Here is a 56,345-nt window from a genome sequence, read left to right as displayed (position 1 = left end):
CGATCCACAGGCAGCCGATCCACCCGCCGACGAAGTGCACGCCGACCACGTCGAGGGAGTCGTCGTAGCCGAGCCGGTATTTCAGGCCCACCGCGAGGGCGCAGACCGCACCGGCAACGAGGCCCAGCAGCACCGCCGCGGCCGGGGTGATGAACGCGCACGCCGGGGTGATCGCGACCAGCCCGGCCACCGCGCCGGAGGAGGCTCCGACCAGGGTCGGCTTGCCGTCGCGTACCCACTCCACCACGAGCCAGCCGAGCAGCGCGGCGGCGGTGGCCACCTGGGTGTTGATGAAGGCCAGCGCGGTGACCCCGTCGGCGGTCAGCTCGGAGCCGGCGTTGAAGCCGAACCAGCCGAACCAGAGCAGCCCGGCGCCGAGCGCGACCAGCGGGACGTTGTGCGGCTTGGCGCTCTCCCGGGGCCAGCCGACCCGCTTGCCGAGGACCAGCACCAGCGCGAGCGCCGCGGCGCCGGCGTTGATGTGCACGGCCGTGCCGCCCGCGAAGTCGAGGGCGCCGATGTCGCCGCCGATCAGGCCACCGCCCCACACCATGTGCGCGACCGGGAAGTAGACCAGGGTGGCCCAGCCGAAGGCGAACACCAGCCAGCCGGCGAACTTCGTCCGGTCGGAGAGCGCGCCGCTGATCAGGGCGACGGTGATGACGGCGAACATCATCTGGAAGGCGATGAAGACGTAGAGCGGGATGCCGGTCTCGCCCCACAGGTCGCTCTCGCCGACGAACGTCTTGGTGCCCAGGTACTGCCCCAGGTCGCCGATGAACTTGCCGCCCTCACCGAAGGCGACGGTGAAGCCGTAGAAAAGCCACAGGATGCTGATGAGCCCGATGGACGAGAAGCTCATCATCATCATGTTGAGTACGCCCTTAGACCGGTTCAGGCCGCCGTAGAACAGCGCGAGACCCGGCGTCATGAGCAGCACGAGCGCAGACGACAGGAGCAACCAGGCGGTGTTGCCGGTGTCGATCTCCACGCTGCCTCCTCTCGGTGTGGATGTCCTCCTTCCGACTGAGTCCTGGCAGCGTCGCCCGTCAGCCGGCTGCGCGGAAGCTTGCTCGGCGGCTGTTTCCTGCACCGACACCGCTCGATTTCCGGCGGGTGACGGGTTGTTTCCGGCGTGTGAAGAACGCCGATCATGGCCGGGGAATCGGAAAGAGTGGCCGTTCCGGGGAGGAAGCGGCCACTCTTTTCCGAGGGATGGGAGGTCAGCGCAGGGCGTACTCCAGGGCGTGCCGCTCGTAGTCGAGCAGCCGCAGGTCACGCATGGGGCGCCGGAGGTGGCCCTTGTGCACGATCCGGACGAAGGCCGGGTCGCCCGCCGCGGCCATCCGCCGGATGCCCTCGACGTGGTCGACGACCCGCTTGCGGATGGTGCGGACCAGCCGGTGCCGGTCGCGCGGGATCAGCCCGTACGCGTCGGCGAACAGCCGCAGCCGGCGGGGCCGGTCCGGGTGCTTCCAGCCCAGGGTGATCGAGTCCCGGTCGGAGAAGATCGGCACCCAGGTCCAGGCCGCGTACGCCACGTCGTAGATCCGCGCGCCGGGCGAGGCCAGGTCGAAGTCGATCAACCCGAGCGTGCCGTCCGGCCGCCAGATCACGTTGTGCGGGGCGGCGTCGTGGTGGCAGATCACCTCGGTGTCCGGCGGGGGCGGGCCGAACGAACGCCAGACCGCCTCCGGCGGCGGGTTGAAGCCGTACTGGGCGTCGTGGAACATCCGCAACATGGTCGCCACGGTCACCAGGGCCTCGTCGGTGACCCAGTGCGGGGCCAGCGGATACTCCCCGCACTCCCCCTCCAGATACGACAGGACCTCCCGGTTCCGCTCGTCCATGCCGAGGGCGCGCGGGGCGCCGGTGAAGCCGACGTACTCCAGGTGCCGCAGCAGGGCGTGCACCGAGGGGGTCCACGGGCCGGCGTTGCGCCGGACCGTGTCGCCCACCCGGACCACGGTGCTCACGTTCCCGCCGTGCAGCGGGATCTCCTGTGAAGTCACGTACGGTCTCCCGAGGCGCGGCGACGGGTGGCTGGGGTCGCGCCACCCGGCGTAGGCGCGATCGTCGGTCATCACGTCGAGGCTACGCGTCCCGGGCGAGCGGCTCGGTCCCGAGCAGCGCGTCGACGAACTGCACGGGGTCGAACGGGGCCAGGTCGTCCGGGCCCTCGCCGAGGCCGACCAGCTTGACCGGGATGCCGAGCTTGCGCTGTACGGCGATCACGATGCCGCCCTTGGCGGTCCCGTCGAGCTTGGTCAGCACCACGCCGGTGACGTTCACCACCTCGGTGAAGACCCGGGCCTGCTCCAGGCCGTTCTGGCCGGTGGTGGCGTCGAGCACCAGCAGGGTCTCGTCGATCGGGCCGTGCTTCTCCACCACCCGCTTGACCTTGCCCAGCTCGTCCATCAGGCCGATCTTGTTCTGCAGGCGGCCGGCGGTGTCGATCAGCACGGTGTCGACCTGGGTGTCGATGCCCCGCTTGACCGCGTCGAAGGCGACGCTGGCCGGGTCGGCGGCCTCGGGCCCGCGGACGGTCTCCGCGCCGACCCGGCTGCCCCAGGTCTCCAGCTGGTCGGCGGCGGCGGCCCGGAAGGTGTCGGCCGCGCCGAGCAGCACGGTGTGCCCGTCGGCGATCAGCACCCGGGCGATCTTGCCGCAGGTGGTGGTCTTGCCGGCGCCGTTGACCCCGACCACCAGGAGCACCCCGGGCAGGCCCACCTTGGGGTCGGCGTTCAGCGACCGGTCCAGCGTCGGGTCGAGGGCGGTGACCAGCTCGGTGGCGAGCAGGTCGCGCAGCTCCCCGGTGGACCGCGTGCCGAGCACCCGGGTCCGCTCCCGGAGCCGGTCGACGATCTCCCGGGTGGCGTCGACGCCGACGTCGGCGGTGATCAGGCTGTCCTCGATCTCCTCCCAGGCGTCCTCGTCCAGGCGCTCGCGGCTGAGCAGGCCGAGCAGGCCCCGGCCGAAGACGTTCTGCGAGCGGGACAGCCGGGAGCGCAGCCGGACCAGCCGGCCGGCGGTGGGCTCGGGCACCTCGAGCGGCACCTCGACCACCGGCGGCACCTCGACCACCGGCGGCGGCTCGACCAGGACCCCGGTGGACACCTCCGCCTCGGGCGCCTGGACCGGTGGGCCGGCCAGGTCCTCCTCAGCCCGGGTCTCGACCTCCGTCCTCGGCAGCGGCGGCTCGGGGCGCCGGCGCAGCCGGGGCACCACGAGGCTGAGGCCGCCGATGATCAGCACGCCGAGCAGGGCGATGATGACGAGGAGGTATTCCTTCATGCCCGAAATCCTGTCAGATGCCGGCGGCGGCGTCCCACTCACCGCCTCCGCACGCGGTCGAGCTGCGGGTACGCTCGCCGCAGCCAGGCGTGCCGAACCCGCCGGCCGGGTAGAACAGGTGAGCGTTTTTCCCCTCGGAGGTGCCCGTGCCCAGCTCCCGCCTGCTCATCGGTCCGCTGCTGCGGCGGGTCGTCGGCACACGGGCGACGGTCTGGGTGGAGACCAGCGCGCCCGCGGTGGTCACGGTCCGCACGGCCGGCGGCGCCACGGGCAGCGCGCCGACCTTCTCGGCGTACGACCACCACTACGCGATCGTGGTGGTGGCGGGGCTGGCCCCGGACAGCGCCACGACCTACGAGGTGCTGATCGACGACGAGGTCGCCTGGCCGGTCCCGGAGAGCGGCTTTCCGCCCAGCGTGATCCGTACCCGGGCCGCTGACGACCGGGACCAGCCGGTGAGCCTGATCTTCGGCTCGTGCCGGGAGACCACCCAGCACGCGACCGCCCGGAAGCTGCCCCCGGACGCGCTGGACGCGTACGCCCGGCGGTTGATGGCGGACCCGGACCCGGCCGCGCGGCCCGACCTGCTGGTGCTCCTCGGCGATCAGGTCTACGCCGACGTCACCTCGCCGACCGTGCGCCGGCTGCTCAGGCGCCGCCGGCGCCGGCCGAAGGGCGCCCCGGCGACCCAGGTGGTGAGCTTCGACGAGTACACCAAGCTCTACCTGGAGTCCTGGCGCGACCCGGAGATCCGCTGGCTGCTCTCCACCGTGCCCAGCGTGATGATCTTCGACGACCACGAGGTGATCGACGACTGGAACACCTCGGCCTGGTGGCGGGCGGACATGCGCGAGCAGCCCTGGTGGGCGGAGCGGATCCGCAGCGGGCTCGCCTCCTACTGGGTCTACCAGCACCTGGGCAACCTGTCCCCGGACGAGATCGCCGCCGACCCGGTGTACGCCAAGGTCACCGCCGCGGAGGACGCCACCGGGGTGCTGCACGAGTTCGGCGACCGGGTCGACAAGGAGGCCGACCTCGCGCACGACACCGAGCGCTGGCGGGCCGTGCAGTACCAGTGGAGCTACGCGCTGGACCTGGGGCGGACCCGGCTGGTCATGCTGGACAACCGCTCCAGCCGGGTGCTGGAGTCGGGCAACCGGGCGATGCTGCCGCCGGGCGAGTGGTCCTGGTTCCTCGACCGGGCGCACGGCGTCTACGACCACCTCGTCGTCGGCGCCTCGCTGCCCTGGCTGCTGCCGCCGGGCATCCATCACGTCGAGACGTGGAACGAGCGGCTCGCCGACTCCCGGCGGCCCTGGGTGGCGTCGCTCTCCGAGCGGCTCCGGCGGGCCTGCGACCTGGAGCACTGGGGGGCGTTCCGGCGTTCCTTCGACGCCCTCGCCGAGCTGTTCGCCCGGCTGGGCAGCGGGACCCCCGCCGGGCCGGGGGCGCGGGTCGGCGCCGGGCCGGCGTACGCGCCACCGGCCTCGATCAGCGTGCTCTCCGGGGACGTGCACCACTCGTACGTGGCCCGGGCCCGGTTCGCCGACCGGAGCGTCCGCACCCCGGTGCACCAGCTCACCTGTTCCCCGATCCACAATCAGGTGCCGGCGGGGATGCGCCCGCTGATGCGGCTCGGCTGGCACCCCGGGCCGGCCGGGGCCGCCCGCGCGCTGGCCCGCTCGGCCGGGGTGCCCCGGTCGGGTGTGCGGTGGAAGAAGCTGGCCGGGCCGTACTTCGGCAACGCGGTGGCCACGCTGACCCACCGGGGCCGGTCGGCCGAGGTGGTGATCGAGGGCACCACCAGCGACGGCCACCTCCGTACGGTGGCTCGGCAGCAGCTTAGCGACCGGGCGTGAGTACGCTTCCCCCGTGGAGGATCACCTGCCGGAGACCCTGCGCGCGGTGGAGCACGAGCTGACCGCGCTGCTGCGCCGCGGACGTGCGCTGTCCTGGGAGATCGCCCGGGAGGTCCACCCCAACCTGGAGCCGAACGCGTACGGGCTGCTGCTCTGGCTGCGGCGGTGCGGCTCGATCCGGCTCACTGACCTGGCCGCCCGGCTCGGCATCGGCAAGGGCACGCTCAGCCGGCAGATCCACGGCCTGGAGGGGCTGGGTCTGGTCCGCCGTGACCCGGATCCGACCGACCGGCGGGCGGCTCAGCTCAGCCTCACCGAGGAGGGCACCCGCCGGTTCGACGCGGCGCGGGCGGCCCGACTCGGGCAGATCCGGCGCACGATGGAGAGCTGGCCGAAACAGGACGTCGAGGACTTCGCCCGGCTGATGCACAAGTTCAACGAGACCTTCTGATCCGGGTTCGCCCAGGAATACCTCCGGTCGCCACCCAGTTGTTGCTTGAGGCAACCAAAGTTCTACGGTTGCCTGAGGCAACCCATCCCCCGACCTGCCCCGGAGGCAATCACGATGACCCAGGCGACAGCGCCCACCCGGGCGACCGGCGGCGACATGACCCACCGGCAGATCCTGGAGGCACTCTCCGGCCTGCTGCTGGGCATGTTCGTCGCGATCCTCTCCTCCACGGTCGTCTCGAACGCGCTGCCGCGGATCATCACCGACCTGCACGGCGGCCAGTCCGCGTACACCTGGGTGGTCACCTCGACGCTGCTGGCGACCACCGCGACCACCCCGATCTGGGGCAAGCTCGCCGACCTGACCAGCAAGAAGGTCCTGGTCCAGCTCGCCCTCGGCATCTTCGTGCTGGGCTCGGTGCTGGCCGGGCAGTCGCAGACCACCGGCGAGCTCATCGCCTGCCGGGTGCTCCAGGGCGTCGGCGCGGGCGGCCTGACCGCCCTCGCCCAGGTGATCATGGCGACGATGATCGCTCCACGTGAGCGCGGCCGCTACAGCGGCTACCTCGGCGCCGTGATGGCGCTCGGCACCATCGGCGGCCCGCTCATCGGTGGCGTCATCGTCGACACCGACTGGCTCGGCTGGCGCTGGTGCTTCTACGTCGGCGTGCCGTTCGCCGTGCTCGCCCTGATCGTGCTCCAGAAGACCCTGCACCTGCCCGTGGTGAAGCGCCCGGCGAAGATCGACTGGTGGGGCGCCACCCTGATCACCGCGGCCGTCTCGCTGCTGCTCATCTGGGTCACCCTGGCCGGCGACAAGTACGACTGGATCTCCTGGCAGAGCGCGGTCATGGTGGTCGGGGCGGTGCTGCTCGGCGCGCTGGCCATCCGGGTGGAGCAGCGGGCCAGCGAGCCGCTGATCCCGCCGCGCCTGTTCCGTAGCCGCACCATCACCCTGGCCGTGGTCGCCAGCATCGCGGTCGGCGTGGGCATGTTCGGCGCCTCGGTCTTCCTCGGCCAGTACTTCCAAATCAGCCGCGGCCAGAGCCCGACCATGTCCGGCCTGATGACCCTGCCGATGATCGGCGGCCTGCTGGTCGCCTCCACGGTCGTCGGCCGGATCATCACCAACACCGGCCGCTGGAAGCGGTACCTGGTCGCCGGCTCGGTCCTGCTCACCGCCGGCTTCGCCACCATGGGCACGCTGCGCGCGGACACCCCGTACTGGCGGATCGCCATCTTCATGGCGCTGATCGGCCTCGGGCTCGGCATGACCATGCAGAACCTGGTGCTCGCCGTGCAGAACACGGTCGGCACGCACGAACTCGGCGCGGCGAGCTCGGTGGTCGCCTTCTTCCGTAGCCTCGGCGGCGCGATCGGCGTGAGCGCGCTCGGCGCGGTGCTCGGCCACAAGGTCAAGGACTACCTCGCGGAGGGGCTGGCCGGACTCGGCATCAAGGCGTCCAGCTCCGGCAGCGGCGGCACCCTGCCCGACGTACACACGCTGCCCGCCCCGATCCGGGCGGTCGTCGAGGCCGCGTACGGGCACGGGGCCGGGGACATCTTCCTGGCCGCCGCCCCGTTCGGCCTGATCGCGCTGATCGCGGTCGTCTTCATCAAGGAGGTGCCGCTGCGCCGGCACAACGGCGACGCGATCTCGGCCGAGGTCGAGCGGGAGTCGACCGTCGCCACCGGCGGCGGGGCCTCGGTGGTCCGGACCGGCATCCAGGAGTGACCCATGAGCGAGCGGAGCGAGCGAATCAGCCAGCTCAGTGCGTCGGTGCCTCATGGCTTCGCCGACCGTAGGGAGGCGACGGCATGAGTGCGTCCGTCGAGCGTGAGGAGTACGGCCCGGAGGCCCGGCCGCTGCCGTTCGAACGCGGCACGGACGGCCCCCGGGTGGTGCTGGTCGGCGTGGACGGCACCCGCACCTCGCTGCGCGCCGCCGCGTACGCGGCCGGGCTGGCCCGCCGGCAACGGTCCGGCCTGGTCGTGGTGTTCGTCAGTTCCCCGACCCCGTACGCCGGGATCATGACCGGGGTGGTGGCCGGGGCGATCCAGCGGACCCACGACGAGCTGGCCGCCGAGCTGCGCGACGAGTGCCGGCGCGGGGCCGAGGAACTGGGCCTGCCGGTCACCTTCCTGTGCCGGCGCGGGGACGCGTACACCGAACTCTGCGCGGCGGCCGACGAGACCCGGGCCGACCTGGTGGTGGTCGGGGCGTCCGAGCAGGCCGGGCACCGGCTGGTCGGCTCGGTCGCCACCCGCCTGGTGCGCACCGGCCGCTGGCCCGTCGTGGTGGTGCCCTGAGCTGAGCGGAAGGGGGCCCCTCGCCATGCCTGGCGCGTGGTGAGGGGCCTTTTTCACCGCCGCGGGCGGTAATCGGGTCGCCGGTGTCGGACTCGCTCGCCAGGATGGCGGGCATGACCTGGAGAGCACCGGAGATCACCCGGAAGAACGAGCCCTACGTCGGCGACGAGCGCACCATGCTCGAAGGCTGGCTCGACTACCACCGCGACACCCTGCTGCTGAAGTGTGCGGGCCTGACCGCCGAGCGGTTGAAGACCCCGAGCGTCGAGCCGTCCGGCCTCACCCTGCTCGGCCTCGTCCGGCACCTGACCGAGGTCGAGCGCTGGTGGTTCCGGATCCGGGCCGCCGGCCAGCCGCTCGACAGCGTCTACTGCACCGACGCCTCCCCGGACGGGGACCTGGACGACATCGCCGACGCCGACGCGGCGGCCGACTTCGCCGCCTACGCCGCCGAGGTCGAGGCGGCCCGGCAGGCCGCCGCCAACCTCAGGTTGGACCAGACATTCACCCGCCGACGCCGCGACGGCGGGGCCGACGAGATCAACGTCCGCTGGGTGTACGTCCACATGATCGAGGAGTACGCCCGGCACAACGGGCACGCCGACCTGATCCGCGAGCGGATCGACGGCGTCACCGGCGACTGAGCGGAGCGGGCGTCACCGCGGGCGCCCGGCCCGCAGCAGGTGCTCACCCAGCGGGGTGAGCGCATGCCGCACGGTGGCACCGTCACGGTGCGACGTGATCAGGCCGGCCGCTCGCAGGGTCGAGGCATGCTGGCTGGCGGAGGCGACCGAGATACCGAGCGCCCGGGCGAGCTGGGAGGTGCTGGGGCCGTCCACCACCGCCGCCAGCACCGCCGCCCGGGTGCGTCCCAGCAGATCCGCCAACGGCCGGCCGGTGGTCAGCTTTCGCCGGGCCGGCCTGATCGGGTACGCCAGCACCAACGGCCCGTCCGGATCGTCGAGCACGCACGGCTGTGGCACGAAGTACGACGGCACCAGCGTGACCCCGCGGCCCCCGGGCACCAGCTCTAGGTCATCGGCGACCGCGCACCGGTACGCCAACTCGTACCGCTCCCCGGACGAGGTCCACGACAGGTACGGGCTGAGATCCCGCAGCACCCGGTCGATCCCGGCGTCCAGCATGGTGTGTCCGCGTACGGCCCGGTCGGCCCCCACCGCCGCGGTGATGGTCTCCCAGTAGGGTGCCACCGCCACTGCATAGAAGGCCACCATCGCCGCCTGGAGTTGGGCCCGGGCGTCGGGGTCACCGGCGGCGAGGGCCGCGACGCGGGGTGGCAGGTCACCGGCGTCGATCCTGGGACACAGCTCGGCGGCGAGGGCCTCGGTCGGGGCACCGGCCACCTCATCGAGGGCAGTGCCGAGATCGCTGCCGAGCCGGGGCGGCGTCAGGAAGTCGGGAAACCAGTGCGGCAGCCGGCACAGGTCCAGGTAGGGACGCATCTCGGACCGCAGGGCGGCGCGGGTACGGCCCCGCCATTCGGCGAGGTGATCCGGGATGCCGGCCTGGAACAGGCGCTGGCCGGCGGATCCGAGCTCCAGCAGCACCGCCGGGGCGGACCGCAGGACGGTACGGCTGAGGTCCGCCGCGTTGAGGTGCAACGTGGTCACCCGGGCACGCTAACCACCTTTCGGGCCAGGCTGAAAGGTGGTGGAGGAAGGATCGCGCTCAGCCCAACCTCAGGCCCATGAAGATCCTCCTTGCCGCGGCCACCGCGGGCATGACGGTACTGACCATCGTGCCGCAGCCTGCGCTCGCCGAAGCCATCCGTCCGGACACCTACGTCGTCTCCCGCGAGCCCGGCGTGCGGCCCGAGGGCATCGCGGTCACCCCCGCCGGCACCATGTACGTCACCAGCGTCGCCACCGGAGCCGTCTACCGCGGCGACACCCGCTACCCGAGCCTCCACCCGTTCCTCCCCGCTGGCGCCGACGGTCGAACCCGCGCCGCGGGGGTGCAGGTGGACCGGCACGGACGGCTCTACGTGGCTGGCTGGGACACCGGTGCCCTCTTCGTGTACGCCCCGGACGGCACGTTGCTGGCCCGCCGGGTCGCCGCCGGTGCCGCCCTCAACGACGTGGCAATCGCCGACGCCGTCTACCTCACCGACTCGGCCACGGGCACGGTGTGGCGGGCCGCCCTCGACGGCACGGAGGTCGGTGCGCTCACCCGGTGGCTGGCGCCGGTCGACTTCCCGACCGCGCCCGGCTTCCTCAACGGAATTGTCGTGACCGCCGACGGTCGGGTCGCGCTCGTCGCCGACCAGGGCACCGGCGAACCCGGCACCGAACGTCTCTGGCGGGTGGACCTGGCGGACCGGAGGGTCACCGAGGTGGCGGTGACCGGGGGCGGGATGGGGGCCGACGGGCTGCTGCTCGACGGCAACCGCCTCTACGGGGTGGTCAACTTCCCGGACGGCCAGGGCGGCTGGAGCTTCGCGGTGAACCTGGCGCTGCTGGACGCCGACCGGCGGAAGGCTCAGGTGATCCGGCAGTCGACCCCGGCTCCGCTGGCGCAGTCCCCTACCACCCTGGCCCGGGACGCCGGCCGCCTGCTGTGGGTGAACAGCCAGCTCAACGCGCCCGATCCGGCCCCACCCTTCACCGTGACAGAGGTGCCGGGGCTGCACTGACCCGTGACCGGGCGGGCCGCGCACGGGGGCGGCCCGCCCGCGGCGTCAGAAGGCCAGCGCGGCGCGCAGGTAGCGCAGGTCGCCAGGGCCGGTCCAGCGGTGCGCGGAGAGGCCGGCCGCGCGGGCGCCGGAGATCGACCGGTCCTCGTCGTCGACGAACAGCACCCGCGACGGCGATGTCTCCAGCGCCGCACAGGCCGCCTGGAAGTACTCCTTGGCCGGCTTGTTCACCCCGACCACCGAGGAGTTGACCACCGCGTCGAAGTCGTCGGTGAGGCCGAGGGCGGCCAGGTCTGCGTCGAGTTGGTCGGTGGCGTTGGTGCCCAGCCCCACCCGTACGCCCGCCTCCCGCACCTGGCGGATGAAGGCGAGCACCTCCAGGTCGATTTCGCCCCGGTAGCGCTGCCACTCCTCGACCGCGGCGCGGGCCCGTTCGGCACCCACCGACAGGGTGAGCGCGTCCGACACGCTGGCCATCCACTGGGCGTGGCTGACCTGTCCGGTGAGCACCGGCTGGAGCAGCCCCCACGACATGGCGATCTCGCCGAGGACGCCCTCGGTGAGCCCGTACTCCTGCTCGACGCCGGCGGCCACCGCCGGGTCCCACCGGCGCAGCACGCCGTCGAAGTCCACCAGGAGCGTCGTCGCGCGTTCCCGACTCACTCGTCTTTCTCCTGCCCGTCGTCGTCGGCCCGATTGAGCCGTTGGCTGATCACCTGGGTGACCCCGCTGCGCATGGTCACGCCGTACAGCGCGTCGGCGATCTCCATGGTCCGCTTCTGGTGGGTGATGACGATGAGCTGGCTCTTCTCGCGCAGCTGCGCCAGCAGCGTGATCAGGCGGCCCAGGTTCACGTCGTCGAGGGCCGCCTCCACCTCGTCCATGATGTAGAACGGGCTGGGCCTGGCGCGGAAGATCGCCACCAACATGGCCACCGCGGTCAGCGAACGCTCCCCGCCGGAGAGCAGCGACAGCCGCTTGATCTTCTTGCCGGGCGGCCGGGCCTCCACCTCGACACCGGTGGTCAGCAGATCCTCCGGGTCGGTGAGCACCAGCCGCCCCTCGCCACCGGGGAAGAGTACGGTGAACACCTGCTCGAACTCCCGCGCGGTGTCCTCGAACGCGCTGGCGAAGACCTCCAGGATCCGGTCGTCGACGTCCTTGACCACGGTGAGCAAGTCCCGTCGGGTGGCCTTCAGGTCCTCCAACTGCTCGGAGAGGAACTTGTAGCGCTCCTCCAGCGCGGCGAACTCCTCGAGGGCGAGCGGGTTGACCTTGCCGAGCAGAGCCAGCTCCCGTTCCGCCTTGGCGGCCCGCTTCTCCTGCACCGGCCGCTCGTAGCGGACCGGCTCGGGCACCGGCAGGCCGTCCTTCTCCGCCGCCGCGACGTCCGCGTCGGTGGGCGGGACCAACTGGTCCGGGCCGTACTCGGCGATCAGCGTCGCCACGTCGAGGCCGAAGTCCTCGGCGGCCTTCGCCTCCAACTGCTCGATGCGCAGCCGCTGCTCGGCGCGGGCCACCTCGTCCCGGTGCACCTGGCTGGTCAGCCGTTCCAGTTCGGCGCCGAGCCGTTTGGCCGCGCCGCGTACCTCGGACAGCTCGGCCTCGCGGGCGGCGCGGTCGCGGGCCACGGCGTCGCGCTGCTCCTCGGCACGGGCGATGGAGACGGTAAGCCGGGTCAGCGCCTCCCGGGCCCCGCCCACCACGGCCCGGGCGATGGCCGCGCCGCGGGTGCGGGCCGCCCGCCGGGCTGCCGCGCGCTCCCGCGCGGCACGCTCGGCGTTCGCCTGCCGCGCGAGGGAGTCGGCCCGGCCGGCGATCGAGGAGACCCGCTCCTCGGCGGTACGCACGGCGAGCCGAACCTCCATCTCGTTCTGCCGGGCTTGCGGCACCATCGCGGCGAGCTGGTCGCGCTCCTCGGTGGACGGTTCGGCGTCGATCGGGGTGACCTCGGCCAGTCGCAGCCGCTCCTCAAGCTCGGCCAGCGCCTGCAGGTCGCGTTCCCGGGCCGCCTCGGCGCGGGCCCGGGACTCGCCGAGCCGGTCGGTCTCGGCCTTCGCCGACCGCGCGGCGGCACCCAGCTCGGCCAGCCGGCGGGCGGCGGCGTTGCGGTGGCTCTCCGCCTCCCGCTTGGCGGCGGCGGCGTGCTGTACGGCCTCCTTCGCAACGGCCACCTCGGCGCGCGCCTCGACGAGCTGCTCGCGCAGTTCGGCACTGCTGCGCTCGGCGACGAGCCGGTTGGTCCGGGCCTCCTCGACGGCCGCCTGCACCTCGATGTAGCTGGGCGCCTTGGCCGACCCGCCGGCCGCCGCGTACGCGCCGACCACGTCGCCGTCCGGGGTGACCGCGCGCAGCTCCGGGTTGCCGGCGACCAGCTCGGCCGCGGCCGACAGGTCGTCGACCAGCACCACGTCACGCAGCGCCCGGTGCACCGCCGGGCGGATCTCGGCGGAGCATTCCACCAGGTCGGGGGCCCAGTGGGCGCGGTCGGGCAGTTTCGGGCGCAGCGCGTCGGCCGGGCCGTCCATGCCGGGCCCAGCGGAGCTGCGGACCAGCAGGCCGGCCCGCCCGGCGTCGGAGATCTTGAGCAGGCGCATCGCCTCGACGGCCTCGTCCACGCCGGTGACGGCGACCGCGTCGGCGAGCCCGCCGAGCGCGGCGGCGAGCGCCGCCTCATGGCCGGGCGCGACGGTGAGCAGCCCGGAGAGGCTGCCCAGCAGGCCGGGCACCTGGTCGGCGCGGGCCAGCAGCGCCCCGGCACCGTCCTTGCGGCGCAGGCCGAGGGCGAGCGCCTCCTCCCGGGCCTTCCAAGTGGCCGCGTCCTTTTCGGCGGCTCGCTCGGCGTCGGCGAGGCTGCGGACCCCGGCCTGCGCCTTCTCGTGGGCGGCCACCGCCTCGGCGTGCCGGGCGTCCAGGTCGGCGTTGTCCCGGTCCGCCTCGGTGGACTGCTCGGCGACCGCGTCGAGCTCGGCCTGGGCCGTCTCGGCGCGGGCCAGTGCGTCGGCGTGCGCGGCGGCGAGCCGTTCGATCTCCTCGCCGGCGCTGGTGGTGCGCGCCCGGGCCGAGTTGACCTGGCCGGTCAGCCGGGCCAACCCCTCCCGCCGGTCGGCGATGGCCTTGGCCGCCGCGACCAGTTCCCGCTCGGCGGCGGCGAGCTGCCGTTCCAGCTCCTGCCGGTGCTCGACCGCCTCGGCCAGCCGGATCTGGTCCTCGGTGAGCGCCGCGCGCAGCTCCTCCTCCTGCTCGCGGACCCGCTGCGACTCCGCCTCCAGCTGGTCGGGGTCGCGGCCGGGCCGCTCGTCGTCGGGGGTGGCGCTGAGGTGGCGCAGCCGCTCCCGGGCGAGCTGCTCGATGGAACGGAACCGCTCCTGGAGTGCGGAGAGCTTGTACCAGGTGTCCTGGGCCGCGGCGAGCAACGGGGCGTCCTCGGCGAGGGCGGCCTCCAGCTCACCGAGGCGGGCCTGCACCTTGGTGTGCTCCGCCTCGATCTGTTCGCGCCGCTCACGCAGCGCGGTCTCGTCGGCGATCTCCTTGTCGAGCGTGGTCCGCAGGGTGTACAGGTCGTCGGCGAGCAGCCGCAGCCGGGCGTCGCGCAGGTTGGCCTGGATGGCGGCGGCGCGGCGGGCCACCTCGGCCTGCCGGCCCAGCGGCTTGAGCTGGCGGCGCAGCTCGGCGGTGAGGTCGGTGAGCCGGTTGAGGTTGGTCTGCATCGCGTCGAGCTTCCGCAGCGCCTTCTCCTTGCGCTTGCGGTGCTTGAGGACGCCGGCCGCCTCCTCGATGAACGCGCGGCGGTCCTCCGGTTTGGCGTGCAGCATGCCGTCGAGCCGGCCCTGACCGACGATGATGTGCATCTCCCGGCCGATGCCGGAGTCCGACAGCAGCTCCTGGATGTCGAGCAGCCGGCAGGAGTCGCCGTTGATCTCGTACTCGCTCTCGCCGGAGCGGAACATCCGGCGGGTGATGGAGACCTCGGTGTACTCGATCGGCAGCGCGCCGTCGGTGTTGTCGATGGTGAGGGTGACCTCGGCGCGGCCCAGCGGCGCCCGGCCGGCGGTGCCGGCGAAGATGACGTCCTCCATCTTGCCGCCGCGCAGCGCCTTGGCGCCCTGCTCACCGAGCACCCAGGCGATGGCGTCGACGACGTTGGACTTGCCGGAGCCGTTCGGGCCGACCACGCAGGTGATCCCGGGCTCCAGCTTCAGCGTCGTCGCGGAGGCGAAGGATTTGAAGCCCTTCACCGTCAGGCTCTTGAGATGCACCTTCTCGATCCTCGTCCGGTGGCCGCCGTACCGTCGCCGGCTGCGCGGACCTGGTGAACCCGCAGACTAACCCGCCGCCGGGGGGAGCTCGGTACGCGACCCACCCCGCGCCGGTCATGTCCGGTTCCTGGCGACGTCACGAAACTGCAAGATCGTATTCGCGGCCACGGTCACCGGCGGCAATTTCCGGACGATCACCAGATCGGAAGATGTGACGCGAAAAACAAAACCTACGCACAGAGCTGCGCGCCGGCACTACGGTGTCGGCGCGCTTTTTCGGGTGGTGCGATTCAGTTTTCCGACAGCTCGAGATCAGGTCAGTGCGGGCTCGGCCAGTCGGAGGAGGTCGTCAGCCTCCGCCGCAGCCGCCGCAAGCCGATCATTGTCGGCGCGCAGACGCGTGATCTCGAACTCCAGTGCCTGAACCCTGGCACGCAGTCGGGTGACCTCGTCGAGCATACGCCGGTCGGGCGCTGCACCTACGTGGCCGTAGAGGGCCTTCGCCATGCTGACTCCTTGATATGCGCTGCCGGAAAGGCCGGCCAACGCGCGCCCATGATGTTCGCGGCTGTCATACCAGCAAAATGCGGGCATGACTGGGCGCGACTGGCGACACCTATATATTGAGCCTTAAACCCCTCCTTCGTCAAGTTCTCGCAGGCCGGAGATCATCTCCATGTCGACCTGTCCACTTGTCGGAGGCTGCCGTGAGGCGCGGACACGCTCTGTCCGGACGCCTTTACTGTACGCCCGGAAATGTGTGAACGCCTCACCCTCCGTGTCGGGTTCCCCTTAACTCTTTCTTAGCCGCGTTGCCGCAGGTCGCGGCCCACCCGTAGCGTCAGCCCGGCCCGCAACCGAACCGTGGAGGCGACAGGCGTGTATCGCTGGACCGACCCGACCGAACCGGACGGCGTTCCCCGACGCCCCGAGCGGCCGACCGACGAGGGCCCGGCCTGGCTCACCGACCGGCCGGAGCCGCGGTCGGCGTACCTCTTCGGGGACGAGCCGGAGCGGCCGGGCGCGGACCGGACCGCCGACCTCCCGCTGCCCGGCCCCGACTGGACCGACCAGCGCTTCATGCCCGGCCCGGACTGGACCGGCCACCCCCCGGCCGCCGACCGGACCGGCGGGCACGCTCCGTTCGACCCGGCGACCCACCCGACCGCCCCGTTCGAGCGGGCCGCCGGCTGGCACCCCACCGCGGAGCCCACCGGCGCCTGGCAGCCGGAACCGGACGCCGGCTGGCGCCCGGCCGGGGAGCCCACCTCCGGCTGGCAGCGGGCGGACGAGCCGGCCGCCGGCTGGCATCCGGCGGAGGAGCCCACGGCCCCCTGGCGGCCGGTCACCGACCCCGTCGCCGAGGAGCCGGGCCGGCACCGGCAGAAGCGCCGGTTCCCGCGTCCGCTCCTGGTCGGCGGGGCCGCCGCCGTGGCGACACTCGTGGCGAGCCTGGGCGTGGCCGCCGCGGTGCTGCCCGGCGGTGACCAACGGACCAAGTCAACTTCCGCGGAGGAGCCGGTGGCCGCCGCCCCGCTCGTGCCCAGCAGCACCGAAGATGCCCCCGGCGACGCCCTCGCGGCGCCCACCGCCGCCCCGACCAGTGCCCGGCCGAGCCCGACCCGGACGACCGCCCCGAAGCCGAGCCGGACCACCGCCCCATCCCGGCAGCTCACCCGCAGCGCCGCACCCCCGGCCACCCGCAGCGCCGCCGCACCGAGCGGCATCAGCGCCGAACTCCAGCAGGTCGTCGACCTGGTCAACAAGGAGCGGGCCAAGGCCGGCTGCAAGGCGCTGGCCGTCAACGCCAAACTCATGCTGGCCGCCCAGCGGCACAGCCAGGACCAGGCCGATCACAAGACGATGTCGCACGACGGCAGCGACGGCAGCGACGCCGGCGACCGGCTCGACCGGGTCGGCTACGCCTGGCGGGCGTACGGCGAGAACGTGGCCTGGAACCAGCAGACTCCGGCCGCGGTGATGGACGCCTGGATGAACAGCGCGGGCCACCGGGCCAACATCCTGAACTGCTCGTACACCGAGCTCGGTGTCGGTGTCGCGCGGAGCAACGGGCCGTACTGGACCCAGGACTTCGGCACCCCGCGCTGACCGGCGCGTCGTGACCGGGTCCGCACTCGTTTGACCGGGTGAGGTACGCCGCGGCCGGCTGGCCGTACCGGCCGGACCGGTCCGTCCGGGCCGGATCGGCGTACCCGCTGGGGGCGGTGAAGTGCCGCCCGCGACCCGGGAGCTGTCGATGCGGATCCGGCTGGCGCCGGCCGCGCCGCGCACCCGGCCAGCCCGTGTCCTCCCCCGCGGGCTGTGCCGGGGCGTGGCGGCCGTCATGACGGTGCTGCTGCTCGCCCCGGTAACCGGTTGCGAGCGGCCACTCGTCCCGCCCGGCGCGCCCACCCCGTGGCCCGCCGAACTGGCCCGGCGCTGGCAGTGGCAGTGGCAACTCACCGGCCCGCTAGACGTCACCGCCGACGCGGACGTCTTCCTGCTCGACCCGGTCCGCACCACCTCCGCCGAGACAACCGCGCTGCGCGCCCGGGACCGCCGGCTGGTCTGCCAGGTCAGCGTCGGCACCTACGCACCCACCGACCCGGACGCCAGCCGCTTCCCGGCGGACCTGCGCGGCAGCCCGGCGACCGACCGCCCGGAGCGCCGTTGGCTGGACGTCCGCCGCTGGGACACGCTGGAGCCGGTGCTCGCCGACCGGTTCCGGCTGTGCCGCGGCAAGGGCTTCGGCGCGGTGGCGCTCGACGACGCCGACGGCTACCTGCACCGGCCCGGCTTCCCGCTCGACTTCGACGACCAGTTGCTGTTCAACCGGCGGCTGGCCGCCCTGGCCCGCCATCTCGACCTCTCCCCCGGGCTGGTCGGGGACGTGCCGCAGGTGGCCGCGCTGGCCCCCGACTTCGACTTCGCCGTCAACCAGGAGTGCGTACGCCGGCGCGAGTGCGCCAAGCTGCTGCCCTTCGCCGACGCGCACAAGCCGGTCTTCCACGTGGAATACACCGGCACCCCGACCACGTTCTGCGTCACCACGGTCGGCTACGGCTTCGCCTCCATCCGCAAGGACCGGTCGCTGGACGCCTGGCGGGAGCCCTGCGCCCTGTCGTGACCGCCCCGCCCGGCAGCACCGCCCTCGCGTGGCGGGCGGGACGGGTCGGGCAGGCAATGGCGGAGGGGCGGGCCGCGGATGCGGCCCGCCCCTCCGGCGTGGGGTGTGTCAGCGAGCGCCGACCAGTTCCGGGGTGGGGGTGGGCGGGTCGGCGGGCGGGGCGGCCGGCCGGGCGCGCAGGAAGCGTGGGGCCCACCAGTTTGCGTCGCCCAGCAGGGTCATCAGGGCCGGCAGCACCACCGCCCGGATGATCGTGGCGTCCAGCAGGATCGCCGCGGCCAGCCCGATGCCGAGCTGCTTCATGTCGATGGTGCTCAGCGTCGCGAAGATCGAGAAGACCCCGACCATGACGATCGCCGCGCTGGTCACCACGCCCGCCGACGAGGTGATCCCGTACGCCACCGCGTCGCGGTTCGGCAGGCCGTCCCGAACGCCCTCACGGATCCGGCTGACCACGAAGACGTGGTAGTCCATGGAGAGCCCGAAGAGCACCACGAATAGGAACAGCGGCAGCCAGGTGACGATCGCGTCCATCGAGGTGAAGCCGAGCAGCCCCTCCGCCCAACTGCCCTGGAAGATCAGCACCAGCAGGCCGTACGCGGCGCCGGCGGAGAGCAGGTTCAGCAGGATCGAGGTGAGCGCGACCACCACCGACCGGAAGGTCCAGGCCATCACCAGGAAGGTCAGCGCCAGTACAAAGGCGGCCACGATCGGCAGCTTCTCCCGGATGTGCTGCGCGTAGTCCTCGTTGGCGGCCACCGCGCCGCCGACCGCGTACTCGATGCCGGGGATGCCGCGCAGCGCGGCCGGGACCAGGTCCTCGCGCAGCTCGTGCAGGGAGCGGGTGGCCTCGTCGGTCCGGCTGCCGTACGGAGTGGCCACCTCCAGGACCGACACCCGGCGGTCGGCCGACACCTTGATCTTCGGGCCGTCCCCCTCGGCCGGCGCGAAGAGAGGATCGGCGGCGGCCCGCCCGGCCAGGTCGGTCAGCGCGGCGTGCACCCGATCGGCCTGCTCGGCCGGTGCCCGCACCGCCACCGTGTGGCTGGTGCCGTTGCTCGGGAAGGCGGCGGTGAGCCGGTCGTACGCCTGCATGGCGGGCGTGCTGCGCGGCACGTCCTCCATGCCGGGGAACTTCAGCTGCATGCCCAGCGCCGGGGCGGCCAGGGCGAGCAGCAGCCCGACCGACACGATCAGGGTGGCCCGCGGGGCCCGCAGCGCGGGCTTCAGCACGGCCGGCCAGAACCGGGGCCGGGCCGGCTGGCCGTGCCGGCCGGTACGCGGGGCGGTGAGCCGCCACAGCAGCGGCACCCAGGGCCGGTCGACCCAGCGGCCCAGCTTGGCGAGCAGCGCCGGCAGCACGGTCAGCGAGCCGAGCACCGCGACCGCGACCACCAGGATCGAGCCGACGGCGAGCGACGAAAAGATGGCGTCCTGGGCGAGCAGCAGCCCGGCCATCGAGATGATCACGGCGGTGCCGGAGACGACCACCGCGTGCCCGGAGGTCTCCGCCGCGACCTCCACCGCGTCGAGCCGGGACCGCCCCTTCGCCCGTTCCTCGCGTTCCCGGCGGACGTAGAAGAGCGAGTAGTCGACGCCGACCGCCATGCCGATCAGCAGGATCACGCTGGCCGTGGTGTCGTTGGCCGGCACCAGGTGCGAGGCCAGCGTGGAGAGCCCCATGGCTGCGGCCACCGAGGAGAGCGCGAGCAGCACCGGCACGCCGGCCGCGATCAGCGCGCCGAACGCGATGATCAGGATGGCCAGGGTGACCGGCAGGCTGAGCAGCTCGGCCCGCTTGAAGTCCTTGCCCAGGGTGTCGTCGAGCGCCTTGTTGATCGAAGGCCCCCCGACCTCCTCGATCCGCAGTGCCGGGTGCGCCTCCTGCACCTTGGCGGTGGCGTCCCGCAGCGGCTGCACCCGGTCCGACGCGGTCTCCGGGTCGCCGGACATGGTGACCGGCAGCAGCAGCGCGCTGCCGTCCCGGGACGGCATCGGCGTACCCACCGAGGCGACCCCGTCGACCTGCCGCAGCCGGGCCGTCGCGTCGTCGGCGGCGGCCTTCGCCGCGGCCTGGTCGAGCGTCCCGGAGCGGGACGTGATCAGCACGTTCTCCATCGCCGGTTCGTGGAAGCCGCCGCTGTCGACGATCAGCTCGGACCGTCCCATCTCGCCGGTCGCCTGGTCAGCTGCGGTCGCCTCGTTCAGGCCCGCGGCGTTGCCGCCCACGAAGCACACCGCCACGAACACCACCCACAGCGCGATGGCCCGCCACGGGTGCTCCGCACTCCACCGTGCCAATCGCACCGTCACCGGTCGCCTGCCCATACCCGGGTTCCCCCTCCAGACGTCGGCCCTGTGCCGACGGTCTGACGCTAGGGAGCGGGCGACGCCCGGACATCGGGGAACGGCCCCGGCTCGTCCCCCATCCGCCAGAACCCGGCCGGCCGGGCCGTGCAGGCTCGGCCAACCGGACAGAACGGCATTTTCAGGGTACGAGCGGGGGAACGCGCCGGAAACCGCCCGGCACGGCACACCGGCGCAACCCCGAGCCGGCTCAGGGTCATCCCCGCAGCGCTCCTCGGGGGCGGGGCTGGCAGCGCGGGCAACTGTACGACGACCGGTTCATGAACGCCTCGCGGCGGATCGGCGCGCCGCACCGCGGGCAGGGCTCCCCCTCCCGGCCGTACGCGTTCAGCGACCGGTCGAAGTAGCCGCTCTCGCCGTTGACGTCGACATACAGCTCGTCGAAGCTGGTGCCGCCCTGCTTGATCGCCTCGCCGAGCACGTCCCGCACGTGCCCGAGCAGCCGGGTGGCCGCCGGGCGGGTCAGCGCGTCGGTCGGACGGGCACCGTGCAGCCTGGCCCGCCACAGCGCCTCGTCGGCGTAGATGTTGCCGACCCCGGAGACCAGGGTCTGGTCGAGCAGCGCCCGCTTCACCTCGGTGCGCCGCCGCCGCAGCGCGGCCACGAAGTCGGCGTCGGAGAACTCCGGGTCCATCGGGTCCCGGGCGATGTGCGCGATCTCCCCGGGCAGCTCCGCACCGCCCTCGGACACCGCCAGCCCGCCGAACGTGCGCTGGTCGACGAAGCGCAGCTCCGGGCCGTCGTCGGCGAACCGGAACCGGACCCGCAGGTGCAGCTCGTCGGCCGCCTCGACCGGCTGCAGCAGCAGCTGACCGGACATGCCGAGGTGCCCGACGAGGGCGTCACCGCTGTCCAGCGGCAGCCACAGGTACTTGCCCCGGCGCCTAACGTCGGTGATCGTCCGGCCGGTCAGCACGTCGGCGAAGTGCGCCCCGCCGGGCTGGTGCCGGCGTACGGCCCGGGGGTGGCGCACCTCGACGGAGCTGATCGTCCGGCCGATGACCCACTGGGCCAGCCCCTGCCGGACCGTCTCGACCTCGGGCAGCTCAGGCACGGCCGGCGCCCGCTCCGGCCGCATCGGCCGCGGACCCGCTGCCGGCGTCGTCCGCCACCGCCTGCGCGCCCTCCGTCGCACCCAGCGCGGCCTGCTCCCGCTCGGCCTGCTCGGTCAGCGTCCGCCAGGCCGACTCGGCGGCCCGCTGCTCGGCCTCCTTCTTGCTGCGTCCCTCGGCGCCGCCGTACCGGTTGCCGGCAACCACCACCCAGGCGGTGAAGGTCTTGAGGTGGTCCGGGCCGGTGCCCTCGATGCGGTATTCGGGAACGCCCAGCCCCAGCGCGGCGGTCAGCTCCTGCAAGCTGGTCTTCCAGTCCAGGGCGGCGCCCCGGCCGGCCGACTCGGCCATCAGCGGGTCGAACAGTCGGTGGATCACGATGGCCGCGGTGTCCAGGCCGTACTGGAGGTAGATCGCGCCGAGCAGCGCCTCCAGGGTGTCGGCCAGGATGCTGGCCTTGTCCCGGCCGCCGGTGGTCTCCTCGCCCTTGCCCAGCAGCAGGTACGCGCCCAGCCCCGCCGGGCCGAGACCGCGCGCCACGTCGGCCAGCGCGCGCATGTTCACCACGCTGGCGCGCAGCTTGGCGAGCTGCCCCTCGGGCAGGTCCGGGTGGTTGTGGAAGAGCGCCGTGGTGATCACCACGCCGAGGACCGAGTCGCCGAGGAACTCGAGCCGTTCGTTGGTGGGCAGCCCACCGTTCTCGTACGCGTAGGAGCGGTGGGTCAGGGCGCGCTCCAGCAGCTCCGGGTCGAGCGACACCCCGAAGGCCGCCTCCAGGTGGCCGACGGGAGCCCGCCGCCGCTTGTCGTTGGTCATGGTGCTACCTCGGTGTCGGTTCGGTCAGGTGCGAGATCGTGCGGCACGCCGTCGAGCAGGGCGGCGACGGTGTCGGTGGCGCCCCGCCGCCACAGGTGCGCCGCCAGGGCGATGCCGGAGGCGACGTCGTCGGGCCGGGCCGCGCCGTGGCAGACGACCACCGTACCGGCCACACCGAGCAGGGCCGCCGCACGTGGCGCGCCGCCACTCGCCGGGGGTCCACCGGCCATCGCGTACGCGCCCTCGATCGCCTTGAGCAGCACATTGCCGGTGAACCCGTCGGTGACCACGACGTCGGCGCGCGCGCCGAGGGAGACGTCGTACCCCTCGACGAGGCCGACGTAGCGGGCGCCGCACGGCAGCGGCACGGCGGCGAGGGCGGGATCGGCGGCACGGCGCAGCCGGTCACCCTTGCCCGCCTCGGTGCCGACGGAGAGCAGCCCGACGCGGGGCGCGGTGACGGCGTGCGCCACGGCGGCGTACGCGGCGCCGAGCACGGCGTGCCGGGCGAGGGTGGCGGGACGGGGTTCCAGCGTGCCGCCGACGTCCAGCAGCACCACCGGTCCGGCGACGGCGGGCAGGGTGGCCACCAGCGCCGGGCGGCGTACCCCGGTCCAGCGGCCCAGGCCGAGCGCGGCGGCGGTGACGGTGGCGCCGGTCGAGCCGGCGGAGACGAGCGCGTCGGCGAACCCGTCGCGGACGGCGTTGACGGCCGCCCGCACGGTGCTCTCAGCGCGGGCGGCGGTGGGGTGGTCGGCCATGCCGACGGCGGTCCGCACCGGGCGGACCGTGACGCGGGCGCGCTGCTCGGGGGCGAGCGCGCCGATCAGCCCGTCGGCGACCTCGGTCGGTCCGACGAGCAGCAGGTGCAGGTCAGGGTCGGTGCGCACGGCCCGCAGAGCGCCGTCAACCACGACGGCGGGAGCATCGTCCCCGCCGAGGAGGTCGACGGCGATCCGCGCGGTGCCCGGCTCCGACGGGACGCCGGCCGGGGGCCGGACGGCGGCGGAGGGAGCCGGGGCACCGGGCGTGAGCCAGGGTGCGCGCGCCACCCGACCTGTGGTCGGGGACGTCACTCGGCGTCCAGGTCAGACCTCGAGGACCTGGCGGCCGTTGTAGGTGCCGCAGACGGAGCAGGCGGCGTGCGGCAGCTTCGGCGACTTGCACTGCGGGCAGGCCACGGTCGCGACCGCCGCGGCCTTCCACTGCGCCCGACGGGCCCGGGTGTTGCTGCGCGACATCTTGCGCTTGGGGACGGCCACGGTTGTTACTCCTCTTTACGGGTCAGTTGCGACAGGGCAGCCCAACGCGGGTCGACCTGCTGGTGACTGTGGTCGGCCGGCAGTTCGTCCCAGTGCACCCCGCACTCGGGGCACAGGCCTGGGCAGTCCTCCCGGCAGAGCGGGTTGGTCGGCAGCGTGAGCACCACCGCGTCCCGCAGCGCCGGCTCCAGGTCGATCAGATCGCCCTGCATCCGGCCCACCTCGTCCTCGTCGGTCGTGGTGTCCGTGGTGCTGTTCTCGTACGCGTACAGCTCCTGGATCTTCACGGCCACCGAGTCGTCGATCTCGCGCAGGCAGCGGCCGCACTCGCCCTTGATGGGGCCGCTGACGGTCCCGGAGACGAGCACACCCTCGGACACCGACTCCAGCCTCAGATCGAGGTCGAGGTCCGCGCCCGCCGGCACACCGATCAACTCCACGCCGAGGTCCTCCGGTGCCGGCACGACCCGCTTGACCGTACGCAACGCACCAGGCCGACGCGGCAGGTCCCTCGTGTCGAGGACCAGCGGCGACCTGGGGTCGAGTGAAGAAGGCACGTGTTTGGGCATAGTCAGACTCCGGCCGGTGAGAGGCCGACAAAGAAGGTTACCTGGGCGACCGCCGGACCGTCGAACCGGGGCGTCGCCCGCCGGGGTGCCGGCTGTCGGCCGCCGGCCCGGGCGTCGCTCAGAAGGGTAGCGGCCGGTCCGCCTCGTCACCCGCGAAGGTGCCGATCTCACGCAGCGCGTGCATCTTGTCCCGGCCGCGCTCGATCGAGGCGAGGGCCCGGGTGAGGAACTGCTCGAAGTTGGCCAGCGCGGTGTCGACGTAGTCGTCCACCTCGTCCCGGAGGCGCTGCGCCTCGGCGCGGGCCTCGGCGATGATCCGGGCGCCCTCGTGCTCGGCCGAGACGGTGATCTCGTTCACCGAGACCAGACGGGCGTGTTCCGCCTCACCCTCGCTGATGATCCGATCGGCCTCGCGCTTGCCGGCCTCCATGATCTTGTCCCGCTCCTCCAGCAGCGCGGCGGCCCGGCGCAGATCGGCGGGGAGCTCGGCGCGCAGCTCGTCGAGGGCGGCGATCATCTCGCCCCGGTCGACCATGCAGTTGTTGCGCGACATGGGGACGGAGCGGGCCTGCTCCACCATGGCGATCAGTTCGTCGATGCGATCGAGCGGGTCCACCGGTACCTCACTCCTGTCGTTCGTCGGCCGACCTACATGATGCGGCCTGCGCCTGAATTCGGCGCTGAACACATCATGTCGCGCCCGCTCCACCGCACGCCGATCCACCCCCACCCGGCGCGTCGCGCGCCGCCCGGGGGTCTGCCTCGAGGCCAGGGTCAGGTCAGGGCCGGGCCTGCGGGGCGAGGCGGGCCACCAACTGCTCGCGGACCACGTCGGGGACGTGCGCCGAAATGTCCCCGCCCCACTTGGCCACGTCCTTGACCAGGCTGGAGGAGAGGAAGGAGTAGAGCGGGTTGGTCGGCATGAAGAGGGTCTCCACGCCGGCCAGGCCGATGTTCATCTGGGCCATCTGGAGCTCGTAGTCGAAGTCGCTGACCGCGCGCAGGCCCTTGATCAGCACGCTGGCCTGCTGGGCCCGGCAGAAGTCGACCAGCAACCCGCGGAACGACTCGACCCGCACGTTGTCGTACGAGGCGGTCACCTGGCGGAGCATGTCGATCCGCTCCTCGACGGTGAACAGCCCCTGCTTCGACTGGTTGACCAGCACGCCGACGATCACCTCGTCGAAGAGCCGGCTGGCCCGGCCGATGATGTCGAGGTGTCCGTTGGTGACCGGATCGAACGAGCCGGGACAGACCGCACGTCTCATGATCGGCGACCGTACCAAAGGGTGGTCTCGCCGTAGCGACGACTGCGCTCGGGCGTGATGCCTTCCACCCAGGTGACCGGCCCGGTGCGGCTGGACCGCTCCACGACCACCAGGGCGTCCGGGACCAGCCAGCCGCCGTCGACCAGCGCGGCCAGCAGCGCGGTGATCTCCTCGTCGGAGACGGCGTACGGCGGGTCGGCGAAGACCACGTCGTACGGCCCGCCGTCGGCCCCGGCGGCGAGCACCGCGGCCACTTTGCCGGTGACCAGGCGAGCGGCCGGGGCGGCCCGCAGCGCGGCGATGTTCTCCCGGATCACCTGGGCCGCCCGGGCGTCGGACTCCACCAGCAGCACGTGCTCCGCACCCCGGGACAGCGCCTCCAAGCCGACCGCGCCGGAGCCGGCGTACAGGTCGGCGAAGCGCGCGCCGTCCAGATCCAGTTCGGCCTGCACCGCGCTGAACAGCGCCTCCCGGACCCGGTCGGAGGTCGGCCGCGTGCCGGCGCCGGGTGGCGCGGCGATCCGCCGGCCGCCGAGCGTCCCGGCCACGATCCGGGTCACCATCTGCTCCCGCACATGCCCCAGACGCTACGCGACGCCGGCCCAGGCGCCCGATCCGTACCGCAGGGCGGCCGGGTAGACACCCGCCGTACATCAATGATCTCAAATTCATAACAGACCCTCCACGAGACGTCGATCCACGTAACGGCCGACGTGTCGTTGTCGCTAGGGTCTGCCCGGTTGTCGGGCGTGAGGCTCCGGTCCGCCCGACACACTCCGATTCCCCTCATCAGGAGTAGACGTGAACCGTCTGAACCTCCGGCGCGGCCTGGCGGTCACCGCCGGCGCGCTGATCGGCCTCGCCGGCGTCGCCACCTTCGCGAATCCGGCCCTGGCCCACCACCCCGAGCCCTCCGGCACGTACTGCGCAGCCCAGGACGGCAAGGTCACTGTCAACTGGTCGGTCGGCAACAGCGAGACCGACCTCGCCGGCACCATCACCAAGCTCGAGTCCACCGTGCCGGGTGACATCACCGGCGGCCTGGCCGTCGAGGCCACCCTGCCCAAGAAGGGCGAGGGCACCCTGACCGGCACCCAGACCCACACCTTCACCGGCGAACTGCCGGAGCTGAAGCTGACCGTGGAGGCACGGTGGGAGCGCGGCGACCGGATCATCACCGAGGCCCGCAGCGTCGTCGCGCAGCCCGCCGGTGACTGCGCCCCTGCCGAGCCGCCGAGCACGCCGGCCTCGCCGGAGCCGCCGGCGTCGCCGGAGCCCACCCCGTCGGCCACCAGCCCGGCGGCCACTCCCTCCGCCCCGGCCGAGCCGGAGGAGCCGGTGTTCCGGCTCGAGGAGACCTGCGACACGATGACCTTCCTGGTGGAGAACCCGGCGAAGGGCATCCCCTTCACCGCCACGTTCACCACGGAGAAGGGCGTCACCAAGAAGCTGGTCTCTGAGCCGGGCAAGACCACCTCGGTCAGCTTCGACGCGTACAAGGGCCTCAAGGTCACCGTCAAGTACGACGTGGTCGAGGACACCGAGACCATCGACTACACCCAGCCGAAGGACTGCGCGGGCCAGGGTGGCGGCCTGCCGGTCACCGGTCCGGCGGCCGGCGCGATCGCGGGTGGCGCGGCCGTGCTGCTCGCCGCCGGCGCGGTGCTGTTCGTGATGGCCCGCCGTCGCCGGGTCCGCTTCACCGCCTAATCCCGTTCGGATCTCCCGAGGGCGCGTCGACCATCCGGTCGGCGCGCCCTCGCCGTTTGCCGCCCTCCTCAGCGGGCGGCGAGGAGCCCGCCGAGCAGGACGGGATCGACCTCGGCCTGGTTGGCCAGCACCACCAGCCGTCGGTCCGAGTCGGGCAGCCAGGCGGCGAACGCCTTGAAGCCCGCGTTCTCCCCCGAGTGGTGCACCGCCCGCTCCCCGGCCAGCGGCCCGAGGAAGCAGCCGTAGCCGTACGCCTCACCGCCCCGGGTGGCCGCCGCGTGCGGGGTGGTCATCAGCGCCACCGAGGCGGGTGTGAGCAGCCGCCCCCGACGTGGCACGTCGAGCCAGGTGAGCAGGTCGTCGCCGGTGCACCAGACGTCCCCGGCGCCCATGCTCACCGTGGTCAGGTCCCAGGATGGCACCGGCCGGCCGCTCTCGTGTCCGGCCGCCACGTCGACGCGGCCCCCCGGGGCGCCGGCGAAGCTGCCGGTCATGCCGAGCGGCCCGAAGACCTCCTCGGCGAGGAACGCGGCGTAGGGCCGGCCGGACGCCCGCTCGACGGCGCGGGCCAGCAGGACATACCCCGGGCTGCTGTAGTGCCAACCGGCGCCGGGGGCGAACAGCGGCGGCACGCCGGCGAAGACGGCCAGCAACTCGTCCGGCTCGACCGGACGGCCCAGGTCGATCATCGGGTACTCCGGCCAGTGACCCAGGCCGGAGGTGTGGGTGAGTAAGTGGTGCAGGCTGATCCCGGACCAGTCCGGCGGTGGGTGCGGCAGCCAGCGGCTCACCGGATCGGCCAGGCCGAGGGCGCCCCGCTCGGCGAGGAGCAACACCGCCGCCGCGGCCATCTGCTTGCTGATCGATGCGATCTGGAACCGGGTCGCCCGGGTGCAGGGCAGCCCGGCGGTGTCGTCGGCAGAGCCGGTCACACGGTCGATGACCAACTCGTCGCCACGGGCCAGCAGGAGCACTCCACGAGGGATGGGCAGCGTCGACATCGACCGATCCTAGGCGCGGCCGCCCGATCGGTGGGGTCAGCCCTTCTCCAGGTACTCCGCGCGTTCCTCGTCGACCAGGGCCGCGACCGAGGCGGCCAGGGCCGGGTGCCCGGCCAGCTCCGGATCCTCCTCGACCAGGGCGATCGCCTCGGCCCGGGCGTCCCGGATCAGGTCGGTGTCCCGCAGCAGCGACAGCAGCCGCAGGTGGGACCGGCGGCCCGACTGGGTGGCGCCCAGCACGTCACCTTCGCGGCGCTGCTCCAGGTCCAGCTCGGCGAGCTTGAACCCGTCGGTGGTGGAGGCGACCGCGTCCAGCCGCTCCCGGGCCGACGAGCCCTCCATCGCCTCGGTGACCAGCAGGCACAGGCCGGGCGCCGAGCCACGGCCCACCCGGCCACGCAACTGGTGCAGCTGGGAGACACCGAACCGGTCGGCGTCCAGCACGATCATCACGGTGGCGTTGGGCACGTTGACCCCCACCTCGACCACCGTGGTCGCTACCAGCACGTCCAGGTCGCCGGCGGCGAAGGAGCGCATGACGGCGTCCTTCTCGTCGGCCAGCAGCCGCCCGTGCAGCACGCCGATCCGCAGCCCGTGCAACGGGCCCTCGGCGAGCAACGGCGCCACCTCGGTCACCGCGAGGGGCGGGCGGCGGCCGTTGTCGTCCTCGGCGGGCGGTTCCTCCTCCGCGGCCGGTCCTTCCCCGATCCGCGGACACACCACGTACGCCTGGTGGCCGGCGGTGACCTCCTCGCGCAGCCGGCGCCAGGCCCGGTCGAGGAACGCCGGCTTCTCGGCGGCCGGCACCACGTGCGAGGCGATCGGCGAACGCCCCTGCGGCAGCTGCGAGAGGGTGGAGATCTCCAGGTCGCCGTAGACGGTCATGGCCACCGTGCGCGGGATCGGGGTGGCGGTCATCACCAGCACGTGCGGCGGCTGGTCGGCCTTGGCCCGCAGCGCGTCCCGCTGCTCCACGCCGAACCGGTGCTGCTCGTCCACCACCACGAGGCCCAGGTCGTGGAAGTCGACCCCCTCGTAGAGCAGGGCGTGGGTGCCGAGCACGATCCCCGCCCGCCCCTCGGCCACCTCGGCGAGCGCCCGCCGCCGGGCCGCCGCGCCGAGCGAGCCGGTGACCAGCTCCACCCGGGTGGCGCCATCGGCGGCGCCCAGCTCTCCGGCCCGCGCCAGCGGGCCGAGCAGGTCGAGCATGCCCCGGTAGTGCTGGGCCGCGAGCACCTCGGTCGGGGCGAGCAGCGCGGCCTGCCCGCCGGCGTCGACCACCTGGAGCATTGCCCGCAGCGCGACCACTGTCTTGCCGGAGCCCACCTCGCCCTGGAGCAGCCGATGCATCGGGTGGGCGGTGGCCAGGTCGGCGGCGATCTCCCGGCCGACGGCCTGCTGGCCGGGGGTCAGCTCGTACGGCAGCCGGGCGTCGAAACCGTCCAACAGGCCACCCGGTTTCGCCGGGCGGGCCCGCGCCGGCCAGGCCGCCGCGCGGTGCTTGCGCTGCACCAGGGTGAGCTGCACGGCGAAGGCCTCGTCCCACTTGAGCCGGCGCCGGGCCCGGTAGAGCTCCTCCTTGCTGGACGGCCGGTGGATCTCGCGCAGCGCGGTGCCGATGCCGACCAGGTTCCGGCTCGTCCGCACCGTGGCGGGCAGCGGGTCGTCCGGTGCGGTGAACGTGTCCAGCACCACCCGGACGCAGCGGGCGATCACCCAGGTCGGAACCGCCGCCGCGGCCGGGTAGACCGGAATCAGCGCGCCGGCGAACTCCTCGACCTCCTCGTTGGCCGCCGCCTCGCCGTCGCCGCCCTCCCCGAGCAGCACGTACTCCGGACCGTTGAGCTGCCGCTTGCCCCGGAACTCGGTGACCTTGCCGGCGAAGAGCCCCCAGCGGCCGGGGCGCAGGTCCCGCTCCCGCCACGCCTGGTTGCCGAAGAAGGTGAGGGTGAGCACGCCGCCGGAGCCGTCCCCGACGGTCACCTCCAGCAGGTTGCCCCGGCGCTGGCGCATCGGCCGGACCGCGGTGCGCTGCACCTGGGCCAGCACGGTCACCTGCTCCCCCACGTCCAGCGAGCGGATGTCGGTGTGCTCGCCGCGCTCGTCGTAGCGGCGGGGGAAGTGGTAGATCAGGTCGCCGGCGGTGTGCAGGTCGAGGTGACTGGCCAGGGCCTTGGCGGTCTTCTCCCCGACCAGCTTCTTCAGCGGCGTGTCCACCGTGGCCGGTTCGCTCGTCATTCGACCCCCACCAGGAGCGGATAGTACGGCTGCCCACCCTCGTACGCCTGCACCTCCACGAACGGCCAGGACCGCTCGACGTGCTCGCGTACCCGGTCGGCCAGCCCGTCCGGGGCGTCCGCCCCGCACAGCAGGGTGACCAGTTCGCCGCCGCCGCCGAGCATCCGGTCGACCACGGCGGTGCAGGTGTCGAGCAGCTCGGTGCCGATCAGGTGCACCTCCCCCTCGACCAGCGCCAGCACGTCGCCCGGCCGGCACGGCCCGGCGACCGTGAGCGCCTCCTTGCTGGCGTGGCAGACCTCGGCGTACCGGCAGGCGCCGGCCGCCTCGGCCATGGCGATGACGTCGTCCTCGAAGCGGCGGGACGGGTCGCGGACGGCGAGGGCGGCGAGCGCCTGCACCGGGGACCGGGTGGGCACCACGCTCACCTTCACCCCGAGCCGGTGCGCCTCCCGGGCCGCCGTGCTGGCCACCGACTGGGTGTTGGGGTCGTTGGGCAGCACCACCACCCGGGCGGCCCCGGTGGCGTGGATCGCGTCGAGCAGCTCGCCGGTGGACGGGTTGGCCGGCACCACCGTGGCCCCCTCCGCCCCGAACAGCTCGGCGATGCCGGCGCCGGTGGCCACCACCACGGCCGCCCGGCCGTCGGGCAGCGGCGGTGGCGGCGCCTGGTCGGCGAATCGGGTCACCGTGATCCGGTGCGGGCGACCAGCGACCACGCCCGCCTCGATCGCCGCTCCGACGTCGTTGACGTGCACGTGCACGTTCCATGTCCCGATGGCTGGGCCGGCGCCACCGACGATGACGAGGGAGTCGCCGAGCGCGCCCAGCTCGGCGCGCAGCCGGACGACCGCCTCCTCGGTGGCGTCGAGCAGGTACTGCACCTCGTAGGCGTACGCCGAGGAGCCGGCCTCCCGAGCCGCCGTGGCGGGCGGGCGGACCGCGGGCGACGCGGGCACCGCCGGCCGGGGGCTCTCCCCGGTGACCACCTCGACCAGCGCGTCCAGCAGCAGGCAGAGGCCCCGGCCGCCGGCGTCCACCACGCCGGCTCGGGCCAGCGCGGGCAACTGCTCGGGGGTACGCGCGAGCGCGCCGGCCGCCCCGGCCGCCGCGGCCCGGGTCACCGCGCGCAGGTCGTCGCTGTCCGCCTGCATGGCGGCGCGTGCGGCGGCGGCGACCACGCTGAGCAGGGTGCCCTCGACCGGCTGGGCGACCGCGGCGTACGCGGCGGTGGTGGCTTCGGCCAACGCGGCGGCGAACAGCCGGCCGCGGACCGCCGGGGCGGCGGCGAGCGCGTCGGCCAGGCCCCGCAGGATCTGCGACAGGATCACCCCGGAGTTGCCCCGCGCACCGAGCAGCGCGCCCCGGGCCATCAGCCGGAGCGCGTGCCCGTGCGGGGTGTGCCCGTCCTCGGGGAGGGTCTCCAGGTCCATGGCGAGGGCCTGCTGCGCGGACGTGAGGGTGAGCACCAGGTTGGTGCCGGTGTCCCCGTCCGGGACCGGGTAGACGTTGAGGTCGTCGATCTCACCCTGGTGTCGCTGGAGGGCGGCCAGCCCGCTCGCGCACCAGCGGCGCACCGCGGCGGCGTCGAGGGTGTCCAGCACGTCGGGAAGCCTACTGGCGCGCACCGACACGCGCCGAGGTCGACCGGTTCCCGTCGGCGTGTCCGACCGGCCGGGGCGGCGGTCCGGGCCCGGGCCGGGCCGGTACGCTGGGCGGCATCACACCGACGGCTCCAGCTCGGCGCGGGTGACGCCACGCCGCGAACTGGAGCCGTCGACCGCCGCCGGCCGGGCCGGTTGGGCCAACCGGCGAGCCATCGGGTAACCTGGCCAGGTTGCCCGGGCAGCGCCTGGCGGCGACCTCATGAACGTTTCAAACCCAGGAGTATCCCGTGGCTAGCGTGTGCGACGTCTGTGGCAAGGGGCCGGGCTTCGGCCACAACGTGTCCCACTCGCACCGGCGGACCAACCGCCGCTGGAACCCGAACATCCAGTCGGTGCGTACCCCGGCCGGTGGCGGCACCACCAAGAAGATGCAGGTCTGCACCTCGTGCATCAAGGCCGGCAAGGTCACCCGCGCCTGACGCGGTAGCGCCACCCAGAGCTCGTCGGTAGCCGGCGGACCGGAAGGGTCCGCCGGCTTCTGTCGTGTCCGAAAGCCGCTTCTGTCGTGTCCGAGAGCCGCCTCCGTCGTGTCCGAAAGCCGGAGCTGACGGGTGGCCGAACACCTGGCGACCGGGGGTGTGCGGCCCGATTAGGGTCGTGCTGCGCCGGCTGTCCGGTCCGGCGCCGGTGGGGTGGGGAGGAACGACCGGTGGACCTGGACCTGGGTCGCGACGAGATGGTGGTGATCGGCGCGTCGCTCGGCTCGCTGCGGTGGTTCGACCAGGAGCTGCCGGCCGGCAGCGTGGTCGTCGTCGAGGAGCCCGACGTGATCCGCCGACGGGGCCTCGAACGCCTCACCGCCGAGCTGCCCCTCGTCTCCCGGCTGGTGCCGGCCGCGTACCAGACCGGCCTCGACGTCGACGCGCTGCTCGCCCGGGAACCCGGCCTGGCCTCCGCCCGGCTCGTCGTGCCCGGCCTGGAGTACGCGGTCGGCGCCGCGGCCCGGCTGGCCGAGCGGCTCGGCCTGCCCGGAGCCGGGGTACCGGCGGCCGACGTCTTCACCGACAAGCACCGGATGCGGCTGCTCGCCGACGCCGCCGGCCTGGCCAACCCGGCGTACGAGCTGGTCGACGACCCGGCGCGGGCGGCGGAGTTCGCCCGGTGCCACGGCGACCGGTGCGTGCTCAAGCCCACCCGCCGCTCCGGCAGCCTCGGCGTGCAGCTGATCGCCGACCCGGCGGAGATCGCCGCCGCCTGGGCGACCAGCGCCACCCCGCAGGCAACGGTGGAGGCCGCCGCGGGCCTGCCCACCGAGGTGCTGGTCGAGGAGCTGCTCGCCGGCTCGGAGCACAGCGTCGAGCTGCTGGTCACCGACGGCGAGGCGATCTTCGCCAACGTCACCGACAAGCGGATCGTCGGCGGTCGGTTCCCGGTGGAGAGTGGCCACACCGTGCCGTCCGCGCTTCCCGAGGTGGAGCACCGGGCGCTGCGCGACGCTGCCGTCCGGCTCGCCGAGGCGGCCGGCTTCCGCAGCGGCATACTGCACAGCGAGTGGATCCTGGTCGACGGCGTGCCGACGCTGGTGGAGTGCGCGGCACGGATGCCCGGCGACATGATCACCGCACTGGTCTCGATCGCCTACGAGTGCGGTTTTATCGAGGCGTACCTGCGGGTGCTGCGCGGCGAGCGGCCCGCGCTGCCGGCCCGGCCGGCCGGCGCGGCGGCCGTCGAGTTCCTGGTGGCCCCACCCGGGCGGGTCACCGCCGTGGACGGGGTCAAGGCGGCGCTGCGGGTGCCCGGCGTGCTCGACGTGCAGGTCGAGGTCGCCGTCGGGGACATGGTGCCGGAACTGCTCTCCTCGGCCCAGCGCAGCGGACACCTGCTGGCCTGGGGCGCCGACGCCACCGGGGCGGAGAGCGCCGCCCGCAAGGCCGCCGACCAGATCCACATCACCGTCAGCTGATCCAGTCGGCGGCCGCGCGGCCGTCAGAGGATGCGGCCGAAGGAGAGGCAGCCGGGGGCGTTCTTGTAGAAGCCGAAGTTCGGGATCCGCTCGTAGCCGGCCGAGGTGTACATGGAGATCGCCTCCGGTTGCTTGTCGCCGCACTCCAGGACCATCCGCTTGCGGCCCTGCTCCCGCGCCGACCGCTCGACCGCCGCGAGCACCGACCGGGCGACACCCCGGCCCCGGGCGGCCGGCGCGGTGTACATCCGCTTCAGCTCGGCCGTCTCGCCGTCGTCGCCGTGGCTGCGCCAGCCACCACAGCCCACCGGCTGCCCGTCCAGGTAGGCGACCAGGAAGGCGCCCGCCGGGGACTCGAACTCGGTGGCGTCGACCGGCGTGTCGTCGCCGCTGCCGCCGTACCGCTGGCCGAGGTCGGCCAGGGCCGCCCGGATCAACGCCTGCGACTCGGATGCGTCGAAGCGCCGGGCCCGGATCTCGATCTCACTCACGGATGAAGGGTACGACCGCGGCCGGCCCCGAACCGGGGCCGGCCGGCGACGTCGGTCGCAGATCACTCCGTACGGCGGAAGTGGTCCCAGCCCGTCGGGCCCTCGTACGCGGCGCCGTCCACGGTCACCCCGGCGCCCTCGGTCACCTGCCCGATCTGCCGCCAGCCCGGCGGGAGCGTCGCCCCCGCGGGGAAGGTCGCTGCCAGGGCGTGGTCCTCGCCGCCGGCCAGGATCCAGGAGTACGGGTCGACCCCGAGCGCCTGGGCCGCGTCGCGCATCTGCCGGGGCACCTCGAACGCGTCCCGGGTCAGGTCGATCGCCACGCCGCTGGCCCGCGCCACGTGCCCCAGGTCGGCGAGCAGCCCGTCCGAGACGTCGATCATGGCGGTGGCGCCGTGCCGGGCGGCCTCCGGGCCGGCCGCGTACGGCACCTCGGGGCGGCGGTACGCCTCGACCAGCAGCCGGGGCGTGCGGAAGCCGCGGGACAGCACGGTGTAGCCGGCCCCCGCCCAGCCGGTGCGCCCGGCGAGCGCCACCACGTCGCCCGGGCGGGCCCCGGAGCGGACCACCGGCGGCCGGTCGCCCAGATCGCCCAGGGCGGTCACGGCGATCGTGATGACGGGGCTGGACGACATGTCGCCGCCGACCACGCCCGCCCCGACCAGGGCCGCCTCGGCGCCCAGCCCGTCGGCCAACTCCTCCGCCCAGCTCGTGTCCAGCTCCGCCGGGATGCAGAGGGCGACCAGCAGCGCGGTCGGGGTGGCGCCCATGGCCGCGATGTCGGCGAGGTTGGCGGCCGCCGCCCGGTGCCCGACATCCCGGGCCCCCGACCAGTCCCGGCGGAAGTGCCGCCCCTCCACCAGCACGTCGGTGGAGGCCACCACCCGCCGGTCCGGCGCGGCGACCACCGCCGCATCGTCACCGGGACCGAGCAGGCAGCTCTCCCCCTGCGTCAGCCGGGCGGTCACCCGGTCGATCAGCCCGAATTCCCCGACACCCGCGACTGTCATGCCGTCCCCTCGTCGCGCTCACTCGTCACTCGCTCCGCCCACGCCGTGGCCTCGCTCACCGCGTCCAACCGGCCACCGATACGGATCACGGCTGCTCCGTACGGTAGTTTCACCCTTCGGACCGCCCCAGGCGGCGACGGACGGAGGTCGAGTCGTGGTACAGGCGTACATCCTCATCCAGACCGAGGTCGGGCGGGCGCGTGACGTGGCCGGTCAGATCTCGGACCTTGCCGGCGTGGTGCGTGTCGACGCCGTCACCGGGCCGTACGACGTGGTCGTCCTCACCGAGGCGAACACCGTCGACGAGCTCGGCAAACTCATCGTCAGCAAGGTGCAGATGGTGCCCGGCATCACCCGCACCCTCACGTGTTCGGTGGTGCGCCTGTAAGTGGACAAGATTACTATCTCCCCCGCTCAGGACGAGGCCGGCACGGCCGACGAGGCCCCGCGCCGGGACCGGAGCACCCGCGGCGCCGCCCTCTGGGCGACGCTGATCGCGCTGCCGGTGACCGTGGCGGTGGCCGGGTTCACCTTCGCCAAGCTGGCCCCGGACGAGCCGGCCGCCGCACCGCAGCCGTCGGCGACCGCCGTGCGGCCGCAGTCGACCGCCCCGGTCGAGATGCCCGCCCCGGCCCTGGCCGAGCGGCCGGCGACGCTGTGCCGGGCCCTGCTGTCACAACTCCCGCCGAGCGTGCGCGACCTGCAGCAACGGCCGGTCACCGCCGGCGCAGAGCAGAACGCCGCGTACGGCGATCCGGCGCTGACCGTGGCCTGCGGCGGCACCCCGCCGGTGATCCAGCCCACCGACGAGGTGTGGCGGGTCAACAAGGTCTGCTGGTACGCCGCGCAGGAAGCCGACGGCAGCGTGCTGACCACCGTCGACCGGGAGACCCCCGTCCGGGTCCGGCTGCCCAAGCAGTACGAGCAGCCGCTGCAGTGGGTCGCCCCGATCTCCGACGCGATCGTCGCGGCGGTCCCCTCGGCCAAGACCGCCCCGTCCGGCTGCTCCGGCTGACGTCGCGCCCTCCGAGGGCGCAGATTCACGGAACGAGTGGCCTTCCACGCCGGAATGGCCACTCTTTCCGTGAATCAGGCCGGATCTTGAGCCGCGTGACGGGTCAGCGGCCGGCGCGGCGGAGGGCGGTGCGGAGGAGGCGGTTGACCAGCTTCGGATACTCCAGGCCGCTGGCCGCCCACATGCGCGGGAACATCGAGGTCGGGGTGAAACCGGGCATGGTGTTGATCTCGTTGAGGTAGACGTCCAGCTCCGGGGTGACGAAGAAGTCGACCCGGGCCAGCCCGGAGCAGTCCAGCGCGGTGAACGCGCGGGTGGCGTACTCCTGCACCCGGCGGGCGACCGGCTCGGGCAGCTTCGCCGGGACGTCGTACTCGCAGACCTCGTCGGCGTAGATGTACTTGGCCTCGAAGTCGTACCAGTCACGGCCGCCGATCATCCGCACCTCGGCCAGCACCGACGCCTCGGGGGCGCCGCCGGCCTCCCCTTCCAGCACGCCGCACTCGATCTCGCGGCCGACGATCGCGCCCTCGACCAGCACCTTGGTGTCGATCTCGCGGGCGGTGGCGACCGCCGCGTCGAGCTGGGACCAGTCGTCGACCTTGGTGATGCCGAAGGAGGAACCGGCCCGGGACGGCTTGACGAAGACCGGCAGGCCGAGGCGCTCCTTGTCCTCCTCGGTCATCGTCATCCCGTTGCGCAGCACCACGTACGGGCCGACCGGGATGCCCTCGGCGGCGCAGAGCTTCTTGGTGAACTCCTTGTCCATGGCCGCCGCGGAGGCGAACACGTTCGCCCCGACGTACGGGATGCCGGCCATCTCCAGCATCCCCTGGATGGTGCCGTCCTCGCCGTACGCGCCGTGCAGCACCGGGAAGACCACGTCCACGTCGGCCAGCGCCCGGGGGCCCTGCGTCGGGTCGAGCACCATCAGGCCACCCGCCGCCGGATCGGCGCGCAGCACCAGTTCCGCACCGGAGCCGGCGGTGATCTCCGGCAGCTTGCGATCCTGGATGGCCAGTTGACCCGGGTCGCCGCTGGCCAGCACCCACTGGCCCTGCCGGGTGATACCGACCGGGACCACCTCGAACTCGTCCGGGTCCAGCGCGGCCAGCACGCTGCCCGCGCTGACGCAGGAGATGCCGTGCTCGGGGCTGCGGCCGCCGAAGACGATCGCCACACGGGTCTTGCCTGGGGTGGTCACTCCGGTCACCTCTTCGTTCGCGACTGCGGCTGGCCGTGCTCGCCGGTGGCGCTCACCCGGTTGACCCTACTGTGCGTGGCGATCCCGGGCAGCCGATACCCGAGGAGACGGCATCTCACCGCGCAACCGGTCAACGAGCGGTACACAGGGAGTAATCGGGCGGCCAGCTCAGTCGAACGGCCGCCGCGCCGCCGGTGGCGATGCAGGCCCGCGACGGTGAGCGGATCGGAGCGGCCGCCGACTAGGCTGCTCGTCCTGTGAGCTCGGATGCCCTCATCGACAGCCTGCTGGCCGCCCTCGACGCCCGGCCCGACGATCTGCCGCTGCGCCTGCACCTGGCCGGACTGCTGTTGGACGGCGGCCGGGGCGCCGAGGCCATCGCGCACATCGGGCAGGCGCTTGCCCGGGACCCGGGCAACGCGCAGGCCCAGACCCTGATGCAGCGGGCACTCGGCGGGCCCGTACCCCCGGCGCAGCGCACGGCACCCACCGCCTCGCCCGAGCACGACCGCCCGGCACCGCCCGCCTCCGCGGGTCCGTCCGGGGACGACCGCCCGGCACCGCCGGCGCAGCGCCCGGCGCCCGCGGGTCCGTCGGGGCACGACCCGCTGGCCGCGTACGAGCAGGAGTTGGCCGACGTCGTGCCGCCGCGCTTCGCCCGGGCCGGCGACGAGCCGGAGCCGGTCCGCGGCGCGGCCGACCGGGTGTACGACGTGGAGTCCTCCTCGGTCCGGCTGGCCGACGTGGGCGGCATGTCGGCCGTGAAGGAACGGCTGGAGCTGGCCTTCCTGGGCCCGCTGCGCAACCCGGAGCTGCGCCGGATGTACGGCAAGAGCCTGCGCGGCGGCCTGATGCTCTACGGGCCGCCCGGCTGCGGCAAGACCTTCCTGGCCCGGGCGGTGGCCGGGGAGATGGGCGCGAAGTTCCTGTCGCTGTCCATCGTGGACGTGCTGGACATGTGGGTCGGCAACTCGGAGCGGAACCTGCACCAGCTGTTCGAGGCGGCCCGGCGCGACGCTCCCTGCGTGCTCTTCCTCGACGAGATCGACGCCCTGGGCCACAAGCGGTCGCAGGTCTCGTCGAGTTCGATGCGGACGCTGGGCAACCAGCTCCTGGCCGAGCTGGACGGCATGGAGGGCGACAACGAGGGCGTCTTCGTGCTGGCCGCCACGAACACCCCGTGGGACGTCGATCCGGCGCTGCGCCGGCCGGGCCGGCTGGACCGGGTGGTGCTGGTGCTGCCGCCGGACGCCGAGGCCCGTGTGGCGATCCTGGAGTACCACCTGCGCGAACGGCCGATCGCCAACATCGACCTGCGCCGGGTGGTCGCGGCGACCGAGGACTTCTCCGGCGCCGACCTGGCCCATCTCTGCGAGAGCTCCGCCGAGTTCGCGATGGCCGACTCGGTACGCACCGGCCAGGTCCGGATGATCGAGCAGCGGGACCTGGAGCGGGCGCTGAAGGAGGTCCGCCCGTCCACCCGGCCGTGGCTGTCCACCGCCCGCAACGTCGCCATGTTCGCCAACGAGGGCGGTGTCTACGACGACCTGGTCGCGTACCTGAAGCGGCGCAAGCTGCTGTGAGGCCCGGTGGCCGGTGGCGGGACCCGCCACCGGCCACCGGTGTCCCGCCCGCTGTCGACCGGGTCCGGGGAGGCGGGCCGGGGGCTCAGTCCGGTTGCTCCGGGACCTGGGGGTGGCGCCCCACCGCGATGACCTTGACCCGTTGCCGCCCCGCCCGGACCATGCCCAGCGCCATGAAGGCGCCGGCGATCCGGTCCGCCGCCTCCCGGCTGTTGGCGCCGACCACCTGCCGGCGCCGCTCGGGGCTCGTCCGCTCGTTGCGCCCCAGCCCTTCCATCGGGCGGACGTCGGTGAGGACCACGAGGAAGCGGGTCATCCCCGTCCACCCCCGCCCGGAGGGCGGCAGCCCGTCACCGTCATGCGATCCCCTCCCCGTGCCCTGGGCGGTAGGGGCACGCGGCGATCGGGTCGTGGGGGAGTGAAAACCCGATCGCCGCGCGCCCCATCCCCTCCGGTCACTCACCACCACCGTCGCCACGACAACCGGTGGTGAGGACGCGAACACAGATTGACAGGTGGACACGCGTGAATGCAACTCTCATCGACCTTCTCTCATGCGCATTCTCCCCTTGATGTGCAACCATCGATGCATGGCGCCGAAGACCGCCCGGGCCCGACGGCTCGGCATCGCCCTGCGTACCCACCGGGAGGCCGCCGGCCTGACCCTCGAGGCCGCGGCCGACGAGATCAACAGCACCCGGAGCACCCTGTCCCGGTACGAGAACGCCCAGACGCTGGTCAGCCCGGCCACCGTGCGTGCGCTGCTCACCCTCTACCGGGTCGGGCCCGACGAGATCGCCGCGGCGGTGCAGCTCGCCAAGGACGCCCGCAAGCCCGGCTGGTGGGTCTCCTACTCGTACCTGCTGGACCGGCGGACCATCGACTTCATCGCGCTGGAGGCGGAGGCGACCGGGATCGCCAACTTCGAGCCCTCGGTGGTGCCCGGCCTGCTCCAGACCGCCGACTACATCCGCGGCGTGATGCGCGGCGGCCCGCACACGCTCAGCGACGAACAGGTGGAGCAGCGCGTCCACCTGCGCCTCGACCGGCAGCAGCGACTCACGAGTGACGATCCGCCGATCCTCGACGCCATCATCGACGAGGGCGCGCTGCTGCGCCCGGTCGGCGACCGGTCCGTGATGGAGGGACAGCTACGACACCTGCTGAAGATGGCCGAACTGCCCAACATCACCGTGCAGGTGATCCCTCTCGCCGCGGGCTACCACCGGGGCACCCGGGGCTCGCTGCACATCCTGGAGTTCGCCGACCCCGAGGACCCGATCATCGCCTCGGTGGAGACGGTCGCCGGGCAGATGGTCCTGGACCGGCCGGGCGACCTGCGTACCTGCACCAAGATCATGGAGCACCTGCGGACCGTGGCGCTGAGCCCGCCAGCCAGCCGGGACCAGCTCCTCCGCCTGTTGAACGAGAGGTAGATCCGGATGAACGGCACGAGCAGCCCCCGCCCGGCAGCGACCGGCTGGCGCAAGAGCAGCCACAGCGGCGACGAGGGCGCGTGCGTCGAGATGGCGACGCTGCCCGAGGCGGTCGCGGTCCGCGACTCCAAGGACCCGGCCGGCCCGGTGCTGGTCTTCTCCCCGGCCGCCTGGACGGCGTTCACCGGCGCCCCACCACGCGGCTGATCCCCCGGACGCCAGGCCGCGGGTCAGCCGGCGACCAGCGGACCGGCGGCGGAGCCGGACCGGACCGCCTCCAGCGCCGCGATGGCCACCCCCCGCGCGCCGGCCATGTCCCGGTCCGGCACCAGCGCGAAGGTGGCCACCGCGCGCTGCTCGGGGCGGAGCACCGTGTACTCCCGCACCGTGGCGAGGAACCAGTCGCGGAACTCCGGCGCCGCCTCCACCACGCCACCGCCGACGAAGTACGCGTGCGGGTCGGTGAAGTTCGCCGCGATGGTGAACAACCGGCCCAACGCCATCGCCTGCTGGGTGAACACCTCCCGAGCCAGCGGGTCGCCCCGCTCGCCGTAGCCGCGCACCAGCTTCGCCGCCCGGCCCGGCGGCTCGGCCGCCAGCGGATGCCCCGGGAACCGGCCCAGCCAGTACGGCAGCAGGTTCCGCTCGATGGCGGTGAGCGAGGCGACGCTCTCCACATCACCGGTGAAGCCGCAGGCGCAAACGGGGACCGCCTGGCCCGGTGCCAGCAGCCCGTCGAGCGGGATGTGCACGTGCCCGAACTCCCCCGCCATGCCGGCTGCGCCGCCGACCACACGGCCGTCCTCCACCACCCCACCGCCGAGCCCGGTGCCGACGATGGCGGCGACCGAGGAACGGCGCATCGCGTCCACGCCGAAGTGGACGTGGTGCGCGTACAGGGCCGCCGCGTTGCCGTCGTTGGCGTAGACCACCGGGAGGCCGAGCCGGTGCTCCAAGGCGCCCCGCACGTCGTACCCCCGCCAGGCCGGCTGGGAGAAGTTGGTCGAGCCGCGCGAGGAGATGACCCCGCTGGCGCTCGCCGGGCCGGGGGTGTCCAGCCCGACGGCACGCACCAGTTCCCGGGGCACCCCGGTACGTGCCACGATGCCGTCGAACGCCCGGGCCAGCGCCTCGATCGCCGCCTCCGGACCGGCCTGGACCTCGCTCGGGATCTCCACCAGCCCGTCCACCAGGAACCGGCCGTCGACGGTCAGCACGGTGGCGTTGTTGCTGGTGCCGCCGTTGTCGAGACCCACCACCACCGGCACACCCGTGCTGCCCACGGCCACCCCTCCCACCGAGCCTGGCCCGAGGCTAGTTCGCCGTTCAGCGGCCCGCCATGCACCGGACGGGCCGGGCAGCGCGACGCTCAGCCGGGCCGGCGGGCCGTGACGGCCGTGGCGTCCAACTCCTCGTCGTGCACCACGGTCGGCACCAGCCCCGCGTCGGCCAGCACTCCGCAGAGCGCCTCGGCCTGGCCGACGCTGGACTCCACGGCCAGGTGCCCGCCCGGGACGAGCCACTCGGCTGCGCCGGCCGTCACCCGGCGCAGCACGGCCAGCCCGTCGTCGCCGCCGTCCAGCGCCATCGGCGCCTCGTAGAGCCGTGCCTCCGCCGGCATCAGGGCCAGCGCGCCGCTCGGCACGTACGGGGCGTTCGCCACCACCAGATCCAGGCGGCCCCGCCACTCGGTCGGGATCGGCCCGAACAGGTCGCCCTGGTAGACGGGCACGCCGAGCGGGGCGAGGTTGCGCCGGGCGCAGGCCACCGCGGCCGGGTCGAGGTCGGCGGCGGCCAGCCAGCGGGGCGCGAGCCGGCCGTGCAGCACCAGCGCGGCGGCGCCGGACCCGCAGCAGAGGTCGAGCACGGCCGGTGCCGGACCGGCCACCGCCGTCGCCGCGGCGACCAGCAGGGCGGTCCGCCCCCGGGGCACGAAGACCCCCGGGTCGACGGCGATCCGCCGGCCGCAGAACTCGGCCCAGCCGAGCAGGTGTTCCAGCGGCAGGCCGGCGAGCCGGCGGTCAACGAGCTCGGTCAGGGCCGCGGCCGAGTCGGCGGCGGCGATCAACAGGTCCGCCTCGTCCTCGGCGTAGACGCAGCCGGCGGCACGCAGCCGGGCGACGAGGGCGGGACGGTCGGGAGGGAACGGTGCCATGGCATGCCTTTCGGGAACGCTTGTCGGCGCTCCCGGCGTCGCCTAACCAGGGACGACGCGGACTCGGCGGGGAGCGCCGGTCCTTCGCTGGTGGATCGTGCTCACCTCCTCCGGTCGGGGCCCGCGCGGGCCGTGGCTGTCGTCACCCTAGCGGAGCTGGCGCCGGCCGGCCGCCTCGGCACCGGCGCGCTGCGGCGTCAGTCCACGCCGGTGTCAGTCCGCGCCGACGATCGGCCGTCCCCGGGGTCAGGCCGCGCTGGCGTCCAGCGCGGCGGTCACGTCGGCCACCAGGTCGGCCGGATCCTCGATCCCGCAGGAGAGCCGGACGAAGCCGGGGGCGGTGTCGTCGCCCCACTGGGCCCGCCGGTCGGCGGTGGTGTGCAGCCCGCCGAACGAGGTGGCGGCGGCAACCAGCCGGGACGCGTCCAGGAACCGGGCCACCTGGGCGGCGTCGCCCAGGTCGAACGAGAGCACCCCGGGCATCCGTCGCATCTGGACCGAGGCGACCGGGTACGCCGGATCCTCCGGCCGCCCGGGCCAGCGCAGGCCGGTGACGTCGGCGCGGCCCGCGAGCAGCCGGGCGAGCGCCTCGGCGTTGGCGGTCTGCCGGGCCAGCCGCAGGTCCACGGTCGCCAGCGAGCGGTGCGCCAGCCAGCAGTCGAACGCGCCGGGTATGCCGCCGGTGGTGGTCCGCCAGGCCGTCACCGGGTCGAGCAGCTCGGCGGAGCGGGCCGCCACGTACCCGAGCAGCAGGTCGGAGTGGCCGGTGAGCGCCTTGGTGCCGGAGGCGACCACCACGTCGGCTCCGAGGTCCAGCGGGCGCTGCCCGAGCGGGGTGGCGGTGGTGTTGTCCACCGCGAGCAGCGCTCCGGCGGCGTGCGCGGCAGTGGCCAGGGCCAGCACGTCGGCCACGTCCAGGCCGGGGTTCGCCGGGGTCTCCAGCAGCACCAGGCGGACACCCTCGAACGAGGGGTACGGCCCGGCCGTCGGCACGAAGTGGACCTGCACCCCGATGCCCTCGAGGGTGGCGGTGGCGAACGCGCGGACCGGGAAGTAGCCGTCGGCGGGGAGCAGCACGGTGTCCCCGGGGCGCAGCAGCGCCAGCAGCAGCCCGGTGATGGCCGCCTGGCCGCTGGCGAAGACCCGGCAGTCCCCGCCCTCCAGCTCCCCGATGGCCGCCTCCAGCAGCCGCCGGGTGGGGTTGTCCGGCCGGCCGTACCCGTTGGGTGCCGCCGCCGGCCCCTCCCACGGGTCCAGGTGGTACGGCGCGGCGAAGACCGGTCCCGGCAGGAACGGTGCACCGGGCGCCGGGGCCGGCAGCCCGGCGTGCACGCTGCGGGTGCCGTCACCCCAGTCGCTCATGCAGCCGCCTCGCTCCGCTCGGCGGCAGCATGAGGCTCGACCGCACGGTGCCCGATGATTCGCTCGCTCCGCTCGCTCATGGCCGCCTCACTCGTACGACTCGGGCTTCGCGGTCCGGCTCATCAGCGCGTCCACGGCGAGCCGCGGATCCATCCCCTCGTGGCAGATCCGCTCGATCTGCTCGGTGATCGGCATCTCCACCCCGTGCGCCCGGGCCAGGTCCCGGATGGCCAGGCAGCTCTTCACTCCCTCGGCGGTCTGCCGGGTGGCCGCCTGGGCCTGCTCCAGGGTCTCCCCCCGGCCCAGGTGCTCACCGAAGGTGCGGTTGCGGGCCAGCGGCGAGGAGCAGGACGCCACCAGGTCACCCATTCCGGCCAGGCCGGCGAAGGTGATCGGATCGGCGCCGAGCGCCACGCCCAACCGGGCGGTCTCGGCCAGCCCGCGGGTCATCAGCATGGCTCGGGTGTTGTCGCCGAAGCCCATCGCGGTGGCGATCCCGTACGACAGGGCGATCACGTTCTTCACGGCTCCGCCCAGCTCGCAGCCGATCACGTCGTCGTTGGTGTACGGGCGGAAGTACGGCGTCCGGATCGACGATTGGACGAGGGCGGCCCGCCGGCTGTCGGTGCTGGCGACCACAGTCGCGGCGGGCTGCTCGGCGGCGATCTCCGGGGCCAGGTTGGGCCCGGAGACGACCACCACCCGATCGGCGGGCACCCCGGCGGTCTCCATGATCACCTGGCTCATCCGCTTGGTGGTGCCCAGCTCGATGCCCTTCATCAGGGAGACCAGCGTGGCGTCCGGATCCAGGTGGGGGGTCCACTCGGCCAGGTTGGCGCGCAGCGTCTGCGACGGCACGGAGAGCACCACCACCTCCGCCCCGGCGATCGCCTCCTCGGCGTCGCCGGTCGCGGTGACCCGGTCGGGCAGCCGGAGGTCCGGCAGGTAGTCCGGATTGCGGTGCTCGGTGCGGATCGCGTCGGCCACCGACCGCCGCCGGGCCAGGATCGTCACGTCCCGCCCGGCGTCGGCGAGGATCTTGGCGAACGCGGTCCCCCACGACCCCGCCCCCAGCACGGCCACATGCCCGCTCATGCCGTCGCCTCCCTACGGTCGGCGACGCCATGTGGCACCACCGCGCTGAGCCGGCCGATTCGCTCGCTGCGCTCGCTCATTCACTCACCTCGCGGGAACGGGTGCGGGCGGGGCGCTCCCAGAGCGGTGGTGGGGTGCCGCCGCGAATCTCGGCGACCAGGTCACGGATCCGCAGCATGATCGTGTCGGTCATCTCCTCCAGGACCGCCCGGGTCGGCGTGGCGCCCGCCCAGCGGCTCAGGTCGATCGGGGGCCCGGCGACCACGGTCACCGGGGTCCGCGGGCGCAGCCGCAACCGGGCCGTCCGCGGGTCGAACATCTGCTCCGGCCCCCACATGGCGACCGGGATCACCGGCGCGCCGGTGGCCAGCGCCAGCCGGGCCGCCCCGGTCTTGCCCTTCATCGGCCACAGGTCCGGTTCGCGGGTGGTGGTCCCCTCCGGGTAGATCACCACGGCGCCGCCCTCGCGTACCGCCGCGACCAGCTTGTCCAGCGACCTGGCCGCCTCGACCGAGCCGCGCTCCACCGGGATCTGCCGGCACTTGTGCAGGATCCAGCCGATCACCGGCACCCGGAACACGCTGGCCTTGCCGAGGAACTGCGGCCAGCGCCCGGAGTCGTAGATGAAGTGCGCGGAGACCAGCGGGTCGGCGTGCGAGATGTGGTTGGGCACGATGATGAACCCGCCGTCGCGGCGCAGGTGCTCCATGCCCCGCCAGGTGCGCCGCGTCCAGACGGTCAACACCGGCTTGACCAGTACCACGGCTAACCGTGGCCAGAATCCCACCTTCCGCCGCGCCACCCTGTCTCCTCCTCGCGCCCCACGCACCCACGCCCGCGACGAAATCATGCCTGCTCGCCCTGGGTCCGGCCAGAGAGGGTACCGCCGTCCCACTGGCAGGATGGTCACGTGCCCGAGCCGAGCTGGACCGTGGTGGTGCCGGTGAAGCGCCTCGAGGCGGCGAAGAGCCGCCTGCGGGGCGCGCTGTCCGGCGTCCCACACGAGGAGCTGGCGCTGGCGCTGGCGGCCGACACGGTCCGCGCGGTGCGGGCCTGCCCGGCGGTCGCCGAGGTGCTGGTGGTGACGGACGACTCGCGGGTGGCGGCGGAGGTGACGGCGGCCGGCGCCCGGGTGGTGGCGGACCCCGCAGCCGGGCTGAACGCCGCCTTCGGGCACGGCGCGGCAGCCGCCGGCCCGCGCGCGGCGGTGGCCGGGCTCACCGCCGACCTGCCGGCGCTGCGCCCGGCCGAACTGGCCGCGGCGCTGCGGGCCGTCCGCACCGGCCCGCCGGGGATACGCGGGTTCGCGGCCGACGCCCCGGGCACCGGCACCGTGCTGCTCGCCGCGCCGCCCGGCGTACCCCTGGATCCCCGGTTCGGCCCGGGCTCGGCCGCGGCGCACGCGGCCAGCGGGGCGCGCCCGCTGCGCGGTGCCTGGCCCACGTTGCGCCGCGACGTGGACCTCCCGGCGGACCTGGCCACCGCCGCCCGGCTGGGCCTGGGCCCGCGCACCGCCGCGCTGCTCGACGCCCGCGCGGCCGCCACCCCCGGCCGACCCGTCGGGTACGGTGCTGGCATGCAGGGCACGGTGGCCACCTACGACGCGGCGACCCGCAGCGGCGTGCTGCTCCTCGACGACGGCACCGAGCTGGCCTTCCCGGCCCGCGCCTTCGACGCCTCCGGGCTGCGGCTGCTCCGGCTGGGGCAGCGGGTCCGGATCGAGCGGGACGCGGCCGGTGCGGTTGTCCGGGTGACGTTGCCGACGATGGCCTGAGCAACCTGCCCCGAGTTCATTTTCCGTTCACCGGAATCGGGGAATCATGAGGGGGTGAGCACCCCTCGCGAGCAGCCCGAGAGTCCGCCGCACTTCCTGCACCCGACCGCGCCCCGCAACGGCGCCCCGGCCCGCGGCACCGACGGCCGCTTCCGCCGCGTCCGCGCGCCGGAGGAGGACCTGCCCGCCGAGGCGTCGGCCCCCGACTCGGCGGGGCTGGAGGAGTCCCTCGACCCGGTCGAGGGGCCGGGCCCGGCACTGGACGCCGCGCCGCCGGCGGCGCAGCCGCTGCCCGAGGACCGCTTCCTCAACCGGGAGCTCTCCTGGCTCGACTTCAACGCCCGGGTGCTGGCGCTCGCCGAGAACCCGCGCACCCCGCTGCTGGAGCGGGCGAAGTTCCTGGCCATCTTCGCCAGCAACCTGGACGAGTTCTACATGGTGCGGGTGGCCGGGCTGAAGCGGCGCCTGTCCGCCGGCCTGCCGGTACGCGGGGGTGACCGGCTGCCGCTGCGTACCCAGTTGGAGCTGGTCGCGGAGAAGACCGCGGACCTGGTGGCCCGGCACGCCACCTGCTTCGTCGACGAACTGCTGCCGAGGCTGGCCGAGGAGGACATCCGGATCCTGCGCTGGAGCGACCTGGACGACCCGGAGCGGGAACGGCTGCGCACCTGGTTCCGGGAGCACATCTTCCCGGTGCTCACCCCGCTCGCGGTGGACCCGGCGCACCCCTTCCCGTACATCTCCGGGCGGTCGTTGAACCTGGCCGTGTCGGTCCGCGACCCGGACGGCGGATCGGAGCTGTTCGCCCGGGTCAAGGTGCCGAACAACGTACCCCGGTTCGTCCGGGTCGCCCGCGACCAGCCGGGCGTCCGGTTCCTGCCGCTGGAAGACCTCATCTCGGTGCATCTCGGGCAGCTCTTCTCCGGCATGCAGGTGGTCGAGTGCCACCTGTTCCGGGTCACCCGCAACGCCGAGGTCGAGGTGGACGAGGACCGCGACGAGGACCTGCTCCAGGCCCTGGAACGAGAACTGGCCCGGCGCCGGTTCGGTCCCCCGGTACGCCTGGAGGTGGCCGCGTCCATCTCCGACCACATGCTGGAGCTGCTCGTCCGCGAGCTGGACATGGACAGCCACGACGTGCTCCGGGTCCGCGGCCTGCTCGACCTCTCGGCGCTGTGGCAGGTGTACGGCGAGGCCGACCGCCCGGACCTCAAGGACCCGCCGTTCGTGCCGGCCACCCACCCCCGGCTCACCGAGGGCGAGGTGCCCCGCAGCGTCTTCGCCACCCTGCGCGACGGCGACGTGCTGGTACACCACCCGTACCACTCGTTCGCCACCAGCGTGCAGCGCTTCATCGAGCAGGCCGCCGCCGACCCGAACGTGCTGGCCATCAAGCAGACCCTCTACCGCACCAGCGGCGACTCCCCGATCGTCGACGCGCTGGTCGACGCGGCGGCCGCCGGCAAGCAGGTGGTGGTGCTGGTCGAGCTGAAGGCGCGCTTCGACGAGGTGGCGAACATCGGGTGGGCGCGCACCCTGGAGCGCGCCGGCTGCCACGTCGTCTACGGCCTGGTCGGCCTGAAGACGCACTGCAAGACCGCCCTGGTGGTACGCCAGGAGGGCAACCAGATCCGCCGCTACTGCCACATCGGCACCGGCAACTACCACCCGAAGACCGCCCGGCTCTACGAGGACTTCGGCATGCTCACCGCCGACCCGGAGATCGGCGCCGACCTGACCGACCTGTTCAACGTGCTGACCGGCTACAGCCGGCAGACCGCGTACCGGCGGCTGCTGGTGGCCCCGCAGGGCATCCGCAGCGGCCTGATCGAGCGGATCGAACGGGAGGTCGCCCACGTCCGGCTCGGCATGCCGGGGCTGGTGCAGTTCAAGGTGAACGCCCTGGTGGACGAGGAGATCACGGACGCGCTCTACCGGGCCTCCCAGGCCGGTGTCCACGTCGACCTGCTGATCCGGGGCATGTGCACGCTGCGTCCGGGGGTGCCGGGGCTGTCGGAGAACATCCGGGTCCGCTCGATTCTGGGCCGGTTCCTGGAGCACTCGCGGATCTTCCGGTTCGGCAACAACGGCGACGCCGAGTTCTGGATGGGCTCGGCCGACCTGATGCACCGCAACCTGGACCGCCGGGTGGAGGCGCTGGTGCAGGTGAGCGACCCGGTCGCCCGGGCCGAGCTCGACCAGGTGCTGACCGCCGCGTTCAGCCCGGACGTGGACGCCTTCGAGCTGGCCGGGGACGGCAGCTGGACCCGGCGTACGGGCACCGGGGAGGCGCCGCTGACCCACCTGCAGGAGCTGCTGCTGCACCGGGTCGGCGGGACGGCGAGCTGAGCGGCCCACGGCGGGCACCGATCGCGCATACGGTGAGCGGATGACGGACGACGAGCCGGCGCGGATCCGGGCGGCGGGCGGCGTCGTCTGGCGCCCGGCGGCGGCCGGCGTCGAGGTCTGCCTGGTGCACCGCCCCCGGTACGACGACTGGTCGCTGCCCAAGGGCAAGCTGGATCCCGGCGAGCACCCACTGCGGGCGGCGGTCCGCGAGGTCGCCGAGGAGGCCGACGTCCGGGCCGTGCCGCAGGTACGCCTGCCGACGATCCAGTACCGCAGCGAGGGCCGGCCGAAGGCGGTCGACTACTGGTCGATGCGGGCCGTGGCGGAGGGCGGCTTCCAGCCGGACACCGAGGTGGACCAGGTGCACTGGCTCCCCGTCGACGAGGCGGTACGCCGGGTCAGCTACCCGCACGACGGCGAGGTGATCGCCGCGTTCGCGGCGCTGCCGCCGGTGACCGCCACCGTGCTGCTGGTCCGGCACGGGCACGCCGGCAGGCGGGGCACCTGGACCGGCCCGGATGCCGGCCGGCCGCTGGACGCGGAGGGCTGGGCCCAGGCGCAGGCCCTGGCCGAGCTGGTGGCCCTGGTCCGCCCGGTACGCCTGCTCGCCGCCTCGGCCCGGCGCTGCGTGCAGACCCTCGACCCGGCGGCCGCCCGGCTCGACCTGCCCATCGAGGTGGCCGGTGACCTGGACGAGCCGAAACCCGGCCAGCAACCGGACGAGTGCGTGTTGGCCGCCGCAGCCCGGCTGACCGAGCTGGCCGAGGCCGGCGACCCGGTCGCGGTGTGCAGCCAGGGCAAGGTGATCCCGGGCATGCTGGAGGGGCTGACCGGCGAGGCCGGCGACTTCACCACCCCGAAGGGCGGCGGCTGGCTGCTCGCCTTCACCGGCAGCCGCCTGCTCGCCGCCGACCGGTTGTAGGGGAAGAGCCCTCTGGCTGGTGCCGCCGTTGTGGAGACCCACCACCGGCACACCCGTGCTGCCCCACGCGGTTGCCGGTGGGTGGCGAGCAGCGGGGCGACGAGCAGTCGCAGCCGGCCCCGGCCAGTTCGACACGAGGACTGCCGCGGCCGGTCGGCCGCGGCGCCGGTTCCCGGCGGGCGTACCCACGGAAAAGGGCGCCCACCGCGTGCGGTGGGCGCCCTTTCGGGCCGGTACGGTCAGCGCCGCGTGGCGGTCTTCTTGGCCGGCGCCTTCTTCGCGGGTGCCTTCTTGGCGGCCGTGGTCTTCTTCACCGCCGTCGTCTTCTTGGCCGCCGTGGTCTTCTTCGCCGCCGTCGTCTTCTTGGCGGCCGTCGTCTTCTTGACGGCGGTGGTCTTCTTGGCCGCGGCGGTCTTCTTCGCCGCGGTCGTCTTGGCCGCGGCGGCCTTCTTCGCCGGCGCGGTCTTCTTCGCCGCGGTCGTCTTGGCCGCCTTCGCCGCCGTGGTCTTCTTGGCGGCACCGGCCGCGGCGGTCTTCTTCGCCGCGGTCGCCTTGGCCCCGGTCGCCTTCGCTCCGGTGGTCTTGGCTGCGGCGGCGGCAATCTTCTTGGCAGCGGCCGTGGCCTTCGGCACCTTGCCGCTGGCCACCATCTCCTTGAAGCCAGCGCCCGGGCGGAAGGTCGGGACGGAGGTCTTCTTGACCTTCACCGCCTCGCCGGTCCGCGGGTTGCGCGCTGTTCGGGCGCCCCGGACACGCTTTTCGAACGCTCCGAATCCGGTGATCGCCACCTTCTCGCCCTTGGTGACCGCCGCCTGGACCTCAGCGAGGACCGCGTCGAGCGCGGCCGTCGCCGTCTTCCGGTCCCCCAGGCGAACGGCGAGCGCCTCGATGAGCTCGGCCTTGTTCACGACTTCCTCCCGATTGTGCAACTGACTCGTCGCGAGCCATTCTGCGCGCACGGTATGCCCTGTGCTGCCGGGACACAAACATTCGGTGGAAAAAAGGCCTTGTGTCGTAACGGATTCGCCCCCACCGGCGAACCGGTGGGGGCGAAAACCGATGTGCGCTCGGGCGTACGGCTACGCCACCGAGGGCAGGAACGACGGCCGGGACGCCTCGTACGCGCCGATCTCGGCCTCGTGCCGGAGGGTGAGTCCAATGTCATCCAAGCCCTCCATCAGCCGCCAGCGGCTGTGGTCGTCCAGCGGGAAGGCCCAGGTGGCATCCCCGGCGCGGACCTGGCGGGCGGTGAGGTCGACCGTGACCGGGGTGGTGGGGTCCGATTCCACGAGATCCCAGAGTTCCGCCACGGCTTTCAATTCCAGCTCGACCGGAAGGAGGCCTTCCTTCAGCGCGTTGCCACGGAAGATATCGCCGAAGCGAGGAGAGATCACAGCGCGGAAGCCCCAGTCCCGCAGGGCCCAGACGGCGTGCTCCCGTGAGGAGCCCGTACCGAACTCGGGACCGGCGACCAGAATCGACGCTCCTGAATGGGAGGTATCGTTGAGGACGAATGACGGATCCTCCCGCCACGCGCTGAAGAGCCCGTCCGCGAAACCGGTCCGGGTCACCCGCTTGAGGTACACGGCGGGGATGATCTGATCGGTGTCCACGTTGGATCGCCGCAGCGGCACCGCGGTGCCGGTGTGGGTGGTGAACTTGTCCATCTCTCGGCTGCCCTTCTACAGGTCGGCGGGGGCGGCCAGCCGGCCGACCACGGCGGTGGCGGCGGCGACCGGCGGGGACACCAGGTGGGTACGCCCGCCCCGGCCCTGGCGGCCCTCGAAGTTGCGGTTGGAGGTCGAGGCCGAGCGCTGGCCCGGCGACAGGGTGTCCGGGTTCATCCCGAGGCACATGGAACAGCCGGCGAAGCGCCACTCGGCGCCGGCGTCGGTGAAGACCTTGTCCAGCCCCTCCGCCTCGGCCGCTTCACGCACGGCGGCGGAGCCGGGGACCACCAGCATGCGTACGCCGTCGGCCACCTGGTGTCCGCGCAGCACGTCGGCGGCGGCGCGGAGGTCCTCCAGCCGGCCGTTGGTGCAGGAACCGACGAAGACCACGTCGACGGCCAGGTCGCGCAGCGGGGTGCCGGGCTTGAGGTCCATGTATTCCAGGGCCCGGCGGGCGGCAGCCCGCTCCGGCTCGGTGACGAACTCCTCCGGGTCCGGCACGGCGGTGCCGAGCGGGGCACCCTGACCCGGGTTGGTGCCCCAGGTGACGAACGGGGTGATCCGGCTGGCGTCCAGGGTCACCTCCGCGTCGAAGGTCGCCCCGTCGTCGGTGGGGAGCGTCTTCCAGTACGCCACCGCGGCGTCCCAGTCGGCCCCCTGCGGCGCGTTCGGCCGCCCCTTCAGGTACGCGAAGGTCGTCTCGTCCGGCGCGATCATGCCGGCCTTGGCGCCCCACTCGATGGACATGTTGGCGATGGTCATCCGCCCCTCCATGGAGAGGTCGCGGATCGCCTCGCCCCGGTACTCGACGATGTGGCCGCGCCCACCGCCGGTGCCCACCTGGGCGATCAGCGCCAGCACCAGGTCCTTGGCGGTGACGCCGGGGGCGAGCCGGCCGGTGACGTTCACCGCCATGGTCTTCGGGCGGGCCTGCGGCAGCGTCTGGGTGGCCAGCACGTGCTCCACCTCGCTGGTGCCGATGCCGAACGCGAGCGCGCCGAAGGCGCCGTGGGTGGCGGTGTGCGAATCGCCACAGACGATCGTCATGCCGGGCTGGGTGAGACCCAGCTGCGGGCCGATGACGTGCACGATGCCCTGGTTCTCGTCGCCCAGCGCGTGCAGCCGTACGCCGAACTCGGCGCAGTTGCGGCGCAGCGTCTCGATCTGGGTGCGGGAGGTGGGGTCCGCGATCGTGAGCAGGTCGCCGCGCCGGGACCGGAACGCCGGGTCGTCGTACCCGGTCGGGGTGTTGTGGTCCTCGGTCGCGATCGTCAGGTCGGTACGGCGGACCCGTCGACCGGCCAGGCGCAGCCCGTCGAACGCCTGCGGGCTGGTGACCTCGTGGAGCAGGTGCAGGTCGATGAAGAGCAGATCCGGCTCGCCGTCGGCGGATCGGACGACGTGCGCGTCCCAGACCTTCTCGGCCAGGGTCCTCGGTTGAGTGACTCCCACCATCTGGACATCCTAAATTCTGGGAGGTATGTTTCGTCTTGTGGGACACAGTATGAGCGGTGTCGGCGTTCTCGACAAGGCGGTGGTCATCCTGGCCGCCTGTGTCGACGGCGCCAGCCTGGCCGAACTCGTTGAACGCACCAAGCTGCCCCGGGCCACCGCGCACCGGCTGGCGCAGGCACTGGAGATCCATCGGATGCTGGTCCGGGACACCCAGGGGCGCTGGCGCCCGGGCCCCCGACTCGGCGAGTTGGCGAACGCCGCGCCGGACGTCCTGCTCACCGCGGCCGAGCCGCTGCTCGCCGCGCTGCGCGACGCCACCGGCGAGAGCGCCCAGCTCTACCTGCGCCGCGCCGACGAGCGCATCTGCGTGGCCGCCGCCGAGCGGGCCAGCGGCCTGCGGGACACCGTGCCGGTCGGCTCGGTGCTGCCCATGACGGCCGGTTCCGCAGCGCAGATCCTGCTCGCCTGGGAGCCGCCCGAGGCGGTCATGCCGCTGCTGCCCCGGTCCAAGTTCACCGGCCGCACCCTGGCCGAGGTACGCCGCCGCGGCTGGGCCCAGAGCGTCGGCGAGCGGGAGGCGGGTGTGGCGAGCGTCTCGGCTCCCATCCGCGACCGCACCGGCCGGGTGATCGCCGCGATCAGCATCTCCGGCCCGATCGAGCGCCTCGGCCGCCGCCCCGGCGAACGCCACGCCATGGCCGTGGTCCGCGCCGGCCAACGCCTCTCCGGCCTCTGAACCCGCTGCCCTGCCGCCTCCTCCCCCAATCGTCACGTTGATCAAGAGGTTTGCGTCGCCGTTCGGGGCGCCGGTGACGTAAACCTCTTGAGCACCAGGGGGCGTGAACGTGGCGGGAACGGCGAACGGCCCGCCCACCAGGTGGGACGGGCCGTCGAGCGTGGTAGCCCCGACCGGATTCGAACCGGCGCTACCGCCTTGAGAGGGCGGCGTCCTGGGCCGCTAGACGACGGGGCCAGGCACTTTTCCTGCTTCACCGCCCTGACGAGCGGTGCGGGGTTAGTCTAGCGGCACGCCCGGTGGGCACGGCGACGGGGTCGGCTGCGGGGATGCCCGCATCCTCCCGCCGCCCCGCGTCCGGCACCGGCAACCTGGGACCGGCGAGCACGCCCCGCCGGCGCGAAAGACAGCCCGCCCGGCGCGAGGGCCAACGGCCGGCCGGGCACGAGCGGCAGGCAACACCGCCGGACACAAAACAGCCCGCCCCACGAGGTGGGACGGGCTGTCGACGATGTAGCCCCGACCGGATTCGAACCGGCGCTACCGCCTTGAGAGGGCGGCGTCCTGGGCCGCTAGACGACGGGGCCAGAACCATCTGCTTCCTCACCCGCTCGGCGAGGAAGCTGCACTCTATCAGAACTCACCTACCGCTCCTCGGGCAAGGAGCGGAGCAAGCTCCGCCAGAATCCAGCGTCCGAGGATTCTCACGAACCCGCGGCTGCGCTGGGGTACCAGGACTCGAACCTAGACTAACTGAACCAGAATCAGTCGGGCTGCCAATTACCCCATACCCCATTGGCCCCTTGCGGCGCCGGGAATGAACTTTACCCTCCCGGTGCCGGCAGGCCAAATCCAACCCCTCGAACCGCACCTGACCTGCGGAAACGAGACGTCGGACGCATCAGGCGACCGGCACCACCGGGTTGGTGAGCTCGCCGATCCCCTCGATCCGCACGGTGACCGTATCCCCGTCGGTGAGCGGGCTAACCCCCGCCGGGGTGCCGGTCAGCACCACGTCACCCGGGAGCAACGTCATCACGTGGGAGATGTACGACACCAGGGCCGGCACGTCGAAGACCATGTCCTTGGTCCGGCCGAGCTGGCGCACCTCCATCTCCTCGGGATCGCGACCCACCTCACAGCGGATCTCCAGATCGGAGACGTCCAGCCCGGTCGTGATCCACGGGCCGAGGGGGCAGAACGAGTCGAAGCCCTTGGCCCGGGTCCACTGCCCGTCGGAGCGCTGGAGGTCCCGGGCGGTGACGTCGTTGGCGCAGGTGTAGCCGAAGATGGCCCGCTCGGCGGCGGCCCGGTCGGCCCGGCGCGCCCCCGGGGCGCCGATCACCACGGCCAGCTCCGCCTCGTGCTCTACCTGCTTGGAGAAGATCGGCAGGCGGATAGCGTCCCGCGGGCCGATCACCGAGGTGGACGGCTTCAAAAACAGCAGCGGCTCCTTGGGCACGTCGCTGCCGTGCTCGGCGGCGTGCTCGGCGTAGTTGCGGCCGACGCACACCACCTTGCTCGGCAGGATCGGCGAGAGCAGCCGCACGTCGGAGAGCGCCCACCGGGCGCCGGAGAACTGGACCTGCCCGAAGGGGTGCCCTTCGATCTCGGCGATGGTCAGGCCCTGCGGCCCGGCCTCCGGCTCGCCCTCGACGACCCCGAACGACATTCCCTTGGCATGAGCAAAACGAGCGATACGCACCCGGCCAATCTATCCCCGCCACCGGCCGCCACGAGCCGCCGGCCCGCCTCCGGCGGCGGGCAAGCCCGCCGGGTGCCGGGTGGGCCCCGACGGCGTGCGGTTCCGCCGGGCGCCGGAACGCCGCCGGACCGGGCGAGCCAGCGTACGTGGCCAGCGGCGGGCCGGGGCGAAAATGCCGACTTCGTACCCGCCCGGCGGCGCCGGGACCATAGCTTCGGGTCCGGAGGTGCGTTCGTATGCCTGCATCGAGACGGCACCACAGGACCCTGGCAGTGATCGTGAACTGCCTCGGCGTGCTCGCCGCCGTACCGGCACTGCCCGGCACGGCACCCCGGGCGGCGGCAGCACCCGCCCAGCCGGGACCGGCCGCGGCGGCACCCGCCCCGGCGGAGCGCGCCACGCCGATCCCGACCGGGATGCCCGCGGCGCCGCCCGCGGTACCGCCGGCGAGTCCGGCCCCGATCCAGATGTCCAAGCCGCCGGTCACCGTGGCGATGACCGCGGCCAACACCCCGGCGCCCGGCTACCAGATCGAGGTACGCAACGCCGGAAGCACGCCGGTCGACACGACCGTACGG

At 73.4% G+C, this 56,345-nt stretch carries 53 protein-coding genes, 3 tRNA genes and 1 pseudogene (2 of these 57 cut by a window edge); 21 read left to right on the top strand and 36 right to left on the bottom strand.

The window, feature by feature from the left end; genetic code table 11:
• The 4 genes from A6A27_RS01595 to A6A27_RS44065 form a co-directional block, all read right to left on the bottom strand.
• Window positions 1–931, bottom strand: partial view of an ammonium transporter gene (locus A6A27_RS01595; protein ID WP_241825035.1) — the 5' portion only. Its footprint begins 371 nt before the window's first position; only the first 931 of its 1,302 coding nucleotides appear in the window; its start codon is at window positions 929–931; its stop codon lies off the left edge, out of view.
• 292 nt (window positions 932–1,223) lie between these two features.
• Entirely contained in the window at window positions 1,224–2,084 is an 861-nt protein-coding gene (locus A6A27_RS01590) for a phosphotransferase (RefSeq protein WP_073832512.1), read from the bottom strand.
• 10 nt (window positions 2,085–2,094) lie between these two features.
• Window positions 2,095–3,294 (bottom strand): signal recognition particle-docking protein FtsY, encoded by a 1,200-nt coding sequence (gene ftsY, locus A6A27_RS01585; protein WP_073832511.1) that lies wholly within the window; start codon window positions 3,292–3,294, stop codon window positions 2,095–2,097.
• A 13-nt stretch (window positions 3,295–3,307) separates the two neighbouring features.
• A complete protein-coding gene (locus A6A27_RS44065) occupies window positions 3,308–3,463 on the bottom strand; it encodes a hypothetical protein (protein WP_158073928.1) in 156 nt (51 codons plus the stop codon).
• On the opposite strand from A6A27_RS44065, the gene A6A27_RS01580 reads away from it, so the two are divergent.
• The 5 genes from A6A27_RS01580 (at window position 3,441) to A6A27_RS01560 (ending at window position 8,557) form a co-directional block, all read left to right on the top strand.
• Window positions 3,441–5,153 carry an alkaline phosphatase D family protein gene (locus tag A6A27_RS01580; RefSeq protein ID WP_073832510.1) on the top strand — a complete coding sequence of 571 codons (1,713 nt, stop codon included), beginning with the start codon at window positions 3,441–3,443 and terminating at the stop codon, window positions 5,151–5,153. The genes A6A27_RS44065 and A6A27_RS01580 overlap by 23 nt on opposite strands.
• Window positions 5,154–5,166: 13 nt before the next feature.
• The gene (locus A6A27_RS01575) at window positions 5,167–5,604 is read left to right on the top strand and encodes a MarR family winged helix-turn-helix transcriptional regulator (protein ID WP_241825026.1); all 438 of its coding nucleotides are present in this window, start codon (window positions 5,167–5,169) and stop codon (window positions 5,602–5,604) included.
• A 114-nt stretch (window positions 5,605–5,718) separates the two neighbouring features.
• The gene (locus A6A27_RS01570; protein ID WP_073832509.1) at window positions 5,719–7,338 is read left to right on the top strand and encodes an MDR family MFS transporter; all 1,620 of its coding nucleotides are present in this window, start codon (window positions 5,719–5,721) and stop codon (window positions 7,336–7,338) included.
• Window positions 7,339–7,421: 83 nt separating this feature from the next.
• Window positions 7,422–7,913, top strand: coding sequence for a universal stress protein (locus A6A27_RS01565; protein ID WP_073832508.1), 492 nt, complete (start codon window positions 7,422–7,424; stop codon window positions 7,911–7,913).
• 113 nt (window positions 7,914–8,026) lie between these two features.
• Complete coding sequence (locus A6A27_RS01560; protein ID WP_073832507.1) at window positions 8,027–8,557, top strand: DinB family protein; 531 nt, start codon at window positions 8,027–8,029, stop codon at window positions 8,555–8,557.
• A 12-nt stretch (window positions 8,558–8,569) separates the two neighbouring features.
• On the opposite strand, the gene A6A27_RS01555 is transcribed toward A6A27_RS01560, so the two are convergent.
• Complete coding sequence (locus tag A6A27_RS01555; protein WP_073832506.1) at window positions 8,570–9,544, bottom strand: ArsR/SmtB family transcription factor; 975 nt, start codon at window positions 9,542–9,544, stop codon at window positions 8,570–8,572.
• A 77-nt stretch (window positions 9,545–9,621) separates the two neighbouring features.
• Here A6A27_RS01555 and A6A27_RS01550 point away from each other — a divergent pair, with 77 nt between their 5' ends.
• A complete protein-coding gene (locus tag A6A27_RS01550; protein WP_073832505.1) occupies window positions 9,622–10,566 on the top strand; it encodes a superoxide dismutase in 945 nt (314 codons plus the stop codon).
• A 45-nt stretch (window positions 10,567–10,611) separates the two neighbouring features.
• On the opposite strand, the gene A6A27_RS01545 is transcribed toward A6A27_RS01550, so the two are convergent.
• From A6A27_RS01545 to A6A27_RS01535, 3 genes are all read right to left on the bottom strand, one after another.
• Window positions 10,612–11,229: an HAD family hydrolase gene (locus A6A27_RS01545; RefSeq protein WP_073832504.1), complete on the bottom strand. Its 618-nt coding sequence runs from the start codon at window positions 11,227–11,229 to the stop codon at window positions 10,612–10,614.
• Entirely contained in the window at window positions 11,226–14,825 is a 3,600-nt protein-coding gene (gene smc, locus A6A27_RS01540) for a chromosome segregation protein SMC (RefSeq protein WP_073832503.1), read from the bottom strand. Before smc ends, A6A27_RS01545 begins: the two co-directional genes overlap by 4 nt.
• A 312-nt stretch (window positions 14,826–15,137) precedes the next feature.
• Window positions 15,138–15,332 carry a hypothetical protein gene (locus A6A27_RS01535; RefSeq protein ID WP_073832502.1) on the bottom strand — a complete coding sequence of 65 codons (195 nt, stop codon included), beginning with the start codon at window positions 15,330–15,332 and terminating at the stop codon, window positions 15,138–15,140.
• 372 nt (window positions 15,333–15,704) lie between these two features.
• Here A6A27_RS01535 and A6A27_RS01530 point away from each other — a divergent pair, with 372 nt between their 5' ends.
• Together A6A27_RS01530 and A6A27_RS01525 are read left to right on the top strand one after the other, a co-directional pair.
• A complete protein-coding gene (locus A6A27_RS01530; RefSeq protein WP_073832501.1) occupies window positions 15,705–16,934 on the top strand; it encodes a CAP domain-containing protein in 1,230 nt (409 codons plus the stop codon).
• Window positions 16,935–17,082: 148 nt separating this feature from the next.
• Window positions 17,083–17,952 (top strand): endo alpha-1,4 polygalactosaminidase, encoded by an 870-nt coding sequence (locus A6A27_RS01525; RefSeq protein ID WP_073832706.1) that lies wholly within the window; start codon window positions 17,083–17,085, stop codon window positions 17,950–17,952.
• Window positions 17,953–18,060: 108 nt separating this feature from the next.
• On the opposite strand, the gene A6A27_RS01520 is transcribed toward A6A27_RS01525, so the two are convergent.
• The 9 genes from A6A27_RS01520 to rsmD all read right to left on the bottom strand — a co-directional run bounded on the left by A6A27_RS01520 (window position 18,061) and on the right by rsmD (window position 25,846).
• Complete coding sequence (locus tag A6A27_RS01520; RefSeq protein WP_073832500.1) at window positions 18,061–20,280, bottom strand: MMPL family transporter; 2,220 nt, start codon at window positions 20,278–20,280, stop codon at window positions 18,061–18,063.
• 235 nt (window positions 20,281–20,515) lie between these two features.
• Window positions 20,516–21,373 (bottom strand): bifunctional DNA-formamidopyrimidine glycosylase/DNA-(apurinic or apyrimidinic site) lyase, encoded by an 858-nt coding sequence (gene mutM, locus A6A27_RS01515; RefSeq protein ID WP_073832705.1) that lies wholly within the window; start codon window positions 21,371–21,373, stop codon window positions 20,516–20,518.
• Window positions 21,366–22,187, bottom strand: coding sequence for a ribonuclease III (rnc, locus tag A6A27_RS01510; RefSeq protein ID WP_073832499.1), 822 nt, complete (start codon window positions 22,185–22,187; stop codon window positions 21,366–21,368). Before rnc ends, mutM begins: the two co-directional genes overlap by 8 nt.
• Window positions 22,184–23,143 carry a phosphate acyltransferase PlsX gene (locus tag A6A27_RS01505; RefSeq protein ID WP_241825034.1) on the bottom strand — a complete coding sequence of 320 codons (960 nt, stop codon included), beginning with the start codon at window positions 23,141–23,143 and terminating at the stop codon, window positions 22,184–22,186. Before A6A27_RS01505 ends, rnc begins: the two co-directional genes overlap by 4 nt.
• Before the next feature lie 132 nt (window positions 23,144–23,275).
• Window positions 23,276–23,449: a 50S ribosomal protein L32 gene (gene rpmF / locus A6A27_RS01500; RefSeq protein WP_073832497.1), complete on the bottom strand. Its 174-nt coding sequence runs from the start codon at window positions 23,447–23,449 to the stop codon at window positions 23,276–23,278.
• Between the two features lie 5 nt (window positions 23,450–23,454).
• The gene (locus A6A27_RS01495) at window positions 23,455–24,018 is read right to left on the bottom strand and encodes a YceD family protein (RefSeq protein ID WP_073832496.1); all 564 of its coding nucleotides are present in this window, start codon (window positions 24,016–24,018) and stop codon (window positions 23,455–23,457) included.
• A gap of 118 nt (window positions 24,019–24,136) precedes the next feature.
• Window positions 24,137–24,634, bottom strand: coding sequence for a hypothetical protein (locus A6A27_RS01490; RefSeq protein ID WP_073832495.1), 498 nt, complete (start codon window positions 24,632–24,634; stop codon window positions 24,137–24,139).
• A 163-nt stretch (window positions 24,635–24,797) separates the two neighbouring features.
• Window positions 24,798–25,286, bottom strand: coding sequence for a pantetheine-phosphate adenylyltransferase (gene coaD / locus A6A27_RS01485; protein ID WP_073832494.1), 489 nt, complete (start codon window positions 25,284–25,286; stop codon window positions 24,798–24,800).
• Window positions 25,283–25,846 (bottom strand): 16S rRNA (guanine(966)-N(2))-methyltransferase RsmD, encoded by a 564-nt coding sequence (gene rsmD, locus A6A27_RS01480; protein WP_073832704.1) that lies wholly within the window; start codon window positions 25,844–25,846, stop codon window positions 25,283–25,285. The genes coaD and rsmD overlap by 4 nt, the downstream gene beginning before the upstream one ends.
• 241 nt (window positions 25,847–26,087) lie before the next feature.
• Here rsmD and A6A27_RS01475 point away from each other — a divergent pair, with 241 nt between their 5' ends.
• On the top strand, window positions 26,088–26,996 hold the full coding sequence (locus tag A6A27_RS01475) for a cell wall anchor protein (protein WP_073832493.1): 909 nt from the start codon (window positions 26,088–26,090) through the stop codon (window positions 26,994–26,996).
• A gap of 68 nt (window positions 26,997–27,064) precedes the next feature.
• Here the strand turns inward: A6A27_RS01475 and A6A27_RS01470 are convergent, their stop codons facing one another.
• Genes A6A27_RS01470 through A6A27_RS01460 form a run of 3 tightly spaced genes read right to left on the bottom strand, consistent with a single transcriptional unit; the run spans window position 27,065 to window position 31,839 of the window.
• Window positions 27,065–27,997 (bottom strand): serine hydrolase domain-containing protein, encoded by a 933-nt coding sequence (locus A6A27_RS01470; protein WP_073832492.1) that lies wholly within the window; start codon window positions 27,995–27,997, stop codon window positions 27,065–27,067.
• 36 nt (window positions 27,998–28,033) lie between these two features.
• On the bottom strand, window positions 28,034–30,235 hold the full coding sequence (recG, locus tag A6A27_RS01465; protein ID WP_073832491.1) for an ATP-dependent DNA helicase RecG: 2,202 nt from the start codon (window positions 30,233–30,235) through the stop codon (window positions 28,034–28,036).
• Window positions 30,232–31,839: a DAK2 domain-containing protein gene (locus A6A27_RS01460; protein ID WP_073832490.1), complete on the bottom strand. Its 1,608-nt coding sequence runs from the start codon at window positions 31,837–31,839 to the stop codon at window positions 30,232–30,234. The genes recG and A6A27_RS01460 overlap by 4 nt, the downstream gene beginning before the upstream one ends.
• A 290-nt stretch (window positions 31,840–32,129) precedes the next feature.
• On the opposite strand from A6A27_RS01460, the gene rpmB reads away from it, so the two are divergent.
• Together rpmB and A6A27_RS01450 are read left to right on the top strand one after the other, a co-directional pair.
• Window positions 32,130–32,321: a 50S ribosomal protein L28 gene (rpmB, locus tag A6A27_RS01455; RefSeq protein ID WP_073832489.1), complete on the top strand. Its 192-nt coding sequence runs from the start codon at window positions 32,130–32,132 to the stop codon at window positions 32,319–32,321.
• Between the two features lie 230 nt (window positions 32,322–32,551).
• Entirely contained in the window at window positions 32,552–33,805 is a 1,254-nt protein-coding gene (locus tag A6A27_RS01450) for an ATP-grasp domain-containing protein (protein ID WP_073832488.1), read from the top strand.
• Window positions 33,806–33,828: 23 nt separating this feature from the next.
• Here the strand turns inward: A6A27_RS01450 and A6A27_RS01445 are convergent, their stop codons facing one another.
• A complete protein-coding gene (locus A6A27_RS01445; RefSeq protein ID WP_073832487.1) occupies window positions 33,829–34,296 on the bottom strand; it encodes a GNAT family N-acetyltransferase in 468 nt (155 codons plus the stop codon).
• A gap of 62 nt (window positions 34,297–34,358) precedes the next feature.
• On the bottom strand, window positions 34,359–35,306 hold the full coding sequence (locus tag A6A27_RS01440; protein ID WP_073832486.1) for a thiamine-phosphate kinase: 948 nt from the start codon (window positions 35,304–35,306) through the stop codon (window positions 34,359–34,361).
• A gap of 154 nt (window positions 35,307–35,460) precedes the next feature.
• On the opposite strand from A6A27_RS01440, the gene A6A27_RS01435 reads away from it, so the two are divergent.
• Together A6A27_RS01435 and A6A27_RS01430 are read left to right on the top strand one after the other, a co-directional pair.
• Entirely contained in the window at window positions 35,461–35,694 is a 234-nt protein-coding gene (locus tag A6A27_RS01435; protein WP_073832485.1) for an Lrp/AsnC ligand binding domain-containing protein, read from the top strand.
• Window positions 35,695–35,703: 9 nt separating this feature from the next.
• Window positions 35,704–36,321 (top strand): DUF3515 family protein, encoded by a 618-nt coding sequence (locus tag A6A27_RS01430; protein ID WP_241825033.1) that lies wholly within the window; start codon window positions 35,704–35,706, stop codon window positions 36,319–36,321.
• Window positions 36,322–36,424: 103 nt separating this feature from the next.
• Here the strand turns inward: A6A27_RS01430 and A6A27_RS01425 are convergent, their stop codons facing one another.
• Window positions 36,425–37,525, bottom strand: a complete 1,101-nt coding sequence (locus A6A27_RS01425) for a D-alanine--D-alanine ligase family protein (RefSeq protein WP_073832484.1) — start codon at window positions 37,523–37,525, stop codon at window positions 36,425–36,427.
• 257 nt (window positions 37,526–37,782) lie between these two features.
• Here A6A27_RS01425 and A6A27_RS01420 point away from each other — a divergent pair, with 257 nt between their 5' ends.
• Entirely contained in the window at window positions 37,783–39,108 is a 1,326-nt protein-coding gene (locus A6A27_RS01420) for an ATP-binding protein (protein ID WP_073832483.1), read from the top strand.
• Window positions 39,109–39,193: 85 nt separating this feature from the next.
• Here the strand turns inward: A6A27_RS01420 and A6A27_RS01415 are convergent, their stop codons facing one another.
• Entirely contained in the window at window positions 39,194–39,424 is a 231-nt protein-coding gene (locus A6A27_RS01415) for a hypothetical protein (RefSeq protein ID WP_073832482.1), read from the bottom strand.
• A 274-nt stretch (window positions 39,425–39,698) separates the two neighbouring features.
• On the opposite strand from A6A27_RS01415, the gene A6A27_RS01410 reads away from it, so the two are divergent.
• A complete protein-coding gene (locus tag A6A27_RS01410) occupies window positions 39,699–40,544 on the top strand; it encodes a helix-turn-helix domain-containing protein (RefSeq protein ID WP_073832481.1) in 846 nt (281 codons plus the stop codon).
• A gap of 6 nt (window positions 40,545–40,550) precedes the next feature.
• On the top strand, window positions 40,551–40,751 hold the full coding sequence (locus A6A27_RS01405) for a DUF397 domain-containing protein (protein ID WP_073832480.1): 201 nt from the start codon (window positions 40,551–40,553) through the stop codon (window positions 40,749–40,751).
• A gap of 23 nt (window positions 40,752–40,774) precedes the next feature.
• Here A6A27_RS01405 and A6A27_RS01400 read toward each other — a convergent pair whose 3' ends face one another.
• The 5 genes from A6A27_RS01400 to A6A27_RS01380 form a co-directional block, all read right to left on the bottom strand.
• Window positions 40,775–41,827, bottom strand: coding sequence for an ROK family protein (locus A6A27_RS01400; RefSeq protein ID WP_073832702.1), 1,053 nt, complete (start codon window positions 41,825–41,827; stop codon window positions 40,775–40,777).
• Window positions 41,828–41,913: 86 nt separating this feature from the next.
• Window positions 41,914–42,699 carry a putative protein N(5)-glutamine methyltransferase gene (locus A6A27_RS01395; RefSeq protein WP_073832479.1) on the bottom strand — a complete coding sequence of 262 codons (786 nt, stop codon included), beginning with the start codon at window positions 42,697–42,699 and terminating at the stop codon, window positions 41,914–41,916.
• Between the two features lie 246 nt (window positions 42,700–42,945).
• Entirely contained in the window at window positions 42,946–44,061 is a 1,116-nt protein-coding gene (locus A6A27_RS01390) for a cystathionine gamma-lyase (RefSeq protein WP_073832478.1), read from the bottom strand.
• A gap of 87 nt (window positions 44,062–44,148) precedes the next feature.
• On the bottom strand, window positions 44,149–45,156 hold the full coding sequence (locus A6A27_RS01385) for an NAD(P)H-dependent glycerol-3-phosphate dehydrogenase (protein WP_073832477.1): 1,008 nt from the start codon (window positions 45,154–45,156) through the stop codon (window positions 44,149–44,151).
• 76 nt (window positions 45,157–45,232) lie between these two features.
• Complete coding sequence (locus A6A27_RS01380; protein WP_073832476.1) at window positions 45,233–45,958, bottom strand: lysophospholipid acyltransferase family protein; 726 nt, start codon at window positions 45,956–45,958, stop codon at window positions 45,233–45,235.
• Between the two features lie 108 nt (window positions 45,959–46,066).
• On the opposite strand from A6A27_RS01380, the pseudogene cofC reads away from it, so the two are divergent.
• The 3 genes and pseudogenes from cofC to A6A27_RS01365 all read left to right on the top strand — a co-directional run.
• A pseudogene (cofC, locus tag A6A27_RS45605) lies at window positions 46,067–46,717 on the top strand (2-phospho-L-lactate guanylyltransferase); the annotation flags it as partial.
• A 267-nt stretch (window positions 46,718–46,984) separates the two neighbouring features.
• Window positions 46,985–49,279: an RNA degradosome polyphosphate kinase gene (locus tag A6A27_RS01370; protein WP_073832474.1), complete on the top strand. Its 2,295-nt coding sequence runs from the start codon at window positions 46,985–46,987 to the stop codon at window positions 49,277–49,279.
• A 40-nt stretch (window positions 49,280–49,319) separates the two neighbouring features.
• Window positions 49,320–50,201, top strand: coding sequence for an NUDIX hydrolase (locus A6A27_RS01365; protein WP_073832473.1), 882 nt, complete (start codon window positions 49,320–49,322; stop codon window positions 50,199–50,201).
• 239 nt (window positions 50,202–50,440) lie between these two features.
• On the opposite strand, the gene A6A27_RS01360 is transcribed toward A6A27_RS01365, so the two are convergent.
• The 3 genes from A6A27_RS01360 to leuC form a co-directional block, all read right to left on the bottom strand.
• Window positions 50,441–51,109 carry an HU family DNA-binding protein gene (locus A6A27_RS01360; RefSeq protein WP_198940146.1) on the bottom strand — a complete coding sequence of 223 codons (669 nt, stop codon included), beginning with the start codon at window positions 51,107–51,109 and terminating at the stop codon, window positions 50,441–50,443.
• A 171-nt stretch (window positions 51,110–51,280) separates the two neighbouring features.
• Window positions 51,281–51,868, bottom strand: coding sequence for a 3-isopropylmalate dehydratase small subunit (gene leuD / locus A6A27_RS01355; protein ID WP_073832471.1), 588 nt, complete (start codon window positions 51,866–51,868; stop codon window positions 51,281–51,283).
• 15 nt (window positions 51,869–51,883) lie between these two features.
• Window positions 51,884–53,326 (bottom strand): 3-isopropylmalate dehydratase large subunit, encoded by a 1,443-nt coding sequence (gene leuC / locus A6A27_RS01350; RefSeq protein WP_073832470.1) that lies wholly within the window; start codon window positions 53,324–53,326, stop codon window positions 51,884–51,886.
• Window positions 53,327–53,375: 49 nt separating this feature from the next.
• Between leuC and A6A27_RS01345 the strand changes: the two genes are divergently transcribed.
• Window positions 53,376–54,062, top strand: coding sequence for an IclR family transcriptional regulator (locus tag A6A27_RS01345; RefSeq protein ID WP_073832469.1), 687 nt, complete (start codon window positions 53,376–53,378; stop codon window positions 54,060–54,062).
• Window positions 54,063–54,223: 161 nt separating this feature from the next.
• Here the strand turns inward: A6A27_RS01345 and A6A27_RS01340 are convergent.
• From A6A27_RS01340 to A6A27_RS01325, 4 genes are all read right to left on the bottom strand, one after another.
• Window positions 54,224–54,299, bottom strand: a tRNA-Glu gene (locus A6A27_RS01340).
• A 277-nt stretch (window positions 54,300–54,576) separates the two neighbouring features.
• Window positions 54,577–54,649: transfer RNA gene (locus A6A27_RS01335), tRNA-Glu, on the bottom strand.
• A gap of 136 nt (window positions 54,650–54,785) precedes the next feature.
• Window positions 54,786–54,857 (bottom strand) — tRNA-Gln (locus A6A27_RS01330).
• A gap of 106 nt (window positions 54,858–54,963) precedes the next feature.
• The gene (locus tag A6A27_RS01325; RefSeq protein ID WP_073832468.1) at window positions 54,964–55,767 is read right to left on the bottom strand and encodes a fumarylacetoacetate hydrolase family protein; all 804 of its coding nucleotides are present in this window, start codon (window positions 55,765–55,767) and stop codon (window positions 54,964–54,966) included.
• Between the two features lie 236 nt (window positions 55,768–56,003).
• Between A6A27_RS01325 and A6A27_RS01320 the strand changes: the two genes are divergently transcribed.
• Window positions 56,004–56,345, top strand: partial view of a hypothetical protein gene (locus tag A6A27_RS01320; RefSeq protein ID WP_073832467.1) — the start only. 1,116 nt of this gene lie beyond the right edge of the window; only the first 342 of its 1,458 coding nucleotides appear in the window; it begins with the start codon at window positions 56,004–56,006; its stop codon lies beyond the right edge, outside the window.

The organism is Micromonospora sp. CB01531, from assembly GCF_001905095.1.
GTDB lineage: Bacteria > Actinomycetota > Actinomycetes > Mycobacteriales > Micromonosporaceae > Micromonospora.
Note: the sequence above shows the minus strand (reverse complement) of the source record. Positions and strands in the feature narration are given on the sequence as shown.

Bases quoted from the DNA above. Each gene is read 5' to 3' on its own strand.
- A6A27_RS01550 (WP_073832505.1), top strand. From the start codon at position 9,622: ATGAAGATCCTCCTTGCCGCGGCCACCGCGGGCATGACGGTACTGACC.
- A6A27_RS01520 (WP_073832500.1), bottom strand. From the start codon at position 20,280: ATGGGCAGGCGACCGGTGACGGTGCGATTGGCACGGTGGAGTGCGGAG.
- A6A27_RS01410 (WP_073832481.1), top strand. From the start codon at position 39,699: ATGGCGCCGAAGACCGCCCGGGCCCGACGGCTCGGCATCGCCCTGCGT.
- leuD (WP_073832471.1), bottom strand. From the start codon at position 51,868: ATGGACAAGTTCACCACCCACACCGGCACCGCGGTGCCGCTGCGGCGA.
- A6A27_RS01470 (WP_073832492.1), bottom strand. From the start codon at position 27,997: ATGTCGACGCTGCCCATCCCTCGTGGAGTGCTCCTGCTGGCCCGTGGC.
- A6A27_RS01390 (WP_073832478.1), bottom strand. From the start codon at position 44,061: ATGAGCGACTGGGGTGACGGCACCCGCAGCGTGCACGCCGGGCTGCCG.
- rnc (WP_073832499.1), bottom strand. From the start codon at position 22,187: ATGACCAACGACAAGCGGCGGCGGGCTCCCGTCGGCCACCTGGAGGCG.
- ftsY (WP_073832511.1), bottom strand. From the start codon at position 3,294: ATGAAGGAATACCTCCTCGTCATCATCGCCCTGCTCGGCGTGCTGATC.
- A6A27_RS01405 (WP_073832480.1), top strand. From the start codon at position 40,551: ATGAACGGCACGAGCAGCCCCCGCCCGGCAGCGACCGGCTGGCGCAAG.
- coaD (WP_073832494.1), bottom strand. From the start codon at position 25,286: ATGAGACGTGCGGTCTGTCCCGGCTCGTTCGATCCGGTCACCAACGGA.
- A6A27_RS01565 (WP_073832508.1), top strand. From the start codon at position 7,422: ATGAGTGCGTCCGTCGAGCGTGAGGAGTACGGCCCGGAGGCCCGGCCG.
- A6A27_RS01415 (WP_073832482.1), bottom strand. From the start codon at position 39,424: ATGACCCGCTTCCTCGTGGTCCTCACCGACGTCCGCCCGATGGAAGGG.
- A6A27_RS01440 (WP_073832486.1), bottom strand. From the start codon at position 35,306: ATGACAGTCGCGGGTGTCGGGGAATTCGGGCTGATCGACCGGGTGACC.
- A6A27_RS01365 (WP_073832473.1), top strand. From the start codon at position 49,320: ATGACGGACGACGAGCCGGCGCGGATCCGGGCGGCGGGCGGCGTCGTC.
- A6A27_RS01495 (WP_073832496.1), bottom strand. From the start codon at position 24,018: ATGCCCAAACACGTGCCTTCTTCACTCGACCCCAGGTCGCCGCTGGTC.
- A6A27_RS01590 (WP_073832512.1), bottom strand. From the start codon at position 2,084: ATGACCGACGATCGCGCCTACGCCGGGTGGCGCGACCCCAGCCACCCG.
- leuC (WP_073832470.1), bottom strand. From the start codon at position 53,326: ATGGTGGGAGTCACTCAACCGAGGACCCTGGCCGAGAAGGTCTGGGAC.
- A6A27_RS01525 (WP_073832706.1), top strand. From the start codon at position 17,083: ATGCGGATCCGGCTGGCGCCGGCCGCGCCGCGCACCCGGCCAGCCCGT.
- A6A27_RS01395 (WP_073832479.1), bottom strand. From the start codon at position 42,699: ATGGCACCGTTCCCTCCCGACCGTCCCGCCCTCGTCGCCCGGCTGCGT.
- A6A27_RS01535 (WP_073832502.1), bottom strand. From the start codon at position 15,332: ATGGCGAAGGCCCTCTACGGCCACGTAGGTGCAGCGCCCGACCGGCGT.
- recG (WP_073832491.1), bottom strand. From the start codon at position 30,235: ATGACGAGCGAACCGGCCACGGTGGACACGCCGCTGAAGAAGCTGGTC.
- A6A27_RS01345 (WP_073832469.1), top strand. From the start codon at position 53,376: ATGAGCGGTGTCGGCGTTCTCGACAAGGCGGTGGTCATCCTGGCCGCC.
- A6A27_RS44065 (WP_158073928.1), bottom strand. From the start codon at position 3,463: ATGAGCAGGCGGGAGCTGGGCACGGGCACCTCCGAGGGGAAAAACGCT.
- A6A27_RS01385 (WP_073832477.1), bottom strand. From the start codon at position 45,156: ATGAGCGGGCATGTGGCCGTGCTGGGGGCGGGGTCGTGGGGGACCGCG.
- A6A27_RS01570 (WP_073832509.1), top strand. From the start codon at position 5,719: ATGACCCAGGCGACAGCGCCCACCCGGGCGACCGGCGGCGACATGACC.
- A6A27_RS01560 (WP_073832507.1), top strand. From the start codon at position 8,027: ATGACCTGGAGAGCACCGGAGATCACCCGGAAGAACGAGCCCTACGTC.